Source organism: bacterium, assembly GCA_023382385.1.
GTDB lineage: Bacteria > Electryoneota > RPQS01 > RPQS01 > RPQS01 > JABWCQ01.
In genome coordinates, this window is sequence record JAHDVH010000003.1 from 1 (window position 1) to 57,671 (window position 57,671).

A 57,671-nucleotide genomic window follows, 5' to 3' on the forward strand; every position below is an offset into this window, starting at 1 on the left:
GTAAGGTTCTTCGCGTTGCATCGAATTAAACCACATGCTCCACCGCTTGTGCGGGCCCCCGTCAATTCCTTTGAGTTTCACCCTTGCGAGCGTACTCCCCAGGTGGATCACTTAATGCGTTAGCGTCGTCACCGAAGGGGTCGAATCCTCCGACGACTAGTGATCATCGTTTACGGTGTGGACTACCAGGGTATCTAATCCTGTTTGCTCCCCACACTTTCGCGCCTCAGCGTCAGTTACAGACCAGTTGACCGCCTTCGCCTCCGGTGTTCTACCTGATATCTACGCATTCCACCGCTACACCAGGTATTCCATCAACCCCTTCTGTACTCAAGGGAGGTAGTTTCGAAAGCAATTGCTACGGTTAAGCCGCACGATTTCACTCCCGACACACCTCTCCGCCTACGCGCCCTTTACACCCAGTCAATCCGGACAACGCTTGCACCTTCCGTATTACCGCGGCTGCTGGCACGGAATTAGCCGGTGCTTACTTTGGAGGTACCGTCAGCCCCGCCAATAGCGGGGGGTTCTTCCCTCCCTACAGAAGTTTACAATGCAGAGCACCTTCATCCTTCACGCGGCGTTGCTGCGTCAGACTTTCGTCCATTGCGCAATATTCCTCACTGCTGCCTCCCGTAGGAGTCTGGGCCGTATCTCAGTCCCAGTGTGGCTGATCATCCTCTCAGACCAGCTACCCATCGTCGCCTTGGTAGGCCGTTACCCCACCAACAAGCTAATAGGCCGCGACCCTATCTTAGACCGATAAATCTTTCAAGAGCAGACCATGCGGTCCACACTCAACATGCGGTATTAGCGGAAGTTTCCCTCCGTTATTCCACAGTCTAAGGCAAGTTAGTCACGTGTTACGCACCCGTTCGCCACTAAGTATTGCTACTTCGTTCGACTTGCATGTGTTAAGCACGCCGCCAGCGTTCGTCCTGAGCCAGGATCAAACTCTCCGTTGTAAATATTACAACTGAATTTGTCCGAAAATTGAATTGTTCAGGGCCTTCTGACTAAGTTCCGGGCGGAACCTATCAGAATCGCACATTTCCTATTGTCAAAGATCAGGTTTAGCGCTTGTTGCCCTACGGGGTGCAGAACGCCGGGCAGGACCCGGCGTATTTGACCGACCGTAATTTCAAGCAGGCCCTAATATAACCTCCTTCAGATTCTCAGTCAAGTTGACAAAATAATCCAAATTGTCGTCAGAATGCATGTTAAATTTATAATAAATAATATTTTATAGATTTCCTGTGCTACTTGCGTGTGTGACCCAGGAGGCATTCGAGGAGAATTCTTGACAGCAGATTCCTCCCATTTAGTCCTTTTTAGTCATTGCCTGTCCGCTGAAACTGTTGTAAATTCCAATACATGAGAATTCTCTTCTGCCTTCTTTTAGCCGGCTCAGTCAGTTTTGCCCGAATGCTGGAGCCGGTGATTTCGCCCCGTGCGACTGGAATGGCCGGTGCGATCGTGGCCTCTCCTTTAGACCCAACCTCGGTCCTGCATAATCCGGCAGCTCTTTCGGCCCTGCAACAGATGGGGTCGGACATGAGTTTTGGAACACGAGTCGGCGGAACCGACCGATGGTTGTGGGCTTATGCAAATCCGATGTCTGATGAAGGCAGCCGTTTCGGATTCGGTGCGTATGCGGATGGACAGACACAGCCTGCAGACACCAAGTTCCTGGTGCCGTTTATCTCCGCATCATGGCAACCCATGGGAAGGTTGTCGTTAGGCGCAATTGCGCACATCATTCGAGAAGTCGCGCGCAAGAATCAGGACGACTCAAAGTGGAGCAATTCAATCGATATCGGCCTGCTCACACCCGGTGAGAGAGTAAATTTTGGTGTGAATGTTCGAAATGCCTTCGGGGGAACTTCCGTCGTGACCAAGACCCTGCAAGGCGGAGCGGCAGTTTGCTCTGACAATAAGAAGTTAAACATTGCGTATCAATGGGACGGTGATCTGCTGAATGGAGTCAAATACCGGTACACCGCCTCACGGCTCGGGACTGAATACGTGCTTGGCAAAGTCGGGATTGCGCGTGCAGGTTATGTCTGGTCTGATGTGCATCGCGTCACGTTTGGCACAGCATTCGGGATGATGGACGGTGGCTCGCTGATTCAGCTCGGCTGCTCGCTGCCGACCAAAGGAAAGGCTCCGACTGAATGGAGCGTAGGATTGTCATATCGCATTTAGAAAGGGTGTCGCGTGTTCCGCTGTATTCTGATTTCTACTTTACTTCTTGGATTGGCCTCTGACGCATGGTCAGACGCCACACGATACTGGGTTTTTTTCGCAGACAAGGCCATCGCGCCCGGACGTGAATATCGCGTGTTGGACGAAGCACGGGAGGCGCTTTCACCGCGAGCCTTAGAACGGCGCGCAAAGCACGGGATTTTCGAACTCAGTTACGGCGACGTGCCGCTTCATCAGGCATATGTGCGACAAGTTGAGGCGACCGGCGCTACCCTGCGCAAGGCAAGCAGGTGGCTGAATGCTGTGAGCGTTGAAGCGACCAATGAGCAGATTGCGCGAATTGGCGAATTAGCATGCGTGAGCAGCGTGCGACGATTCACTCGGGCAGTGAGCCTCGAGATTCCAGCGAGAGTGGGACAATCTGCCTTGGACTCCATAGCCTACGGCCCGAGCTTCGCACAGAATGAGCTTTCGGGAGTGCCCGAACTTCATGCACGCGGACTGAGCGGCAGCGGGGTGCTACTGTGTATGCTGGATACGGGCTTTCGTACGGAGCATGTTTCGCTGTCTGGGCTGAACTATCTGGCCATGCGCGACTTCATCAACGGCGATTCGATTGTGCACAATGAAGAGGGGCAGGACACACCCGATCAACAGTCACACGGCACGGCGGTTCTATCGGCTGCGGCGGGTCTGGACAGCGGAAACATCGTCGGCCCAGCCTATGGGGCCTTGTGGATGCTTGCCAAGACGGAGTACGTTCCCACCGAGACTGAAGTTGAAGAGGACTACTATGTCGCGGCTTTGGAGTGGGCTGACAGCGCGGGAGCGGACATCACATCTTCGAGCCTTGGGTATATTGACTGGTACGAGCAGTCGCAAATGGACGGGCAAACGACGGTTGTCACGCAAGCCGTGAACGAAGCTCAACGCCGCGGGATATTGGTCGTGACTGCGCAGGGAAATGAGCGCGGTTCTGAATGGGGCACCGTGATTGCACCTGCAGATGCCGACAGTATTCTTGCCGTAGGATCCACAGATTCTCTCGGTCAACTTTCCGGATTTTCATCCCCCGGCCCGACGGCCGATGGACGGATCAAGCCCGACTGTTCCGCACAGGGTTCCAGCACGTATTGCGCAATGGGCTTCACAACCAATCAGTATTGGAGGCTGTCCGGAACATCTCTCGCAACGCCTATCGTGGCCGGAATCGCCGCGCTGGTCATGGAAGCGAATCCGGACTGGACTGCACAGCAGGTCAGGCAGGCACTTATGCAAACGGCTTCACAGTCAACACTGCCGGATAACGATCTCGGCTGGGGGATTGTCAATGGTCCCGCAGCGGCTGATTATGTCTTCTCCAGCGTGTCACCGCGTGCCGTACTACCGAGCGTGATTGGACTAAGAGTTTTCCCGAATCCGGTGAACGGCATCGCGACACTCTCGTTGAATCTCGACCGCGCTCAGCTTGGCACAGTGGTTGTTTACAACATCCTCGGACGCGAAGTGCTTCACTTTGGCGAGCAACCTTACGGGTCGGGTGTCAATCTGCTGGCCATCCCTGCCGATCAATTGGCAAGCGGGAAGTATCTGGTCAAGTTCGCGGGCGATGCCGGAGTCGCGGCTACGTCTGTGGTTGTCTTGAAGTAGTCCTAATCCAGATCAGTCATCGTAAGGACGATAGGCTTGAAGACGTCACTCACTCGCTATGCCTGGTTGTCGATCGTCGCCGCAGTCGCAACGATCGGACTAAAAGGTGCGGCGTACTATTTGACCGGATCGGTCAGTTTGTTGTCAGACGCGCTTGAGTCGTTTGTGAATCTGGCGGGGGCGCTACTGGCACTCGTCATGCTGATTGTCGCGGCGAGACCTCCGGATGACGATCACGCATACGGGCACGGCAAGGCAGAATACTTTTCAAGCGGCGCCGAAGGCGCCATGATTTTAGTCGCCGCCGGCAGCATTGCGTTCGCGGCAATTCAACGTCTGATTCATCCGCAGCCGCTTGAGCAGATCGGCATCGGTCTCTTCGTCACAGCCGTTGCCGCATTGATCAATCTGTTCGCGGCACTCGCCATACGAAGAGCCGCGCGTAAGTACGACTCTGTGACTTTGTCTGCGAATTCGAGACACCTGATGACGGACGTGTGGACGTCAACCGGCGTCATCGGTGCCGTCGCGGTCGTTGGCCTTACCGGATGGCAGACACTTGATCCAATTGTCGCTTTGTTCGTTGCCGCGAACATCGTCCGTGAAGGCGTCCAAATTGTGCGCATTTCCATCTCAGGATTGATGGACAAGACCATCAGCCCCGAAGAGCTGCAAAAAGTTGAAGCTGTCCTGGACGGCTTCAACTCGGAACATGTCAGCTATCATGCACTTCGAACGCGTCAAGCCGGCCAACGCAGATTCGTGTCGGTTCACATCCTCGTCCCGGGGCAATGGTCAGTGCATCGCGGCCACGAACTGCTCGAGAGCATTGAGGAACAAATTCGACGCACAATCCCCAATTCTACGGTACTGACTCATCTCGAATCGCTCGAGGATCCTGCTTCCTGGGAAGACATTGATCTCGATCGTGGAGGGCCGGCACGTCAGTAGCCGCGCTTTTTGTCCACCACATACAACAGCGGTATCCCGTTCAGATAACGGGTCAAGTTCTCAGCAAAAATCTCATGCACGCGGTGAGTGTATTCCGGAAAGTTCCCGGACACGTGCGGAGTCATGAATACGTTGGAAAGCGAAAAAAGTTCCGAGTCTTCAGGAAGTGGTTCCGTCGCGAAGACGTCCAATAGTGCGTAGGCTGGTTTTCCTTCTTTCAGTGCCGCAATCAAGTCTGCCTCGTCGACGATTGAACCCCTTGCCACGTTAACAAAGACGCTTCCTTCCTTCATGAGCGGGAACAACCGACGGTTAAAGAGGCCGCGCGTCTGTTTCGTTGCGGGAATCGTTAGAATCACCACGTCGTTTTGCTCAAGTCGTTCTTCGAGCAACTCCATGGGGAAGACATGAATATTCCCTTTGCGCTCAGACGTCGCAATTGCTTCGACTCTCATGCCTGCCGCGAGCAGCAGGTCGGCAATTCCTTTTCCCACTTCTCCAAATCCCACCACCAGTGCGCTCTTGCCGGCAAGCGTATTTCGTTCGAGAGTAATCTTCTTCTTCTGGTTCTTCCAATTCCGCGTGTGGCGCCACTGATCCGCATATTCGAAGCGCTGCGCCCAGTAAAGCAGCGCCCCCATCACCCATTCTGCCATCGGACGCGCGTGCAGGCCGCGGCTGTTCGTCAGGATGACTTCGCTGTCGATCAGTTTCTGAAACAGGCTGTGATCAACACCCGCGCTGGTCAAATGCACCCACTTCAGCTTCGGCGCCGCTTCATATTGCTGCTGCGTGAACCGATGCGCAAGAAATACCTCTGCATCGGAAATCTTGACAATGGCATCTTCTTCAGACTCCGCAAAGATCACTTCTGCCGCATAGTCGCTTGCGCCATCAACCGCCGCGGCCAATTCGCGCTGCCGTTCGGGGTTCTGCGAGGCGTAGGATACAATCTTAAGTTTCTCAGAAGTGGACATTATTGTGCTACCTGTCTCTCATTGTTTCTGCCGGCATATGCTCAACTGATTCTCCTCTGCAGGAGGATACTCGATTGCTGAATCTTGAGAAGTTAATCCCCCGCGGAATTCGACCGTTGTGGGCCGCGGCGAACGTGTCACTTATCGGAGATTCGTTGCACGATGTGGCAATCCTCTGGTTGATCTACGACCTGACAGGTTCCTCGACTGCCACGGGACTGCTCGGAATCGCGCGCTACCTGCCGTCCATTCTGCTGGGAGTGTTCGCAGGGGCCTGGGTGGACCGCGCTCCGCGCAAGAGTGTGTTGCTGTGGACAGACGCCGTGCGTGTCGCGTTGGTCGGCTGTCTTGCAGTGTTGACCGCGACCGAGTGGATTAACGTGCCAAGCCTCTACACTCTGGCGTTCGCCATCGCCGTCTGTACAATCTTTTTCAATCCGGCTCGCGACGCAATCGTTACTCAGCTTGTTCCGCGGGAGCAAATCGTTCGCGCGACGTCGGTTCTGCAAAGCAGCCTGGGGATTGCCTACTTCCTGGGGCCACTTGCGGCCGCACTCTGCCTCCCAATCATCGGATTGTCCGGTCTGTTTGCGGTCGATTCGCTTACCTATGCGGTGTCGTTCCTGTTTATTCTTGCGCTCAAACCTTCACAGAGCGTGAGTCCCGTACAGGAGTCAACGGCATGGTCGATGGTCAGGGAAGGACTCAACTTCGCGAGAAAGAATCCATTCATTTATGGTCTGCTGTGGGTGACGGCAGTTGACAACTTCTTCATCATGGGTCTGGCGATTGTCGGCACTCCGATCTATGTGCGCCTGCATCTCGGACTCGGTGCGGACGCGTATGCAATTCTGCAAAGTTGCTTCGCGCTTGGCATCCTGGTCGGCAGCGTCCTGATGCATCGTTTTGGTCACAGGCTGCCGCGCGGCCGAACTTTGCTCTGGGCGATTGTCTTTGACGGGTTCTCGTTCACTGTATTCTTTTTCACGAACGAGTTGTGGACGACAGCGTTGGGATGGTTCATTCACAGTATCGGAATACCGTTCATACTAATCTCGCGCACATCGCTGGTACAGTCCGAAGTCCCGTCTGCCTTGCAGGGCCGAGTCTTCAGCCTTGTTCAACTCACTGTCGTGGGGCTGAGCGCAATCAGCTCTGGAATGGTCGGCGTTATGCTCGAAGCGGTGTCTCCTGCCGCACTCTTCCTGATCATGGGGATAGCGGCAGGCTTGGTCGGAGCGCTCGGTTTCCTGAATCGCGACTTACGGGAACGAGTGTGAGTATCTCGAGTCACTCAACCGTTGTTTTCTGCATGTGCCGCCTTTGATTCTGCGGTCGGGTTCATCGGTTTCAACAGGCTTAGTCCTGCCGCGAGTAGTAAGAGTCCGCCAATCAGCCAAGGCCAAGGCACCCAAGCCGCATCGTCGGATGCAGCCCAACCCTGTGCGGCAAACCATTCTTCGAAGCGAAACACAATCATGCTTGCGGCATTGTTGATGAAGTGCCCCAGAATCGCCGGGAAAATCGAACCCGTACGAACTGCAATAAAACCAAGCAAGATTCCAAGTGCAAATGTCGGGAGAAAGCGATATGGATTCAAGTGCAGTATCGCGAAGATCAAAGCGACAACGAGTATTGCGGTCCACTTCCCTGATTCTCGATCGAGACCGCGCAGCATCAGCCCGCGACACAGGTGCTCTTCCACAACCGCTGGGAGCAAGGCAATGATCCCTAACGCGACCCAGAGCGGTTGATCCTCCAGCGCACCGAAGAGATCCGTGAATTGCTGCAGCAAGTCCTCCGGAAATGGAAAGAGCATGTGCTGAAACGTGGCAAGCTCTATGGTTAGAATCCATCCTCCGGCTACGGCAATTGCAGAGGCAAGAAGATTGCGCACACCGGGTGGTGTCCAGCCAAACGCGGCCACAGGATCGTATCCACCCTGATACACCCATAGAGCAGCGAGCAGGGCCAACGAAATCTGCACGACAAATACGCCCGAGAGTGGATTGTCGGCTTGTGCCATCCCCCCCACTCCTCCAACCACAATAATCGCTACGGCGGCAAGCAGGGCGACTGCGCCGCTGGACAGTCTCTTGCCCGGCTCCCGGACAGGTTTGCGAAAGGGTGTCCACTTTACGTCCTCGGCATGTCGGAACAGCACGCTCTCCCGATTGAATTGCAGCGTCACCCAGTGCAGCGAAAGCAAGGCAAGCCCGACGGTACTGGCGACAGTAACTCCGAGTTCAAGCCACGGAGTCTGACCTGCGAGCAACGCGCGAACGAGCAGCGAAATGTTTGCGATGGGTACGACCGCAAGGAGTGGAGTTAGCTCTATCCCCGGCACCATGGAGACCATGGCGGGCAGTATGCTGATGAATATCATGGGAGTCAGCAAGGCCTGCCCCTCTTTGTAATTGCGAGCGGTAACGGCCACGGCAAGAGAAACACCCGCAAAGGTCACCGCGATGGGTATCATTACGACAAGTACCAATAACAGTGACGGCAGCGAGACAGAGAAGCTCATCCCGGCTGACTCTCCGAACATACGGAACGCATACATGGTCGTAAAGCCCATGCTCACGAGATTCAACAGCGCAGTGATAATCGCGGTCGTGACCGTAGCCAGAAATTTCCCATAGACTAATTGCCTGCGCGACGCAGGGCTGACCAAAAGGGTTTCCAGCGTGCCGCGCTCCTTCTCGCCAGCAGTCAAGTCAATCGCCGCATAGAACGCACCGCTGAGTGTCATGATTATCAAGAAGTATCCGAGAAACCTGCCCAGCGCCGATCCTGCTGCCTGTTGCTCCGTTGCCACATCGACCGACTCGAAAGTCAACGGGTCCACGAACGACGAGTCCAGTCCGAATAACTGCAGTCTGCGGCCGACCACACCATCCTTGTACTTATCCACCGTGCGCTCAATGCGTTCGCGAATCATTTCTGAAAAGTCGCGGCTGCTCAGGTAGTTTACCTGCACGGACGCGTGGCCTCCTGACTCAATGCTGTCCAGGAAACCAGGTGACAGAGAGAGTGCGGCATCGATTTCCCCTGCCCGCAGCTTCTCGACCCAGTTTGTGGAATCTGCAAGCTCAATTAAGCTGCCGGAGTCATCCGCAAACAAGTCACCCGGCAAGGATTCCGGTGTTAACAATGCAACCACTGCAGTCTGCTGCTTTAACTTACCCACTTGCAAAAGAGTGATCTGCATGATACCGATAAATATCAGCGGGTACATGAGCAGGGGCAACACTACCGTGACCATCAATGTGCGTCTATCACGGTAGATATCACGAAGCTCTTTTAGGAAGACTGTGCGGATCGGAGAAGGGGACATAATCGATTTGGCGCAGGGCGAAAGTGATTAGGGCAATTCTGACCTCTAATATAAACAAAGCGGACGGTTAAACACAACCGCCCGCGCCACTTGCCGATGGACCGGTTCAGGTCGCCAGTGCGTCTGCAATGATCTCGCGATGATCGAAGGCGATCTGCTCAGGCAAACTCGAGAGGTCGAACCACCTTGCCTCTTGGGCGTCGTCGCCGGCTGATATCACACCCGCTACCTCTGCACGGAAAACGACTGTTAGTGTGTGAAAGCGCGGATCACGGCCAGGTTTTGAGTAAACGCCGACCAGACACAACGACTCGGCGCTTAAACCAGTTTCCTCTGATAACTCGCGGGCAGCGGCATCTTCCGCGGACTCGCCATAATCAATAAACCCGCCCGGGAGTGCCCAGCCTTCCGGCGGGTTCTTTCGCAATATGAGCAGTACTTTCCCCTCCCTAACGACGACAACGTCGGCGGTGGGGAAGGGATTCTTGTAGGTCGAGATTTGGTGTCCGCACTGGGGACAGTAACTGGTGAGTTCCATGTTCACTCCAAAATAAAAGGCTCGAGTGGTACCCGAGCCTTCCTTGCTACTTCAAGATTTCATTATGCTTGTGAGATTACTTCAATAACCGGCGACCAAATGCTGGACATGCGTTCGCGCAGTTCGCTTTGCAGCCGCTTGAGTTCAGACTTCAGAACTTCCATCTCCTTTTTCAGCTCTTCCATCCCCAATTTGACTTTGCTTCGCAGGTCCTGGAAATTCCAATTCCACCAACTTTCGTCGCGGCTAATCGCGCGAGCCTCGCCATCCGAAATGAAGAATCTGGCACCGTCAGGGTGGATACGCAGGTCCATGTTGATTTGCGGGACCTTCTCCAGTTCCACTCCAATTCCGTTAAGTTCCTGCTGCAGCTTTTCCATTTCTGCGGCAAGTTCTTTTGCCTCAGTCTCGCCAAAACCGAAATAGAAATTCTCCCCGTCGACACCGGGAATGTCGCCGTAGAAATCCTTGCGATTTGTCAGGGTCACCGGAATGACCATAGGCTTTCCATCGCGGATAATGTGGAAGTCGATCGTCGCGTCCGGACTTGACTCACGGATTGCATCGCGAACATCGCCTTCATCCGACACGGCCTCTTGACCGACCTTGGTAATCACATCGCCCGCTTTCAGGCCAGCCTTTTCCGCCGGAGAGTTTTCCACAACTTCCGAAATCAGCGCCCCGCCTTCTACCTTGAAATACTTCTTGAGTCCGTCTGACAGTTCTTGAGTGACAACACCAGCGAATGCCGCAGACGACGGTTTCATTCCTTCCCAGCGAAACACGGGCGGCATAGGGGCGTCGTCGTTCCCCATTGAGAACCACCTCATGTCGCCGAATTCTCGCTCTTTGCCTTCAAGTTTGACTGCTGCTGAACGCTCATTGCCGCCCCGCTTATAGACAAGCGAGACTTCATCACCGGGCTTAAACTTATTTAGTTGCACACGCAATTCCGCCGGACCAGTTAACTTCTGTCCATTGATGGACATCAGGATATCGTTAGACCGAAGTCCCGCCTTTTCCGCGGGTGACCCCCCCACGACACTTTCGACCAAGACTCCCTGCCCGGTTTGGACTCCATAATCTGAAGCAATATCAGAAGTTACTTCCTCCGGGATAATGCCCAGAAAGGCACCATCCACCTCTGACTTGGCGCTCTTTGCCAAAACGAGGGCACGTTCCTTGGCTGACAGGGCTTTGGCCTCCGCCTCTGTCTTGTCGCCAGCCCAGGCAAGGGAACCCAAAAGCAACACGCCAAGCAGAATCAGACTTGTTACTCGATAATACATTCTTCTACTCCTAACCCTTCCGAGTTTAACTCGAACTCCCCTCTCGTCACGATTTTAACTACATGGCGGGGCCGTTCGTTCCGGACCCGATTATCATGCTTGCTTCACCAGGACGAATTACCTATACTTTCGTGTTAACTTACTGGAGTTGCGGATTGCAGATTTTGTTGCAAAACAGGCTGGATTTCTACACAGCCCTGATTCCCCGAATTCCCGATCCTTCCATGCGCGAGAGGATTTCGCGGATTGCCTCACACAGGGGAGATTCTGTCCCCATTCCAACCCTTTCGTATGACGATAAGCTCTTAAAAGAACTGGCTTTACTCGACCCCCTTTGTAAGCCCGAGTTTGGTCGCAAGTGGGGGCGAACAACCCTGTCACTGGATGAAGCCTTAACCAGAGCTATCCGGTTCGAAGAGCTTATCATTTTGTCAGGACTGGAGCTTACGGCCAATCCTCCCCTCGAGGGTCTCAAAGAGCTGGTAGATTTAGCCCGCGAGAGGCTCGGGCTTCTGATCATCCTCTCCGATGACTTGCGTTACCACAGAATCAGGCTCGTGGAAATGCCGTAAGAGGAGCGATGTTTGCGCCATGACCGCGCATGGACCCCCGTCAGGTAACTCAGCTGGAAATCGGCGACCCGGAAACCCGAGTCCGCCTCGTTGCGCAGGGCAAGAATCTGTGGAAAGTTCGCATGCTTTTCCCGCGCGCTCGAGCGCACGAAATCCCTGAACAGCTCCGGCAAATCAAGGCGGACTTGGCAAGATCCTTCGGTGTTGCGGAGCATCGACTTCAGTATTACGAGATGATCTCGAAACGGAGAATGCGGCACGGGATCCTCGTGGAAATCCAGATTCGCAGGCAAGAAGCCCCTGCCGGTGCGATGCGCATTCGATTCTTACCGAAGACTGCGCAGGACGGCACGGTTTTCTCAGATATGCGTGTGGTTGTGGACTTGTTTCCGGTGGACGAATATGATTGTCCGTTGACGATTGAAACTGTTGACGCGAAGTTGCGCAGCGAAGGCGTGGATGTCAATCTGGTTCGCTGGCGACTGGTCAGAGAGTTGGTGGATGACTGTGTCGAGAGACAATCCCCTATGTTTGAACAGGTCATTGCCGAAGGAGAGTTGCCGGACATCGGCATGTCATCACGAACTTTCTACCACTGGTTCCCGCAGAGCGATCCAGCACACACAACGGCGTGGCTGGGACTGCGCAAGGTTGAACAGGGAGAAGGGTTCCTCGAACATCAGCCGGCTACCACCGGCTTGCACTCCGGCCGCAATATCTTCGGAAAGGAGCTGTCGCCCCGTCGGGGTACAAATACGCGACTTGTGAGGGGACCTGGTGTTAGTTCAGAGCAGACTGAGCGGAAAATGGTAGCCACGAAAGCCGGTGTCCTGTTCTTTCGCAGATCCTACGCTGATAAGAGACAAAAAGATTCTCCTTGTGCCGTGCCACACGTTTTGACTGCGGAAGTAATAAGGATTCGGGAATTGAAGGCTGTGGAAGCGCCGATGCAGAAGTGGGACGAGCCCGTCTGGATCTTGGGGACGTTGCCGAAAGGATCAGTCTTAACTGTAGCGGCTGATTGCGTCCTGCAAGGCGACATCTCAAGCGGGTGCCAGATTCAAGTCAGCGGAGACTTACGTGTCACAGGACATGTCGCCGATGCGACAATTGGAACAGGCGGGCACTTTTGTGTGCATGGCGACTTGCGAGGGGCGATCTGCGAAGTCGGATTGACCGCGCAGTTTATCGGCAGAGCGGTTGATTGCACTGTGTACGCGCGGGAGATTCTGGCGGACAAGATTGAAGGCGGAATTGCTGAAGCTTACCACCAGTTCTCGAACAAGCACGAAGTCGTGGCGTTTAATCGGGAGAAGTTTCTTGCCGAACATCGTCGAGCCGGCGAGGAGGCACTAACCACTCTCCAAAGGCAAATGACCCGACTGTATGAGATATTTGGGCCGGAAATCGTTCAGCAGGTCACAGACGATACTATTCAGATGAACCTGCTAAGATGGCTCAAACGACAAAAGGCACTCGGTATCGGAACCTACTCTCATGCTCATGTGCAGGAATTCCGAACACTGCTGGAGGTTTTACCCGGACTTCGACGGGAATTAGCTTCAATCGCAGCAGGATTGCGGGAACCTGCACGTCCCGCTGACAAGCAAGGCTAAAAATGCCGCTACATGTTTCTTGCCAGGGGACAGCGCTGTCGCTATATTAAATATAGTGAAAACATGTGAAGTGTATTTAATATACTACCAATCACTGATAATCGACATGATCCTCTGAGAAATTTGCTGTATTGGTGTATCCGTCGTTACATTAGGTCATTGTGACAAGTCATGATGACGCTACAATATCGACGCAGCAACGCTCCGAATTCTTTGACCCGAGGCCTGTGGCTTCCCTGGTTGAGGTATTGCTGCACGAACTTTCGAATCCTGTTCAAGCTGCGAGGATGATGCTGAACCTGCTGCAGGCCGATGTTGGCAATAATACTGAATTGCGTTCGCGCCTGACTAAGCTGGACTTGGCTATTGACCGTATCGCCATGGCCGTGCACAGTGTTCAATCCGTGAAAGAGGCCGCCTTACGAGCGCCTACTGGCGTCAACTGTGAGCAGGTGTTAAACGACTTGCGAAGTGAGTTTTCCGCGATCAGCGTGCCCGCGGAAATCGCTCCTTGTGAATCGGGACTGCCATTAGTCACGCTCCACGAAGGCGCAATACCAGTTCTGATTGCCCGCTGGGTGGCGGCAAACATGGCGGATTCATCCACCGTCCGAGTTCAGAACCGTTTTGCGGGCAAGCGTTGGACTTTCCAAGTGACACTGCGTGACGGACTGACAGACGCGGCGATGCGAGACCTTGGAGCAAACAGTGTCGCGGGATTTGCGGCGGCGATCTATCACTTTATGATCGTTGCGGGAGGAACGGCTTCAATAAAAGAAGATAGTCAAGGTGAGTTTGAATTGCATTTGAGCTTTGCGACATGGTCTGAATTTGTGGCTGGAACGGATTGACTTATGACAGATATGATACAAGTTTTGATTGTGGACGATGATCCGCTGGTACTGTCCGGTTTTCGCGAAATTCTCTCACGCGCAGGATATTCTGTGGTCGCCTGTTCATCAGGTCAGGCCGCCATAGACTTGCTCGCGGAGAAACGGTTCAGCGTCGTTCTCACAGACTTATTCATGCCCCGCGTATCAGGCATGGATGTCTTAAATGCCGCGCTCAGTGCCGACCCGGATAGCGTGGTCATCGTGGTGACCGGATTTGCCTCTGTACGTGGGGCAGTGGACGCACTGCGACGAGGCGCGGCTGACTACGTGATAAAGCCCTGTGAGGATGATGAACTGCTGCACCGCATTCGAATAGGACTCGAGCGTGCCGAACTTAAGGCAGACCTGCGCTCGAAAGAGCTTGATGCTGAGAAGATGAAGGCCATCGCACAGACCGCCGTAACCGTAAACGATCAGATTAACACTCCGCTCAATGTCATCTTGAACAGTGCGGAATTCATTCGTTTGAAGCGCCTGCCGGACACGCTGGATGTCCAACAGTCGCTTGACTTCATCGTGCAGGAAGTTGCCAAGATCAAGTCCGTCATTCAAAAGCTTGCGACAGCCGCCAACCCGTCTAAGACACGCGAGTACTCGGTCGGCAGTCACCGTATGATCGACATTGATTCTCCCCTCGTCGCAGTCACTTCAGCGTCGCGCGAGGAGTTGCGTAAGCAGAAGATTCTGGTTGTCGACGACGAGCAGTTTATGGTGCATACGCTGACGAAGCTTTTGGAAGTGTTGGGTTACGACGTCGTCACGGCTTTCGGCGGCCGCGAGGCATTTGAGAAGTATGCAGCCGAGCCTGTGGATCTTGTGGTTAGTGACGTCCACATGCCGGACATGAACGGCATTGAACTGATGACGTCAATTAAGTCGCACAATCCTGAGTTTCCTGTGATTCTTGTTACCGGATACGGAGTCGAGGAGGCACGCAAGACTGCAGGGGAATATCGTGCCGACGGTTTCCTCGGAAAACCTTTTAGAATCGATGAATTGCGTCAAATGATTGAGAAAGCACTGCACAGCACCGCTGCTGCCTGAGAAAACCGAACCGACAAGAGGAAAGAGTTTGAGATCGAAATTCCCCGAATTCGAGCGAAAGATATTGGTGATCGACGACGACGCGGTCATCTGCGAAGTGGCTGAAGCGATGTTGCACGAAGCCGGCTGGCGGGCCAAGCAAGCTTACACTCCAGAAGAGGCACTTGACAAGTCTGCGGGCGAATCATGGCCGGTGGTCCTCTGCGACGTACATTTGCCCGGGGACAACGGAGAGCTGCTTCGCACTCTTCGTGAACGATTGCCACAGACGCAAGTGGTCATGATCACGGGCGACCCGACGATGACGAGTATCCGTCAGGCGATGCGATCTGGGGCCTACGACTACTTGCCCAAACCGCTGCGTCGAGAGGAACTGTTACGGGTCACCGAGCTCGCCTTCGAACGCTATAAGCTAACTGTTGAGCGAGATTTTCTTGAGCGAGAGAATGAGCGCTACCGCCAGCAGCTGGAAGAACTCGTTCAGAAGCGAACTGAGCAATTGCGTGAAACCGAGCTTCGCTACCGGACTCTCTTTGATTTGGCCGTGGACGCGATAGTACTGGTATCCCTGAAGGATGGAACCGTTTCAGAACTCAATGGAACAGCATCACGACTACTGGGCGGGAAGTCTTTCGACCTGCAAGGCCGTTCAATCAGGGATTTCGTTGCGACACAATTGGACGAGTGCCTGGCGAACGGCAACGAAATTTCACGCAGAATCTGGCAGTTCCCGAAACTCGAGTTGCGAGGAGTTGATCGCGAGCAGCACGTGACTTCGGCAACCGTCAATCGCATCGAGTTAGAGGGCGAGACTTATCTGCAGATTGTAGCTCGTCAATTCACCGACCTTACGGAATTGGTACAGCGCTCGGAAATCATGGAAACCGAGTTGATGAATGAGCAGCGGCTGGCGGCGATTGGATTGTTGGCCAGCGGTGTGGCACACAACATCAATACACCGCTAATGGGAATTTACGGGTTGGCACAGGTCATTAAGATGAAGCATCCAGAGATACAAGATGTTGACGGAGTCATTGCACAAGTAGAGCGCATCAACGGCATTGTGCGCAATCTCATGTGGAAAAGCCGACAGGAGCAGGAGTCTGCCAAGCAGGACATTGATCTCAATGTTTTGTTGCAGGAAGAGCTGCGTTTTCTGGAGGCTGATATGGATTTCAAGCATAACGTTGAAAAAGTCTTTGAGTTTGCGTCCAACCTCCCCCCGATTTTCGGACGGTACAGTGACTTCTCGCAGTCGTTGACCAATATCATCCGCAATGCCCTGGATGCGATGTATGACTCTGAGTCAAAGCGGCTGCGTGTTACTACCGCCACTGAGAACGGTAACATTGTGCTTACTGTTGAAGACTCCGGCAAGGGGATAGACCCTGACCACGTCCAGCGAATCTTTGAGCCATTCTTTACGACCAAGCCTCCGATCAATGATACCGAGAACGGACAGCCTACGGGTACTGGACTCGGCTTGTCGACCGTGCAGAAGCTCTTGAATCCGTACGGCTGTACTTTTGATGTTCAAAGCACTCCAAATCATGGGACAAAGTTCACTGTTTACGTTCCAGTCGAGCCAAATCAGTTCCAAGAAGCGGAGTCCTCGAAGCTCGCAGAATCTGATTCATAATAATCGTGCCATAGAAGGTTGACAAGAAGACCCGCTGAATTTCAGCGGGTCTTCTCATTGGAAATCTTCACTCTTCCTGCAAAATCGTCGTAAATTCTTCGAGCGATTTCTTCAGGTGGTTCATCGAAGGCTCTCTCAACCCACACGGCTTGTGACTCGCGCCTGAACCAAGTCAGCTGACGTTTCACATAGTGCCTGACGGCTTTCTGAATCTTGTCACGCATGTCCTCGAAACCGTATTCGCCGCGCAGGTAGGGTAACACTTCCTGGTATCCGTGCGTCCGCAACGCGTTGCAGTTGGACTCGTCAAATCCCTGCTGCAGCAACGCTCTTACTTCTTCAACAAGGCCTGACGCGAGCATGTCATCAACGCGACGATTCACCCGTTGATAAGTGACTTCTCGATTGCCATGGAGAAAGTAAAGTCGATAGGGCACGGTCAGCGGCTTGGAGGACGCCTTGCGCAAGACACTGATTGTCTGGCCGGTCGCGCGCCATAGTCCAATTGCACGAAGAATCCTGTGATGATCAGACGCCTGCGTGCTTGCCGCGAAATCAGGATCAATGCCGCGCAATTCCTCCATCATCGCTTCCCGCCCTCGCTTCTCCCACTCTGCGCGAAGCGAATCATAATCTATCGTCGGCTCAACATCGCTGTCATAGAGTCCATCCTTCAAAGCTCGCAAATAGAGCATTGAACCGCCGACCACCACGGAGATGATTCCTCTTGCTGCATTACCGTCGATGATCTTCCGCGCCTCACGCGCAAAGTCGCCCGCCGTCCACCGGTCTCGCAATGACCGAGATGCAATGAAATGATGTGGAACCGCCTCGAGCTGCGCGGACGTCGGGGGCGCCGTGCCGATGCGCAGTTCACGATACACTTGACGCGAGTCCGCGCTGAGTATCTCGGCGTTGAGCAACTGTGACAAGGGTATGCTTACATCCGTCTTGCCGGACGCGGTCGTGCCCGCAAGAATCAATACCGCCGGTTTCTGCTCAGCCTGTTCTGCCAAATCGATGATCCAACTCGCTGAGTTTTACCTCGATAAACGTCGGGCGACCATGCGGGCAGCTGGATGGCTGCTGAGTGCTGAACAGCTCATCGACCAATGCAGTCATCTCCTCAACCCTGAGTTCATCACCCGTGCGAATCGCGGCTTTGCACGCGAAGCCCGCAGCAAGTGACTCGCGTGGGCCGAGGCGTGCACGACGAAACTCCTCATACTCGGAGATCGTCTCACGAAGCATGGATGCTTCGGACGCGTGCCTCAAACCTGCCGGCACGGCCTCAATGCTGTAGGCCCGCGGTCCGAAGTCGCGTACGACGAAACCGAATGCTCCAAGTTCTGTTTTTATTTCCTGAAAAGTCGCATCCTCTTCCGGACTGAGTTCGAGTAGGAGGGGAAACAAGAGCTGCTGCGAAGCAAAGGCGCGCTGATCAAAACTTCGTAAAGCGCGCTCATAGAGCACTCGCTCGTGCGCAGCGTGTTGATCGATGATGGCAAGCCCGGAACGGATTGGAGCGATAAGATATTTTGCGTGAACCTGGTAGATTTGCGGGCGAAGGCGAATAGTCGATGGCTGCTCCTGAGATCTCGACGCCGCGACGTTCTGCTCTTCACCTGAAGATCTTGCCGCAGAGTGTGACGGAGTAAACACCGGACCACCCAAATCTGTTCCAAAAATGGTCGCGGTCGAAGGACTTGGCTTATGCTGCGTTGTGAAGTCTCTTATCTCGGTTAGTGCACTTTGCTGTCCCTTCAACGCTTCTCGCAGTGCCTCAAAAACCGCAGCGTTCACCAGCCGCTCATCGGAAAAACGAACTTCACGTTTTGCCGGATGAACATTGACGTCCACAACGGAAGGGTCAAGCTCGATAAACAGCACGTAGAACGGCCATTCGCCCTCGTCAATCCAATCGCGCAGCGCGCCTTTAATTACACCCGCTACAGACGTGCTTTGAAATGGCCGCCGATTCACATAAAGAAACTGATCGCCGCGACCGCGGCGATTAAGCTCTCGATTGCCCAATGCGCCCCGCACCCGCACACTCCGCAACTGGTGATCAACAGGCAGCAGTTTACCATCAATAGCGGAACCGAATACATCACGTGCTCGCACGTCAAACTCACCCGCAGGCCACACGAACTGCAAGGATTCCCCATGGCGAAATGACCAGGACACCTCAGGGTAGGCCAGCGCGTAGGTTCTCAGCGTCCGAATGCAGTGTGACAGCTCTGTCGCATCAGCTTTCAGGAACTTTGCCCGTGCGGGAGTATTGAAGAACAGCGAACGCACGCGAACCAATGTTCCACGTGGCGCTGACGTTGCCTCCTCTCTTGCAATATCACCACCAACAACATGTATACGGTGTGCAGCGGAAGAGACTCCGTCGTATGAAATTATCTCAAATTCACAGACTGACGCAATGCTTGGCAGCGCTTCTCCGCGAAAGCCCAGCGTCGAGATTGCGAAGATGCTGGAACCTGCCTCAAGTTTTGATGTTGCGTGACGCTCCAGTGACAGCAGCATATCGTCTCTTGACATGCCTACACCGTCATCACGCACGGCAATCAGCTCACGCCCGGACCCCTCAATGTCGATGTCGATCTTTCGAGCATCTGCGTCAAGCGCGTTGTCTATCAGCTCCCGCAAGACAGAAGCTGGACGTTCAATCACTTCGCCCGCGGCAATTTGATTGACCAACTGCTCGGGGAGTATGCGAATCTTAGCCACGTAGTTTTGTAGAGACGAAAGTTCGCAGTTCGTCCAGTATTTTCCGCGATGCGCTCCGCGCTTCACGGACTTCAATACGAAGTTTGGCAGCCTCGTCATCCTCTCTTTCAAGCAAGTTGATGAGAACATTGTTTGCGGCACCCTCAAGCCCGGCGACCAACATTTCGGCACCGGTTGCTGCATCGGACAAGGTGTTAGGATTGCCATTTTGGATGACTATGCTTGCATCGCTAAGCGCTGCGAGACATTGCTGCATCGTCTGGCGAGGAACTTCTATCGTCGCCATAGTGGATTCTGCAATCTCGCGCGCCTTGAATTCCTTCTCTTCTGTGGTCGTTTCCGGCAATCGATTTGCCACACGAAATCGATTAAAGGCCCAGGTGTCCAAGTCCACCTGCCTCGTTAATAAGTGGCGCAACGCGTCAATGCGGGTTTTGGTCGAAGTGAGTACCTCGGTAACTGATTCAAAACCCTTTTTTCCTATCGTAAACTCACACACCATAACCAGAAGACCTGCACCGATTGCCCCGGAAAGTGCAGCAGCACTGCCACCACCGGGAGCAGGGGATTTTGCGGCGATTTGCTCAACGAACCCGGCGACGGGTTGGTAGATCAGTTTGGAGGGCATATCCTTCATATTTGACATTTCTAAGACTCCGATATCGCGTATTCAATCACTTTCTTCTTCAAATCAAATGGCCTAAAGGAAGAGAGTCCCAACCGTTGTTCTGCCAGTGCGGCCGCCTCTAACTCCGATTTGGGTCGCGGCAGACCATCCCGCCAAATGTAGTACTCAGCAGCAAGCAGCAGCGCTTCGAGCGGTATTAGCCCGACAACTTCGGAACCGAACACCTCGACCTGCCTCTCTGCACTCTCATACTTGGTCTGCTCGTACGCAATGTGCGGTGATGTGATTAAGTAATTCGTCAGATTGATAGAGACTTGACAAAATTCGTCCTCTTCCAGATAGACTCCCATCGCCTTGCAGTTCTGCAACGGGCCTGGGTGATGCACGGCTTTGCCGAGCGAATTCAGCACGGTCGCACCAGACTTGTCCTTGAGCGGCCAACCGAGCTGTCGAATATGCAATGCAATGTCGTGCGCGAGATCAACATCTTTCGTGCGAAGATTGACATTGTAAGCCACCAGAAAGAAACGAGCTCCTGTTATCAAACAGCCGAACTTGGGGACAAACTTGTGTGGCCCGAAGTCCGGAATCCATTCTGGGCTTACCATCTTTTCCGCGAGAGCTTCGTATTCACCTTTGCGAATCTTCGCAAGATTGCTGCGATCTGGTCGCGTCGCAGCCGCCTCATAAAGGTATACGGGTATCCCGAGCTCATCTCCGACCCGTTTGCCTAATTGACGTGACAATTCTGCGCAATCTGCCATAGTAATGTCCCGCACCGGAACGAAAGGCGCAACATCCACAGCGCCACTTCTCGGATGCTCGCCATGGTGGACGGTCATATCAATTTCCTCTGCAGCAGCTGCTGTCAGTCGAAATGTCGCCTCAACGCATGCTTGAGGTTCGCCAGCGAAGGTGATCACACATCGATTGTAATCTCCGTTCGGATCTACGTCCAGTAGCTTCACTCCTCGAACTGCGGGGATCACGCTAACGATTCGATCGATTTTCGCGCGATCACGACCTTCGGAAATGTTCGGCACACATTCAACGATTGGAGTACGGCTCATTTACCCTCACGTTCCCGCATTAGCGGCACGAAATACCGCACGAATAATATTGTCCTGAGTAGTTCTAACATAGTGTCGTGAGCAGCGATAGTTGTTGCAGATCATCGCGAAAGCCAGTTCCTTACCGTTGTCAAGCCCGATGTAGCCCGCGAGTGCCGAGACATTTGTCATCGTTCCCGTCTTTGCCCGGACTCTGCCGAACAGCACAGGTTCTGACAGCCGTCCACTCAGTGTTCCGTCCACGCCTGATTGTGCAAGTGAGGCTTCAAAAACAGTTCCCTGAGATGAAGCGGCCATTCTTATCAAAAGTGCCACGACTGCTTGCGCCGACATCAGGTTCTGGCGGGACAGCCCTGATCCGTCCTGAAGCGACAATTGGTCGCGATGGATGTTGCCATTTCGCGCGACATCCATGACATAACGTAAACCGGCTTCCGGTGATCCCTGTCCGCGCTTTACGGATCCGATTGCGGATAGCAGATACTCAGCAAGATAGTTGTCACTATCCTTGTTAATCATCGCCACAATCTCCGAGAGGGGCGGAGAAAGCCATTCAATCAATTGAATTCCATTTGAGGGAACGGGTTCGCGCCTGACGAGAATTTGGCCGCTGACTTCAATACCTTTCCGCGCCAGCGCATCGCGCAAGGCCAGTCCAAAGTAGTGCGCAGGATTCTGAATCGGAAACCACAAGTATTGCGGCTTGTCACCACGCGCCATCACGCCCGAGATTTCCAGTTCATCGCGGCAGGGAGTGATGTTGTATTCAATCCAGCTCTCCTCCCCAGCCGTTGCAGTACTCACGTCGTTGATGATCTCTATTTGGGCGAATGGAGGCTCCAGCGTGACCATCGCGGTATCTCCAACTGCCTTCCCCGGCTCGATTTTAACATGGCAGACGTTACTGTTGAACCCCACAGCATCAATTGCGGGGGCGAACCCTTCGCGCAGGTCGCCCATCTCCCAGACGGCGTTGCCGCACGTGTGCTGGTAATTTGCCGTATAGATGATGAGATCCCCGTTTACTCTCTTCAACCCCTTGCTCTGCAGTTCGCTTGCCAACTTGTTCAGAGCGGCTTGACCAAGATCCTTGCGCGCCTTAACTTGAAAAGATGCATCCCCCGCACAATCGACAAGAAGATTCCCATTCAATCCGCCCTGCGGGTCAATTTGTCCCTGTGCAAGCACTTTAGTCTTGAATCGATGGTCTGCACCAAACGCCTCGAGTCCTGCAGCAGTCGTCCAAAGTTTCGTCACAGAAGCCGGAATCAACAACCGGTCCGCATCAGTGCTGACAAGTTCCCGTTTAGAGTCCATGTCAACAAAGAGGATGCTCCAGGACGAGCCGCGCAGCGGTTCAAGAGCAAGCAGTGAGTCAACCGACCGCGAAGTCTCTCCCGCACTCAAAGTTGATGCGAGAAGTTGAACCAGAACAAGAAGAGCCATCGCAAGGAGCCGGGCGAGACGAAGCAGACTCAGAAATTTATCCTCGCGGGTGAAAGGTGCGAACGACTTCGGTAAGGTAGTCGCGGTCGAGGTGAGTGTAGATTTCAGTAGTGGATATTGAGGAGTGGCCAAGAAGTTCCTGCACGACGCGCAAGTCGGCGCCGCCTTCCAAAAGATGTGTTGCAAAACTATGTCGCAGCGTATGAGGGGTCAATTTGCCGGCATACCCCGCGATCGCGCACAGTCGCTTGAGCACCGCCGCGCAACCAAAGCGTGTCATTGGCAGCCCACGCTTGGTCAAGAAAACGAAATCCCCCGACTTCTCAGGCAGAGCTACCGGCTTGCCGGTATCTGATTTGCCGCAGATGAATGGACGACCGCGAGTTAGATAGTCCCGAAGTGCTGAAGCAGCGCGCTTGCCAAATGGAACAATTCGCTCTTTGCCGCCCTTTCCGCGAATACGAACGACACTCTCTGCGAAGCTGACCTGCGTCACTCTGAGTCCACTCAGCTCGGAAACCCGCAGACCGCATGAGTATGCCACTTCGATAAGAGCACGGTTTCGCAACGCTTCCGGTGCGTCGCCGTCTGTCGCGGACAACAGAGACTCAATAACCTCAACGGACGCCAGCTTGGGCAGGGGACGACGGGTGACAATGCCTTTCAGTTCCTCCGCCGGACTGCGCTCTATCCTGTGTTCGCGCACGCACCATTTATAGAAATTCCGTACAGATGCCAATCGCCGATTTACACTTCGCGGAGAATCGTTTCCTGTCAGCGCGTCAAACGCAGAAGTCAGTTCTTCCCGATCGGCCTGCAATAGCTTCACGCCAGATTCAGATAGGACAACCGCAAGACTTGACAGGTCGTATCTGTACGCGGAAATTGTGTTGGAAGACAGCTGGCGCTCGTACCGGCGCGCGCGCAACCAGTCCTCAATCAACTGGAGTTCCGTTGGATCAACCTCTGACAAACGGATTGTGGAGCTTTTCATGTCCGACGGTCGTGGTATCTCCGTGACCTGGATAGATGACTGTTTCCTCGGGAAGAGTGTAGATCTTCTCTCTGATTGCGCGATGGAGGGCTCGCTCGTCGGAGTCCGGAAAGTCCGTGCGGCCAATAGACTCTAAGAACAGGACGTCTCCGCCAATGAGCGAACCTTCGGAGTAAAAGGCCAGTGATCCCGGTGAATGCCCGGGCACATGGAACAGTTGAAATGTAACGTCCCCGCAAACCAAGCTCATCCCTTCGTCGAGCACTTCGTCGGCGTCAGGCGAGATCACCGGAAGACCCGTCCAAACCGATAGATTCAACTCCGGATTCGTCAACTTAGCGCGGTCCAGTGGGTGAATGCATAGCGGCACATTAAGTGCCGCCTTTGCGACGGAGTTTTCGGCGATATGGTCCACATGCCCGTGAGTGTTTACGATTCGTGTAATTCGCAACCCCTGATTCTGAATCCACCGCAGAAGGCTTTCGGTCTCCGCTCCGGGATCAAACCAAATGGCATCCTTTGTTCTCTCGCACCACGCGATGATCGTATTCATCTGATACGGCCCGACCGCGCGGCTTTCGACCCTCAACATCCCGCCGCCTTACGCAAGTCAAATACGTTCTTCCTGAAATCCCCTCGAAACAGAGCGCTGCCGGCAACCAACCGTTCGGCACCGGCCTCAACAACTGACGGCGCGGTCAGCGGATCAACGCCACCGTCCACCGAGATCATGAAGTCACCCTTTGTTTGCTGCCAGAGCCGTAAAGTCGCCAACTTCTCCAGCGCCAAGGGAAGAAACGTCTGTCCACCAAATCCGGGATTCACACTCATGACAAGCACGATGTCAGCAATGTCGAGCACGTGTTCTATCGAGCTCACCGGAGTCGACGGGTTCACCGCAACTCCCGCACGGCAACCGAGCTCGCGAATGCGTGTCAGAGTACGGTGCAGATGAGGACTGACCTCAGAGTGGACAGTGATGGCGTCGGCACCCGCCTTCGCATAGGCTTCAATGGAGTGTTCCGGCTTTTCGATCATCAGGTGCACGTCAAGCTCGAGCTTGGTGCAAGTTCTGATTTGCGAAATGATCGGGGGGCCAAAGGTGAGATTCGGGACGAAATGACCGTCCATCACATCGCAGTGCAGAACCGTCACCTGTTCTGATTCACACTTTCGAACTTCGTCCTCGAGATTCAGGAAGTCCGCAGACAGCAAGGACGGCGCAATGTGAATTTGATACTTTGGCTGCAAAGGCATTAGTTCGCTTCCGGATTTGCAGTACTTTCATTTGAATTGTCGGGTCCACTCTGAGGAACTGCGACAATCAATTCAACTTCTGTCATTTGTTCCACCTCGGTGCCGGACACGATGCTCTGCGCGATCACAGTACCCGCCGTAAACACATTCGTGTTCTTGCGCGTAACTTTGCCCAGCCGTAACCCTGATTCGAGCAACGCCTGACGTGCCTCATGCAGAGACAAATCCACCAGAGTTGGGACCACAATCGTCTGCGGACGCGGCCCAAGGGAGACAACCAACTGCACCGCCTCAACTCCGCGCACGGGCGTGCCGGGTTCTGGCCGCTGTTTGACTATCCCGCCCTTCGGGACGATTGCTGAAAAATCGTAGCTAATCCCTGAAGGCGATATCAGCAAGCCTAAATTGCGGCATTCGATTTCTGCATCCCGTTGATCAAGACCAGTTAGGTCCGGAATGGCATTTATGCTCCCAGAACGTGACGGGACGATGTGAATTGTCCTGCCGGGTTTTGCAAAAGCGCCCGGAAGCGGCCGTTGTTCAAGCACAGTGCCTTCGGGCACATTCCCACCGATTTTCGCGGGTTCAACTTCGACTCGGAACCCCCCTTGCTCCGCAGTTCCGCGCGCTTCACCAATCGTCATGCCCTCAAGTTTTGGAACAGGCCTTTCGCTGCCATGACGAGTGTAAAGGGGCATGATGAGCCAGTCCGTCACCATGCCCGCAAAGAGTAACAACAAAAAAACCAGTAAGGTGCTTGCGCCGAGGATGCGCCACTTGCTCCCCGGCTGCGAGGCGGTAGGCATACTTAATGCTGCGACATGCGACGCAGTCGTGTCGCAAAGGCTCCGTCGGTTTCGTGTATGTGAGTAAATGTCTCGAGGTCACCATGTCCGCCGACTACGGACTCGGTTAGGAACCCGCGTGCATCTTCACGCAGAAAATCGGGATGCGTCTTCAAAAATGCTTGGACAATCTCGACATTTTCCGAAGGCAGGATGCTGCACGTCGAGTAGACTAATACTCCGCCGGGCTTGACCAGTTCTGCCGCATGATCCAGGATTTCATGCTGTAAGGCGTGCTGGAGGCCAATGTGATGGCTCTTGCGGCGCCAGCGAAGGTCGGGCTGTTTCCGAAGCAAACCGGTGGCTGAACAAGGGACGTCCGCGATGACCCGGTCATACTGCTCACCCGCGAACGTCGTCGCGTCCGCCTGAATCACCTGCACCTCTGTCGCGCCGACTCGAACAAGATTTTCTTGCAAACGCTGGAGTCTGTGACTGTCAACGTCCACCGCAGTCAGGCTTCCCTGACCTCGCATTTTTCGCCAAATCGCCAACGTTTTGCCTCCCGGCGCGGCACAAAGATCGAGAACTTTCTCGCCGGGCGCGGGATCAAGCAGAGCCGCAGCCAGACCCGCACTCTCATCCTGAACCGAAACTTTGCCTTCGTCCAGCCAACCCTGAACCAGCGGGAACGACGGAGCGTGCAGTCGGTAGTATCCGTCCAGAAACGGCGAATGTTCCCACTTCACCTCGTGTTCGTCAAGTTCCCTTTCAAAGTCCTCCGCCCCGTCCAAGTTCATTAGAAAGACTGTGATTGGCGGACGATGGTTAGCCACATCCAGCGCGCGTTCAGCCTCTTCCAGACCGAACCGCTCGACTAATTCCCTGACAATCCAGCGAGGCGTTGAGTAGAGGAAAGACATACGCGCCAGATCGTCGGCTCCGTCGGGAGGTGTCGTCCAGCGCTCTCGCTCCCTTGCCAGCCGTCGCAAAATCGCATTGGTCAGCCCCCCCGCCTTCTTGCCCAATCTCTGAATGGCAAGCTCAACTGTTTGGCTGACGGCCGCATGGTCAGGTATCCGGTCCTGACCGTACAGCTGATAGGCCCCCATTCTCAGGAGAATCCGGGCAACCGGATCGGCACGACGGTAGTCACCATGAAACACGGGCGTCAGGATGCTGTCCAGCCGTCCTCGCCAGCGAATGGTGCCCCAGTAGAGGTCTGCGGCCAAAGCGCGGTCGCTGCCACGCAACTGTGAAGAGCCGAGGTGCTTAGACAGCACTTCGTCTGCATATTCTTCAGTCTTTTCCAGTTCTACCAGCGCGTCGGCCGCAACAACCCGCGCTGTGGATGCCGTTGTCCCCGTGGGCATTCGTGAATCCTTGTGAAATTAAGCAATTCTGTGACAGAAACGCAAGGCTGATGAAATCAGCGTGTTGACATCTCGATGGATTTTACGTTATTTAGACTCCACTATGCCACCGATTGGTTCCAAGCCTCCCAAACTCTCCCACCGAGTCCAGTATTTTGCCCTGCGTGGACTCGTCACCGTACTTGGGATTTTGCCAAGGCAGCTCAGGGGCGGATTCGGGGTGCTCCTGGGGAAAGTGGCGTACTACCTCGGTATTCGCAGAGCAGTCGTGGCGCAGAATTTACTGACTGCGTTCCTGACTTTGCCTCCAAAGGGCGTGCGAGCTGTGTCGCGCCATTGCTTTGAACATTTCGGCTGTGTGGCCACGAGCCTCGCGGCTCTGCCCAGCCTGACTCGAGATGATCTCGGAAAGTGGCTCTTCTTTGACGGGCTGGAAGAGCTGGATCGCGCCGTCGCAGGAGGCAAGGGCGGATTAGTTGTTTCGGGTCATCTTGGGAATTGGGAAATTGTGGGAGCCATGTGCGGGCGTTTGGGGTATCCGGTTTCATTCGTCGTGACCACGCAAAGGAACAAACTGGTTGAGGCATGGTTGAACAATGTTCGATCTAAATGCGGAGTGGAGATTATTCCGCGCAGAGATGCCCTTAAAGGCGTTCTGTCGGCCTTAAAACGGAATCGGCTGGTCGCTATCCTGATTGATCAGGATGCGCACGAGGATGGCGTGTTTGTGCCGTTCTTTGGCAAACTTAGTTCAACACCACGGGGACCCGCGATCTTTCACCAGCGCACCGGTGCTCCGCTGATCTTCATGTCCTCCCGGAGAATCTCACGAGAGCGTTACTGCTGCAGACTGAAAACAGTGAATGTTCCTGATGATTCCGACCAGACTCAAGTTATGGCCCTGCTTACGCAAGAGCTGGAGACGGCTATTCGAGAAACACCTGAACAGTGGTTTTGGATGCACAAACGATGGAAAACGCACCCTCCCGCGTCCTGATCATTGACACGGCGTGGCTGGGCGACGTGTTGTTCACGACCTCTTTAATCGGGGCCGTGCGCGCCAGTTGGCCAAAGTCTGTGATTCACTTCGTGACCGCTCCGCGTGCGCAGGAAATCGTGATGCACCACCCTGATCTGGAGCGCGTCTGGATTTACGACAAGCACGGGACGGAACGTGGCGCCGCAGGAATCAACAAACTTGCAGGCCAACTGAACGAACAGACTTTCGACGTATGTTTGTGTGCGCATCCTTCGACTCGCTCGCGCATCCTCTGCTCTAAGCTTGAGATTCCCGTGCGCGTTGGGTACGAAGGCTTTGGAGCAGCGCGCGCATTCTCGCATGTCGTGAAGAATGATTTGGCTGTCAAGCCCGACCATGTGGAACGACGCCTTGACTTGTTGCGTGCCCTGACAGACGTTCGCGAGGTGCCTCCGCTGCGCGTCGGCATGACGGAAGAAGAATTGCAGTCTGCTTCGCGAGCGTTAGCCGAATGGCACATCGCAGAGCACGAGCGGCTGGCCTTGGTTCCCGGGTCGGCACGCCACACTAAGCAGTGGCCCGTCGAGAACTTCAAGACTCTTGCGGAGCGCTGGATTGACTCCCGTTCGGGACGTTCCGTATTGGTCTTTCTGGGTCCGCGTGAGGCGGGTATGCGCGCAGAATTTGAGTCCGTGCGCTCAGGGAGCGTGAGGGTTGTGCAGACTTCACTGCGAGAGTGTGCCGCCCTACTCTCTGCGTGCCACGCCACAGTCGGGAACGATACAGGCGTCTCTTTTCTCGCTCTGGCCGCGCGCTGCCCCAAGACCATTGTGCTCTACGGCTCCACTCAAGTCAATTATACGTTTCATCCGCCGCACATGGCGCTATCGGCCGGTGTCCCGTGCTGCCTGCCGCGCACCGGACACGGCGAGGCCATCTGCCGTTGGACTCACGGCGCGCCGTGGTGTATGAGCCGGATAGACGTGGAGCGGGTGCTTTCGCATTTGGTCTGAGTTGCAGTCAACCAAAAAAACAAGAGTGCCGAAGCATTCACTTCGGCGCTCTGCTTTGTGAGTATGGCAATCCGCTACTGCACAGCTGTAGCAGATGCCGCCTGCGGTGCAGGAAGCAGTTTCTGCAGCAGATCCTTGACCAGCCCCTTGAGCGTCTGCGGCGATTCGATTTCGTCAAAGTGCGCCAGTAGCACGGCCGGGTCAAAGCGTCCTTCAGACAGCGCCATCACGCTTTCGACGTGATTCCGCAATTGCCGCGCATTCTCCGGCCACTCGACCCGCGTCAGCAGCTCCATGTAGTGATAGGGCACAGAAGGACGGCTGACACGCTCCCGCTCGGCGAAGTTCTGCAGAATGTCCTGCACGAGATATGGAATATCTGCGTTGCGCTCGGCCAGACTTGGCATGCTCAGCACGTCGGAGGATATGGACTGATATAGCTCCTCTGAGAACATGCCGATTGACAGCTTCGCAGCCATCTCCCGGCTGTTCGCCGTGCACATGATCCGCATATTCAATTTGAGTGTTTCACCCTTAGCGGTTCTGATTGCTCCGCTTGCGAAGGCATTCGCGAGCCGCTCTTGCGCGACAAGACTCAAGTCTTCGATGTTCCCGAATAGCAGTGTGCCGCCTTGTGCACGTTCGAAGACTCCGATTTCGCCCCGCAGAGATCCGACCAGCAACTGCTCCATGGATTCCGGCGTTAACCGCTCCACAGGCATGTGAACGAACGGAAGATTGGCTCTCTCCGAGCTGTTGTGAATCGCACGCGCCAGAAGCCGCTTACCTGTGCCTGCCTCGCCCACGATCAGCACTGGAGTCGGTTTCTGCACGACGCGCTCGGCCTGTTCTGTCAGCCGGCGCATGGCCGCACTTCTGGCGACCAACGTGCCAATTGTGTAGCGGCTTTCCATCCAGTTTTTGATCTTCATGTCATCATCCTCGATTCTGTCGAAGTCATCATGTTATTGCCCCATCCGCCGCGTGACCGGACTCGGCGTCCGGCGCACTCTCATTTGGGATGAGCCTGTCCCAAGGAATACCTTCTCCCCAACCTTTTCCGTATCAAAAAAAGTCCGTAAAATAAGGCGGTCAAACCTGCCAATCCTCCGATCAATAGCAGGGTCATCAGATAGGCATTGGGACTCATAATAATCAGCTATGGTTTGTGACTTGAACTTGATTCTCAGGGCCAGACTGACGGCCATTCCCAAATTTGCGAAGAGGATCACCCATTGCGAAATCAACAAGAATACCGGCTCTTGAGTGGGCAGCAGTAACTCTGCCGTGTCTATGCTCAGCGCTAATCCCCAGCAAAACAAGAGCGAATCGGCAAATGCACCAATGGGACGGTCCGTTCGATACTTATGCACATAGAATGCCAGCAACATCAGCAGACTGTAGATATTCAGAACCGTCGATGAAGTATTTATTCTTGAATAGTTTGCCGATAGATTCCCGGCGGTGTCCTGAACCAGCACTCGTAGTGGGTCCCAAATATAGGGGGAATACAACCATGCGGCTATCGTGAAAAGCGCCAGCCCTGCTATCGCAGAATGCACGATCCGGCGGCGCGGCCGCGAGAGATAAGCCACTGTGATACTGGTAATGGACCACGCTATCACCACATGCACCCCGATCAGGCTGATCGAAACGTAGGCCACGATGTCGGCATATTCCAACCCAAGCCAATACACCAGAACATAGGCGGGCAAGGTCAGTGCGTTGAGGGCAAAATAGAGCCAGATGTAAAAGAAAACTCCTCGGTAGTGTTCCTCTTGCCGATAGGCGAGGAACCCGAGGAGTGAGGATAGCGCCAACAGCGCGAAGTTGCCGAGAATGCTGGAATTCCACATCCACTCCGGCGTCGCTGGGCTGAAAAGTGTCGCTGCCACCAAAGACAGCGTGAAGACGCTATAGAAAAAAAAAGCGGCCATTGGACTTCGGATGTGCAATCCGTAAGCCAATGGCCGCAAAAGCGCGACGGAGTATGTCTACTTCTTCGGCTGCGGCGGCAAAACCGGACTCAGGGCGTCAAGACCCTTTTTCGGCTGCGGCGGTAACACTGGGCTCAAAGCTTCGATGCCCTTCTTTGGCTGCGGAGGCAGAACCGGGCTCAGGGCTTCAATACCCTTCTTTGGTTGGGGGGGTAAAACAGGGCTCAAGGCAGCGTGGCTCGCGACAGCGAATACAGCTACGAGGAGAACTGCTGTGAGAAGTTTCTTCATTTCATGTTCCTCATGAATTTATCGTACCCACCTGTATCGTTGGCCCAAAATACAAATCCTATGGCTACCTGTCAACTACCTCCAAGATTTCTGAAATTTTTTGTTGAAGTTGTTATACTCAATGAAAGTAAGGTTTTGCAGGACTTATTCACACATGTTGATAATTTTGAGGCACTTCCAAGAGGCATGATGACCCTCCCAAGCTTCAAATCTGCGGCACACCGGAGCAAAATCCTGTTACTTGTTTGATGCCTGCAAGTTGCTTACATTTAAGGTTCCGCAACGGGACATTGTCCGTCCAATTTCACGTTAAATGATTGATAAAATTAAAAATATCCTTCGCCGAGTCGATGAGATTGAAGCAAGACTGGCTGACCCTTTGATAGCCAGCTCTCAAACTGCGTCCACTCCACTATTGAAAGAGGCAAAAGAACTCGCTCCCATTGTGGAAAAGGGCCGCGAGTATCTTAGACTCGTTGATGAGATTTCTGGCGCGCGCGAGCTATCCCGCGGCAGCGACGCCGATATGCGCTCATTGGCCGAAGCAGAGCTCGACTCTCTCGAACAGCAGCTTACTCAGACCGAAGATGAGCTGCGCGCTTTGCTGCTTCCGCGTGACCCCGCCGATGAACGCAATGCCATACTTGAAATTCGCGCAGGAACCGGCGGAGAGGAAGCTGCACTCTTCGCAGGGGATCTCTTCCGGATGTACACGCGTTACTGCGAAACGCGGGGCTGGAAGTTCGATATTGCGTCCATGAGTGAAGCGGAGGCAGGCGGCATCAAGGAAGTTGTGGTCGAGATCCGTGGTAATGAAGTCTACGGTTTCTTGAAGTGGGAGAGCGGTGTGCATCGTGTTCAGCGCGTGCCGGTCACCGAGTCCCAAGGAAGGATTCACACCTCCGCAGCCTCAGTCGCGGTTTTGCCCGAGGCTGTCGAGACTGACTTGGAAATCAAGCCTAGTGAACTGAAGATAGATGTCTATCGCTCCTCGGGAGCTGGCGGTCAGCACGTCAACACGACGGACTCCGCAGTACGCATAACACACTTGCCCACCGGCCTCGTTGTCGCCATTCAGGACGAACGATCGCAAATTAAGAATCGCGCGAAAGCCATGAAAGTACTGATGACTCGATTACTGGCAATCAAGCGGGAAGAGGAATCAGCCAAACTCTCCGCGGAGCGCAAGAGCATGATTGGCAGCGGCGACCGCTCTGAGAAGATTCGCACCTATAACTATCCGCAAAACCGCGTGACAGACCACCGGATCAACTTGACACTCTATAAACTTGATCGAGTGATGGACGGCGACATCGGCGAGTTGATCGAAGGCTTGCGTCTCGCTGATCGCGCAGAGAAACTCAGCCGATCCGCCGAAAGTCTCGTATGAGCGAGAGCCGCAGGCTCATCGACCTCTTGACAGCGACCGGTGAATTCTTCAAGTCGAAGGGTATCGAGTCTCCGCGCCGAAATGCGGAGGCCCTTTTCGCAAAAGCTCTTAATGTTCCGCGCATCGAATTGTACGTCCAGCACGACAGACCGCTAAGAGATCCTGAGCTTTCTTCGTTGCGCGAGTTGATTCGCAGGCGTGCCAGACGCGAACCGCTCCAGTATATTCTCGGCCAAGTCGAATTCTGCGGCGCGAATATCTCGCTCTTTCCGGGCCTGTTGATCCCGCGTCCAGAGACTGAAGAGTTGGTGGCTGAACTGCAAAAGCAGATCCCTCAGGAAGCAACTGTGTTGGACATCGGATGCGGTTCCGGCTGTATTTCGGTCGCGCTTGCCGCTGGGACCAAGTCTGCAACGGTTACTGCTGTCGATGTGGATGCCGATGCGCTGAGACAAACGATGGCCAATGCACTGAATAACGGGGTAGCCGGAAACGTCTCGACTATCCATGCGGATCTTTTTGACGAGAGATTTTCGAGCATCTGCAATGGCCCATTTGACGTCGTTGTTTCAAATCCGCCGTATGTTCGTGAGGATGAGTGGCAGGCCCTGCAGCCGGAAGTGCGCGACTTTGAGCGCAAACCCGCGCTGGTCAGCGGTCCGACGGGCCTTGAATGCTATGTGCGGATAGCGGAGTTGCTGCCAACTCTGCTTAAAACCAAAGGAACTCTTGGTTTGGAGTTTGGGTTTGACCAAGCTTCGCGAATCCGCGAGTTGTTCCAGCCTTTGCTTGGCTCGCTGACGATTCACCGAGATATGCAGGGGAAAGAGCGATTCCTCATCGGCAATCGCTAACCTGCTTTCCTGTTTCGCGACGATAACCGTGCATACCAACGCTCTCATTCACGAAGCCAGTCCATATCTCCTCCAGCATGCGCACAATCCTGTCGACTGGTTGCCGTGGGGCGATAAGGCGTTTGAGAAGGCGCGCATCGAAAACAAACCGGTGTTCCTCTCAATTGGCTATGCGGCTTGCCATTGGTGTCATGTGATGGCTCACGAGTCTTTCGAGAATGACGAGATCGCCGCGCTCTTGAACGAACACTTCATCTCAATCAAGGTGGATCGTGAAGAGCGGCCCGACATTGATCATCACTATATGCAGGCTTTACAGCGGATGACCGGCTCAGGCGGCTGGCCCCTGTCAATCTTTTTGACTCCGGACCGCAAGCCATTTTACGCAGGAACCTATTGGCCGCTGGAAGCACGATATGGCCGCCCCGGATTCGTGGATGTATTGCGCGGTGTGATGGATGCGTGGAAGACCGAGCATGAATCCGTTGCCGTTTCTGCCGTAGCCCTGCACGACGCAATCCACGCAGTAGTTACACCGCCGCCCTCGCAGGGCAAACTCACTCCTGAGCTCTTTGATAAGGCAGTGCGTGAGTCCAAACGGACTTTCGACTCCGATTACGGTGGTTTCTCACGCGCGCCGAAGTTTCCGCATGCGATGGAGCTTGCGATGCTTTTGCGATACTTCGCTCGAACTGGTGACGGTTCAGCCAAACACATGGTCGAGTTCACGCTCGACAATATGGCTCGCGGCGGCATTTTCGATCAGATCGGCGGCGGTTTCCATCGCTACTCCACAGACGAGAAATGGCTCGTCCCGCACTTTGAAAAAATGCTCTATGACAATGCGCTGCTGCTGAACGTCTATGCAGATGCTGCTCACTTGCTGTCTCGCCGGGATTTCGAGCTGGTCGCAAGTCGAACTTATGCGTGGGTCAGCGACGTGATGTGGCTTTCTGAAGGTGGTTTTGCCTCGTCCCTCGACGCAGATTCTGATGGCAAAGAAGGAACCTATTATCTTTGGACGCCCGACGAAGTTGCGGATGTCCTCGGGGACGCTGCCGACATTTACTGCCAACAGTTCGACATCACAAGCAGCGGCAATTTTGAAGGCAAGTCTATTCCGAATCAATTGGCCGCCAAGGTGCGTCTGGACAATTTGGTACAGACGGAGGACGAGTGGACGATGAGAGCGCACGAGCTCTTGCGCCAGAGGAGAAGTTTGCGGACTCCGCCCGCACGCGACGACAAAGCCCTTTGCGACTGGAACGGATTGATGATTTCGTCGGCGGTGCGGCAAGCGAAATCTCTTGAGACGGTCAGCGCAACGGCGCATCGATTTCTGACACCGTTTGAGCGCGACGGTGAATTAGTCCATTCGTTCTTGGGTGAGCGCGAGTTACGCGTGCAACTCCTGTTGGACTACGCCGCGCTCGGCAACGGTTTGCTCGATCTGTTCTGTGCTACCGGTGAACTGCGCTGGTTCGATGGTGCTTACCGGCTTGCCGACGAAATTGAACGCCGCTTTGCAAAAGGCGACGGGCTCTACTACATGAGCGAGGAAAGTGTCGCCGGCGTCAGACCGCTGGACATCTATGACAGCGCTCTCCCTTCTGGGAATTCACTCTCCGGAAATCTTTTCATCAAGCTCTTCTATCTTACCGGTGAAGAGCGCTTCAGAGAGCGGGCGGAGAGACAAATCAACGCGCAACTATCCTATCTCGAGCAAATGCCAACCGTCTTCTCGCAGGCGCTCTTGACTGCCGAGTGGCTGATGTTCCCGCCGGAACAAGTGGTTGTTGTCTATCCTCGAGGTAAGCACACCGACTTCTTGAGCCTTCCGACTCACAATCGTCAGGTGATCCACGTATTTGACGACTTTGGCGCAAGGCTTGCTGAGGGGCATCCATTGGCCGGACTTCTGGCAGGCAAGACTCTCGCTAACGGCGTACCGACGATTTATCTTTGTCACAACTTCGTGTGCGAATCTCCTACGAACGACGTGTCGGCTGTCCTGAAGAAGATGAGCAGGCCGTGGCAGAACTAACGCGGCACCCGTTCCGCGTATTGCTCGAGGATGCCTCCGGAAGCGGCGCACGCAGAGCCGTATTGTCAACTGAACACGGCGAGATTCAGACTCCGCACTTCTTCCCCGTCGGTACGCTCGGCGTCGTCAAGACGATTTCGCCGCGCGAACTCGTTGAAGCCAATGTGCAGGCGATTCTCGCAAACAGCTATCATCTCTATCTCCGTCCCGGACTCGACATTCTGAAGCAGGCGGGCGGGTTGCACAAATTCATGCGCTGGGAACGGCCGATCCTCACGGACTCCGGCGGATTTCAAGTCTTCTCGCTCGCTGAAATTCGTAAAGTGCACAGTGACGGTGTGCGCTTCCAGTCCCATTTGGACGGCAGCTATCATGAGTTCACTCCCGAATCGGTCGTGAACATTCAACGGCACATCGGCAGCGACATCATGATGGTGCTCGATCTGTGTCCACCCTATCCGTGCTCGCATGGACAGGCGGACGAATGGAATCGGCTGACCGTTCAGTGGGCAAAGCAAGCGCTGGTTGCCGAAGCCGAGCAGCCACTTCTGTATGAACATCGGCAGAACCTCTGGGGCATTGTGCAAGGCTCGACCTATCCCGACTTGCGCAAAGAGTCCGCTGCGGCCCTTCTTGATCTGGATTTCCCCGGATATGCTATTGGCGGCATGGCAGTCGGCGAGCCGAAGAGCGTTTTTCACGATCTCGTTCCGTTCACGACCGAGCTGCTGCCGAATCACAAGCCGCGCTATCTGATGGGCGTGGGATTTCCCGAAGATCTGCTGCGCTGCGTGTCGTGGGGCATTGACTTCTTCGATTGTGTTCTACCCACAAGAAACGGACGTAACGGCTGTGCGTTCACGTGGAACGGGCGTGTGATCGTCAAAACTGCACGCCACAAGCAGGAATTTCTGCCGCTCGATGAGCAATGTTCCTGTTATACGTGCACGACTTTCGACCGTGCCTACCTTCGTCATCTATTTGTGTGCGATGAAATGTTGAGCCTCAGGCTCATTTCTTTGCACAATGTCCACTTTTATCAAGACCTGATGCGGCAAATCCGCGTACATCTCGAGGCCGGCGACTTCTCTCCGTGGATGAATCGCGTGCTGCCGCAAATTGAACAAAGAGATTCCTAAACCGGAGGCAAAATGCCTGAATTCTCCCTCTCCCCTGTCTTCTTCACTCTGCTGCAAGCCGACGGCGCGCAGCAGCCCCCCAGCATGATTGGAACTCTGCTGCCCTTCGCGCTGATTATTGTCGTAATGTATTTCCTGATGATCCGCCCCCAGCAGAAGCGTCAGAAACAGCATGCCGCCATGCTTTCCGCACTCAAGAGCGGCGACGAAGTCGTCACATCGGGTGGCCTCTTCGGAACGATTGTCGGTATCGACGACAAGGACGGCACGATGTGGCTGAAGATCGCCAATGACGTCAAAGTCAAAGTGGACCGATCCGCCGTGGCAAGAGTTACCTCTGTCTGAAGTTAAGCGGCAGACACTGCAACGAAATCATGGAAAAGCCATACGATGAGAATACCGCCGCGCATAAGGTGATCATTTACGGTCATCCTACTTTGCGCAGGCGTGCGGATGTGATTACGGAGTTCGATGACGAACTCCGCGCCTTTGCGCGCGAGATGTTTGCCACGATGGAAGAGTATGACGGCATCGGACTCGCCGCTCCGCAAGTGGATCGCTCGGTGCGGCTCCTCGTGGTCGGCGTGCCGGAAGAGGAAAGCGACGACAAGTTCTATATGGCTGTCGTGAATCCCGTGATTACCGAGTCCTCGGACTCGTGGGACTTTGAAGAAGGGTGTCTCTCTATCCCCGATATTCGCGACACCGTGACTCGGCCTTTGAACATCACGATGGAATATGACACGTTGACCGGAGAGCACAAGACACTGAAAGCCTCAGGCATGCTTGCTCGGGTTCTCCAGCATGAGATTGATCATCTGAACGGCGTGCTTTTTATTGACCACCTCTCGCCCATACGGCGCGGATTACTGAACGGCAGATTGAAACGGCTTGAACGCGAATCGCAGGAGTCGTAGCCTTGCGCGTCGTCTTCTGCGGCAATCCGGAGTTCGCGCTGCCGACGCTCGAAGCATTGCTCGTGAGCCGGCATGACGTGGTGGCGGTAGTCACCAGCCCGGATCAGCCGCAGGGGCGTGGGCGCAGACTCGCACCGATGCCGGTCAAGAGCTTCGCCGAACAGCGCGCACTGCGCGTTCTATCACCGGCGAAACTGAAAGACAAGGACTTTCTCGAATCGCTGCGTGAGTTACGGCCCGATGCGCTCGTCGTTGTCGCGTTCCGCATTCTTCCGCGCGAGATGTTCTCGCTGCCACGCTGGGGAGCGCTGAATGTTCACCCAAGTCTTCTCCCGAAGTTTCGAGGTCCTGCTCCAATTCAGTGGACGCTCCTCAGGGGAGAAACAGAAACCGGCGTCACCATCATCCGCCTTACCGAAGAGATTGACGGCGGTGGAATGCTTGCGCAGCAGCGAACGCCCGTCCAGCCGTATGAGAACTTCGGTGCTCTGCATGATCGACTCTCAATCATGGGCGCAGGCATGCTGGTGGAGGTGTTAGATAAACTGGACGCGGGTGAGGCGGTTGAACCGCTTCCTCAGGATGACTCTCTTGCCACTCCGGCAAGAAAACTCAAGTCTGAGGATTTCCAGTTAGATTTCCGCCAGCCTGCACGAGATATTATCAACAAGATTCGCGCGCTAAGCCCAAGTCCTGGAGCCGTGGCACAATACGGGTATTATTCTGTAAAGGTGCTTGATGCGGAGGCCGACGGGGAAGTATCCCCCATGCAGCCCGGCCAAGTTAAGCACAATCAAGTAGCTATCTGGGTGGGAACAGCGGACGCACCGCTTCAGTTTAAGACTGTGAAACCGCCCGGCAAGCGTGAAATGAGCGTCGCCGACTATTTGCGCGGACGCCCGCAGTTGCCGGACTGCTTCTACTAACCATTGGAGACACACAAGACACATGTTCCCGTTCATGTTTGATTGGACGATGATTCTGATTCTTCCTGCCTTAGGGTTGGCCCTTTGGGCGCAGTCCAAGGTGAAGGGAACCTACCGCAAGTTCAGCGAAGTTCGGTCGCGCTTGGGCATGACTGGTCAGCAGGTCGCCCGCCGCATTCTCGATCAGAATGGTTTGCACGACGTGCCCGTCGAACCTGTTGCAGGTGAGCTGACGGATCACTATCACCCCGGTGAGCGCAAGATTCGCCTTTCGGAAGGCATCTACGGCTCTACCAGTTTGGCTGCTCTTGCGGTGGCCGCCCACGAAGTCGGACACGCGATTCAGCACAAGACCGGCTACCAGGCAATGACGTGGCGCGCCTCGCTGGTGCCTGTGGCCAACATTGGCAGCATGGCAGCCATACCGCTCTTCTTCATCGGGATGCTCGTGCCTGCGTTTACGTGGCTGATGGATTTGGGAATCATCTTCTTTGCCGGAGCAGTGCTCTTCCATTTGGTCACATTGCCAGTCGAGTTTGACGCGTCGCGCCGTGCCGTCGCCATTCTTGGTAACGGCAGCTTCTTGGCGCCCGATGAAGTTCAAGGGGCCAAGCGCGTGCTCGATGCTGCGGCTTGGACCTATGTCGCCGCCGCGACGATGGCTCTGCTGCAGATGGTTCGTCTGATTATCCTGCGCAACAGCCGTGAATAAGCTACGCCTTTTAGCTGCTTTCCTTTCAACAAAGCGCGTGCTCATCCGAGCACGCGCTTCTTTATATCCCCTTTTCTATCGGCTCTTCCTTGAAGGGATTCTGTCCCTCAAACGCCATTGGTAAGTCATCCTACTGGCGGCATATGCACCCCCCGCTCTTTCTTACCCTTCTTCTACCATGCGGACTGCGGCTGTAGCACAGATATCCTCTTACTAACCTCAATTTGCCCAAATGTTTACAACATTTTTACAAAAACTACTTGACTTTTCGTAAATATTGTATTATATTAGCACCATGTAACCGACAAGGCAAAAGTTGGCGAACTATCGTCAGCCCAAAACATCCGAAGCCTCACCACCACCCCCACAAAAAGAAACGGCGACCCGTTGCCGAGCCGCCGCCCTAGACCTCAAAACTCCCGCTACTTCATCAACACCATCTTCTTCGTCTCCACAAAGCTCCCGCTTTCCAGACGATAGAGATACACTCCCGACGGCAGCCCGCCAAAGTCCAGTCCAATCTCGTGCACACCCGCAGTCAATCGCTCTCCGCGTAGCGGGGCGGCAACTTCCTGACCCAACACATTGTAGATCCGTAATGTCGTAAGAGCAGCTTCCGGCAATTCAAATCGAACTTGCGTTGACGGATTGAACGGATTCGGATAATTCTGATACAGCTGGAATTCCATCGGCATCGCCACAGGAGGCTCTTCCGCAGGAAGGGCGCGCACCAGTGTCAGCGGCAGGACAACCGAACTGTCCGTTGAGTTGTTCTGAACGATTATGTCCACCCGATATTCGAGATCGCGCAGGTTCGTCGGATTCACCGTTACGGAGACATCGCGCGTGCTGTGCGGCAGCACGGACTGATTCAGCGGCGTAATCCCGATCCACGTCCGGTCAAACTTCAGTTGCCGCATCTCCAAGCGGTCGCCTTGCGAATTCTGGAATATGCCTCCAAATACTGTCAACATACTGTTCCAGTTCGACGTGATGTCACATCCGCCCGCCCGATCACCCGCCTCGTCCACCAGCTCGCTCACGAACGACACCGCACCGGTAATCGGATGGATCTTACTGACCAGCGTCCCACCTTGCGGGGTCACGTGGAAGACATACAGCTTGTATCCGTCCGGATCCTCCGGATACCACGCCAGACCGTTCTTATAAAGAGAATTTTCAAACCGGTGTATCTGCTCGCCGTTGCGATTGATGCAATAGATCGCCGTGCTATAATCGGAAACCCAGAACTGATCCAATTGCGGATCGTAGGCGATGCAGCGCGCCGGACTGACCTGTGAAACCGGAACCGTCGCCCGAATCGTTCCTGAATGGTCCACTCCCTGCAATTCATGCAAACCGTCCGTGCTGCCGTAGATATACTGCCCATCAAACGCCAAATCGTAGTATCCAAACTGCGTTGTCGTGGGCTGTTCGACCGCTCCGGTATAATTGCCTTGCAAATCATAATAGTAGAAGTAATTGGGGCCCGTAGGACCGGAACCTCCACTGACCACCCAACGGTCCCCGTCAAATGCGCACCCGAGAATCTGCGCGTCACCCGTCGCCTGTGTCACATTGTTCTGCGAAAGCGTCGCCCACAGGCCGCGCTCGCCGTTTTCGGCGTGATACTCCGTCCGAATATGAAAGTCGAGCAGTCCGTTGCCGTCATTCTGAATGATGAACGTCTGCTCGAGCGGATCGCCCGGGAAGTGATACGTCAACTCGCCCACGGACAATTCGATTTCGGGATGCGTCAAGCTGAAATTCGCCAACTCTGTGCTGTCGATCTCGACGACGAAGTTCTCATACGTGCCGTCGTTGAACCCGAATTTCGTCGCACGCAACGTATAGGTTCCGATTTCGACATCCACCATCACGTATTGACCCAATGCGTTCGTCACCGCGTAATCTTCCTCGCCGTCCAGCGTGATGGCGACTCCTTCCAGCGGCAACTCGGTCGCCGCATCGATCACAGTTCCGACAATTTGTCCCGTGGCAAAGCGCGCATCGGTAGTAATTGTAATTGCACGGTCATTGCCAATGCCGTTCGAGCCGGACGCATTCTGCAGCGCGAAGCGAAGCTGCAAACCGACAAGGCTGCGCGGAGCCTGAATCCCGATCGTTTCGCCAGCCGTCTCCCAGTTGTCCTGATTGAGCGACTGCGCGTTGTCATACATAAAGATGATGATGCCGTTACCGTCGTTGGTTTGATAGTGCTGCGGGTCAAGCAGAATCACCTGAAAATCAATCGGTGAACTCTGCGCAAAAGCTCCGACTGCATTCCACTGAACAATGAAACGATTGTTGGCTTGATCAAAATAATAGTAAACACCGTCGCCGGTTCCGTTCGTCTTCAAATCGTCCCAGAACGGTGCGAGCATGGCATCCGGCGCCTGAGTCCCCGGGATCGGATAATTTCGGAACATGTCCAAATGAGCCTGATCTCCAAATGCAGCCCAACCGTTTGAGCATATCGTCAAAGTGTCGTACGTTTCGCCGTAAAACGTGAAATCAAACGGCAGAGCGACCGCGTCGGAATTGGTTATTCCACTGGGTGACTGCTCACCCGGGTCGGCGCTGGCGCGCGTCAATCGCGTGCCTATTGCGGCAATGTTCGTCCAATTGTAAGGACGGCTGAACTCATATTCCGTATCGATGTTATCATAGGCAAAATAACCGTAGGCGTCCGGTCCGGTCGGGTCGCTTTGCGACGCGATGCCGATGGGAATTGCAAGTCCCACCGAATCCACAAACCCCGCAGGCGTCTGGAGAATTACGACCATGTTCGCCAGACTTCCGGGATAGGTTACGGAGTTTGCGCGCACTTCAAAATCCGTCACTCCGCTGGTGGCCGTGCCTCCGACCGCAATGTTGCCGAATGTTCCCGTGCCGTCTGTAATCGAAAGCAGACTGTAGCGCGAAACGAGCGTTGCCGAGACATTGTTCATCGCCAAGCCGCCAACGTTGCGTACTGTAATGCGCAGATTGGCGACCTCACCGGGATCCAGGCGTCCGTTGTTGTTCCCACCAGAAATCGTGGAACTGACGTAAACCGCACTTCCAGCTTGAATGGTGACTTCCACAGTGCTGAATGCCGTCCCGCTCGATGTGGTCACCTGAAACGTTAACTTAGCCGTTTCCAAATGCCGCATGCTATTTGACAAAGAGATGCGGAACGGCTGATTGCCAGCCGCCTGCTGACCGGATGCTATATTGGGATAGGTCGCGTTACCGTTGACTACGGTGACGTCCGGATTGTCGCACGTCAAGACTGCCGTCACAGAGCGGGCGGTATCGGCGATCCCGAAATTCCGCAGTGTGACGTTCAGGTCAATGGTCTCACCCGGATTCAGATTGCCGTCGTTATTGCCAGACGTTCCACCCTGCGCGTCGTCATCTACACTATAAGACTGCACAGTTACCATTTCGTTGGCGTTGACGCAAGCGATATCGGCAAGAAACGGTTTGTGATTGCGCTTCGATACGGTCAACGTCATTGTGCCCGGCGTATTCACTGTCACGGGGATATCGGCAAAGCCGCCGGCGTCCGTAAAGGTTCTGGCGAACGTCTCGCCGTCCTTGATGATGACCACCAGCGCATCCGCAATCGGAGCCTGAGTGGCCGCATTGACGACCTGTGGGCGCACCCGGCGTGCCCCGACGTTAACCGTTCCCGGATAAGTAACGCTCATGACCACAGGAATATCCGTCCACATGGAGATCGCAGGATCGCCCATCAAGTTGTTCCACCATGCGAACTGGGCGCCGAAACCGCTTCCGGGGAACGAGCGCAACAGCTCGACTTTGGCTCCCGACAGCGCGGGGCCGATGTAACGAACGCCGAGATTCGCGATATTGTAAACTAAGCCACCGGCAACTGTGTTGTTAAACGGAACATGTGTATTGAACGTCGCAGTGCCGATTCCGCAGATTCCGCCTTTCGGCGATGTCACCGTGCCCGCCAACAGCCAAGACTCATTCAGGCCAAGCCCTTGATCAAAGTCACCTGAGCCGCAGGTAATTGTCAGTGCGACCGGCAATTTGGCAGACGGCGCCATCGCAGATGCGGCACTGTTGTCCATTTCGCCGACTACGGTTCCTCTCCAGAGGAAATACGTCACGCCTTCAGTCAGACGCTCGCCAATCAGCGAATTGCTGACATTGTTGGAGTGCGTCGCGACCGTCGGATTCGTAATACCGGTGTAGTTGCGGAACATGTCCGCCGCCCAAAGCATCAGAATCTCGTTCGAGCTGACGTTGTTCGCCGTTCCGGCATACAGGAATGCGCGGGTAAACCACGACGGGTCATCCATGAACGGCGTGCGCTCATAGAGCATGATCTTATTGTGAATCTTGGCGAAGTCCGTCGAACTGTTGGCTGAAAGCCTGCCTACCGAAATCTCTTCGTAGTCATCGTTGCCTTCAAGATCGGCGAAATAGTGATCATACTTGCCGCTCGGCCCCGTGTTCGTGGGAATCGCGAAATTGCCATCGTGGTCACCCATGATGCAGGCATACTCCAGCGGCGGATTCCAATTCGCGTAGGCCGACTGAAGGAAGCTGCGAACCGATGCGGAGTTCCAGTTGTTGCGGGCTTCAATGGTCACCGTAAAGCCCAGCCGGCGACGCCAACTGGCTAAGGAATCAGCCCACTGAAGTCCAGTCGAGTTATCGCGGCAAAGAATGGCGTAACTTCCCGGCGCGTAATCCACGTCGTCCAACGCGCTGTCGTCGAGATTTTCAATCAAGTGCTGATACATGGATGCCCACGCACCACTCGGCCGGCGTGTGCGATGAATCTCGTTATACCCAGGTGTGTCATTCGCAACCAGATCCACGGAAATATTGTCGTAGTAGCGCACCTGCCGCGTGACAGGATTAACCTGAACCGGATACAGCGTAACCGTGACAACCCGAAAGTCGCGGAAGATAGCGGGCTCGCTCATCACTGCAATTGCGGGCGGATACCACGCGTCCACGCCGTAGACGGACGGAGTCTTAAGTGGCGCGCCCCACGTGACCTGATCCTCGCGCCGCACGGGGACGGGATAGAAATCGCGGTCTTCAGTGAACTCGGCTGAATTGACCACTAACTCGACCGATCCCGTATTCGGAATACGGTAAATGCGCGTCACGTGCGGAATCGCCGGATAGCCCTCATCCACTATGATCCGCTCACCGGGAATGTCCACAGACGAATAGCGCTGCCCGTCGATGAGCGCGGAATGAACCTCAAACTCAGCATTCTCCCAGCGAATGGCCGTAAACTCCGGACCGAGCGTCGAAACGCTCAGATACGGAGAACCTTCCGCCGCGGCGAAAGCGACCGATGCGCTGACCAATATGAGTGTGAGAAGCGTGAACCGTGCAAAGATGCGATTCATTGGACCCTCCGAATGCGGACGAACAAAGGTGGATTGGACTGACTGTGAAAAATAGACCGATTTTGTCAGGAATGCAACGGTTTTACTTGAGACTTGAATACTTGGCAACGTGCTTTGCAAATGCAGAAAATGCACATTCTGCAACCAAGTCACATGGAAAAACCGCCACTTTTTGTGACGGCCATGACTTAGATTATTGTTAATTATCAATATAAAGAATGGTGCGCAAGGACCTGCGGGGGTGTCGAGTCGGGCTTAGTGCAAGTGCTATTCCGGGTTGGTTCTCTGCAAAAGAGGCATTATATTCTATGGTGCTAAATCCAAAGGCCGCCATGCACATTGAGCACGGCGCCGGTCACGTAGGAGGCTTCCTCCGAGCACAGGTAAGCAGCGGCATTGGCAATGTCAGCGGGTGTGCCGATTTCGCCGAGCGGCACTTCGGACGGCATCCATTGCCGCATACGCGGAGTCATCGTGTCGTTTTCGATAAAACCCGGATTGACCACGTTTACGCGGATTCGCTTCGGTCCCAGCTCGCGGGCGAGCGTTTGCGCCAAGATAACTACTCCGGTCTTGGCAATGGAATAGGCACAAGCTACGTGCTGCGATCCCACGCGCTCGGCGTTCGGTGAGCCAATAAACAGGATCGAACCTCCGTTCTCGGAGCGGTCTATTATGGGTACCGCGCGTTGGGTGACCCAAGCCGCACTGAGCAGATTTCCGCGCAGCATGAGGTCCCACTCTTCCGCAGTCGTTTCGAGCACTGGTCTGACGATGAACGGCCCGGTATTGTTCACAAGAATATCCAGCCGTGCAAAAGTCTGGCTCATCTCCTCGAAGAGCTTATCAACGCCCTCTTCAGTGGAGACATCCGCACGAACGGCGAGGGCTCGCCTGCCGAGGCCTTCAATCCATTGAACGACTTCGCGCGCGGCATCTTCCCGCTCAAGATAGTTTATCACGACATCCGCGCCGCACTGCGCAAGCTTCAGAGCTATCCCGCGGCCGATTCCGCGACTTCCGCCTGTCACCAAAGCGACTTTTCCGGTCAATTCATGGTTCATGTTGCAATGCTATTTGTTGCGGGTTTGTTGATGCTGCTGTCCGGCATTATGCACGCACAGCCTGTGACTTTCGATACCACCGCCGTCACGGCGGCGGGAGACACGTGTGAGTTCTATGTGCAGATTCCGTCAAACTACGACCCCGCGCGTCCGCCGGCGATACTGGTCGGATGGCACGCGCTTGGTGGAAGCGAATACGAGATATTCGCGCACCTGTATGACGAACGATGCGAAGAACGTGGCTGGATTATCGCCAGCCATATGGGACCAAACGACCGGCATTGGAATACGCGACTGCCTCAACTGCACTGTCGTGCGATGCTGGAGTGGCTGGAAGAGCACTACCCGTTTTCACGGGATTCCATCTATATGTGCGGCGGCTCCATGGGCGGAGCTGCAGGTCAGATTTGGCATAACAACAACTGCGCCTACGACGACTACCTGATTGCAGCGACTGCAGGAGGATCGCAGATTCTTGATTGCCAGCTGCGGCAGGAGCAGTATTTGGCCAGCGGAGACACGAACCGCTCGATGCGTGCGGCATTCGGGGGCTTTCCGTTTGAGTCCGACTCTGTCGCTTACGAATACCATCGGTATAGCGCGGTGTTCTTCGAAGACACTACGGAGTCCATGCATTTTAACTGTCTGACCGTTCCTGTCTGGAGCAGTTGGGGTGCCGATGAGTTCGAATGGTTCGCCTACGGCTATCCTGCGCTGGACTATGCGATATTGCGGAGATTCGGCGCGGAATCACACTTCGGACCGGCCGACTATTTCGGGCACGGCTTCAACATTCTGCCGAGTACGTCGGTCATGCACTGGTTCTCCACTTACAGTGCAAATCGCTTTCCCGACACCTTGTCGCTGGCGGCAGATGAGGGCGGAAGATATTACTATTGCGATGTGACGCTCGGAGAGCAGCCTTATACATTCGCCAGGTGGGATGTCCGCAAAGACTCCGCGACAAAGCGACTCGATATTGCGCTGCTGCGGAATGTCGAGGAGCTGACAGTTCACTTCGTATTTCCGTGGCCAGCGCTCGACACGCTGCGCTGTGTATGGTCGCTGGAAGACAGTTTGACAGAAAGCGCGACGATTCGACTGACCGGATTCCCGTCGGCGGGGACGATTGCCATTGACGGGACACCGGCGAGAGTTGTCAATTCTGAGGGCGAAGTTGAATTTGTGCTGAACGGGCGAGTCGAGATGGAATTGACTTTCCGCGCAACCGAAGTCCCCCCCACTCCAATTCCTCAAGAACTTGCTTTGCTGCGTGCTTATCCTAATCCGTTCAACTCGTCGTTGACCGTGATAGTTTCCTGCGAGCGAGCGCGGCAGACTACTATCGACTTCTATGACGTTCGCGGGCGACTGGCGAAGAGTTTTCCTGTGGCACTCGCGCCGGGAATTCGTTCGTTTACTCTCTCGCTATCCGAAATGTCAACGGGACTCTATTTCACACGAATCGAGAACTCTGCGCCGCTAAAAGTCTTGCTAATACGTTAGGCCAGTTCGTGAACACGCTCGACGACGCGCTTGGCAAGAGTCAGCGTCTGTTCGAAGTCGGGCCAGTAGAGCGTCGTGTTTGGTGAGTGGATGTAGCGGCAGGGGGTTGCAATACAGCCTGCCAATACCCCTGCGCGCGTGCCATGAATGGCGCCGGCGTTGGTGCCGCCGTAGATAGGCATCTTGAATTGATACGGAACGTTCGTTTCGCGCGCACAGTCGGTCATCAAATCGACCATCCGGCGCGGCACGAGAACAGACTTATCGGCGATGGTTATGACCGGCCCTTTGCGTTGCGAACAGGGCCGTTTTTCTTCGGGAACGCCGGGGAAGTCGGAACCGATGGTGCCTTCGAAAGCGACCGCAACGTGCGGGTCAATACCGAAAGCTGCGGGACCCGCTCCGCGCAGGCCTACTTCCTCGCTTGTTGCAAAGTTCGCGTAGACATCGAGGTCTGTTTTGATTTCACCATCAGCGAGTGCCTTAAGCAGACCGATGACCGTCAGGCAGCCTACGCGATCGTCAAAAGCTTTGCCTACATAAATGTCGTCCCGCAGCTTCTGAAACGGATAGGCCAACGTGCCCGGGTCACCGACCGACGCACCCAATTCAGCGGCCTCTTCAGCTGAGTTCACACCGATGTCCACGAAGTAATCTTCGGCGACAATCGCCTTTTCGCGCTGAGCGGGCGGAAGCACATGCGGTGGAGTCATACCGATAATGCCGTGATAGAAACTGCCGTTGCGCGACTTGAAGGTCACGCGATGACCGGGAAACATGCGGTCGTCCCAGCCTCCGATAGCGGCAAATCTGACGAAACCATGCGAATCGATATGTCGCACCATAATTCCGATTTCGTCGGTGTGAGCGTCCAACATCAGTCGCCTGCCGTTCTTACCCGGCCTGAAGGCAATCAGATTGCCGAGCGCGTCCACACGAATTTCCTTCACCCACGGCTTGATCGTGCGGGAGATGAGATCGCGTACGTCGTCCTCAAAATTTGACGGCCCAAACGCGTTGGATAGTTGCTCAAGCAGATTTACGTAATAGTCCTTGCTCATTGTTCATGCCTTTATGACTTGCCGCGGGCCTTGGCCTGCTTCCAGCGTGCCGCGAGAATTGGATCTTTGGTCGTTTCGTATTTCTTTTCAAACTTATCAAATGTCTTGGCATCCATGACCGCCGCTGCTGCCACGAGCGCGGCGCCCTGCACATTCGGTGCAGGATGCTCCAGATGCATGCGCACGAAAGGAACGAGGTTCTTCACACTCTTCCTAAGAGCTTCGTCGCCGTTCCAGCGCGTCGCGAGCATTGGCACGGCCAGCAGGATTTGTTCTATGTACTCCGTATCCCGAGTCACCGACGCCGCTCTTTGCAGTTCGGGCACAATTTGCGGCGACTGCTCCGCGAGCGCGTAGACAGCGGCACTGCGTACCGTATAGACTGAATCAGTGAGCGCCTTGAAGATCGCATCGAAGCCCTGCGAGTCTCTCAGCTTGCCCAGTGCCACGATAGAAGAGAGCCGTTCGCGTTCAGATTTGCTGTCGGCGAAATCATTCAGAACCGGAATAGCGGCCATGTAGCCGATCTCACCAAGGGCACGCAGGATCGATGGACGGAGTTCAGAGTAGCTTTCCTCCGCGAGTTTGGGTTCGAGCCAAGCGCCGGCACTTGCCGCCTTCATTTCGCTGACGATTGCCACTGCATTGCGACGTCCATCGAGATGCTTTCCTTCAAAGGCCGCGCGGAGATACGGAAGCGAACTGTCGGGAAAACTCTTGAACAATTCGGTCATTGCACGACGTTCAAGTGCGCTGTTCGTCGTAAGTTTGTTTTCGCCGACCCAACGCACGGCTCGAATGCCGATCGCGGAAAGCGCAAGGCGCGCACGACGGACTTTTTCGCGGTTGTCGGTGACTTCCCACTTCGAGGCATCCTCGAAAAGATCCTCTAAAGGACGGGTCGTATCCGACGGTACGAGGTCAACAGTAACATCCGCTTCACGCGGGCGCGTGCTGTCATAGGACACGTCCACGCCATACCCGAAATGATCCCTGAACCAGACCGTTGAATCGGCACCTGAGTCATTGGTGTAAACGTCCTTTCCCTCGCCATCCACAAACAGCGCAAGATTCCCGAAGTTGCGCGCCGGTCGAGTGCCGCCTTGAGAGGCAGTCGGTTCGGTTACCGCATACAGGTCATTTCCCTGCACATCCACAAATAAGGCCGCGCTGTTAGTGATGGCCATTCCCTGCCCGCCGGATGCGGTGTAGTAGTCATCACCAGATCCATCGCAGAGGATTCCGACGGCGAGATCGTGCGCAGCGCCTTGACTTGGCCCGAAGCGTGCAGTATACCTGTCGTCTCCGGATACGTCTTCCAGCACTCCGCAGGCGAGGTGAATTCCTGACCCTTGCGCGTACTGCGTTGCGCTGTAGCTATCATTGCCACTTCCGTCAATCAGCGCGCCGAGCGAATACCAATAGCCGACACCTTGCGCATAGATCTCCGCATCATAAAAGTCGTTTCCGCTGAAATCATGCAGGACTGCAATCCCTCCGCCGCCACGCGGACGAAAACCCATGGCGAATCCCTGCGACATCGAGCGGTAATCTTCGGGGCGCAGCGGTTCGTGCTTGATGAGGCCGCCTGCGCGGTACACATCGTTGCCTTCGCCGTCCACGAGGGACGCGAACGCATAAGTCGAAGCAAACGCCTGCCCGAAGCCCGCGCCGTCATACAGGTCGCGGCCCTGCACGTCTGTAAAAAGTGAGATTCCGCAGACAGCGGCAGATTGCGAAAACCATCCCGCAGTGTAAAGATCATCGCCAGCGCCATCATAAAGCAGCGAGACACCGCAGAACGACGCCGACTGTGAGAAGGCGCCGGCGCGATAGGTATCATCGCCTGAAAGGTCAACGAGAGCGGACAATCCCATCACCGCGCTGGATTGCGAGAGCCACTCCGCAGGCGCGTAAAAGTCATTACCTGAGTAGTCCAATACGACCGAAGTCGAGTGCCGGATGCCACCGACAGCGGAAGCACAGCGGGCGAGGTATTGGTCGTCTCCACCGAGGTCAATGATCACGGAGAATTCCTCCGTGTAGCGATTCGCACCAGAACCTCCGACGACCCATCGACCAAGCGGAGTCTCCTGATAGAAGAGCACGTCGCCTTCCACGCCTGAGGGTTTTACTTTGGGAGGAACTACGGAAGAGAAATCCGGGGGGTTCTCGGCCATCAGCGCCACTCCGCGGAGCATCGCGTAGCCTGCAACCGACAAGGCATTGCGATTGACACGGGCCAGCAGCGTCAAAACACTATCGGAAGAGACATCTTGCGACGTGTCCGCTTCAATGCCAAACGCACGATACAGAGATCCTTTCAGGCTGTCATCCGCCGTGACATCCTCATCTTCAAACCAGAGCGGGATTGAGAGCAGGAGCGCCTGCCTCTGGTCGGGCGACAGCGAGTCGAAGGCCTGTTTGCGGTAGCCTTCAGCAAGTGTCAGAGCGCTGCTCAATGGTTCGAGGGGATTACCTGAAGGCGCGTGGACTAACTGTGAATCAACGTCCGCATAAACCGCCTGCGGGACTCGAACATTGAGCATGGCCGCAAGGTCCGGGAATTTTGCAAAGTCCGAAAACTGACGCGGAGCAAAGCCCGAAGCCACGAACGCGACTTCCCGAGCGGCGAGCGGCGATGACAGTGCGTGGCGGATTGGATCGAGTAAGAATGTGTCGTCTTTTGCCCAGATGCGATCTGAATCGAATGCTGTTCGATCCAATCCGAATCTGTGCAAAGCATCGTCAATGAGCCGTTCCGGTTCCGCAGCAAGCGACAAAGAAGCTGAGAGCAGGGAGATTAGAATGAGGTGGATTGCCATGTGCGTTCCGCGCGTGATATTCATATTATAAAACAGGAATGACGATGAGGGACTTTCCGGATTGTTGACTGAACTTAAGCGGAGGCTTTGCCACTCTGTTCGAAAGGCTCTGATAAGCTCCAAGTTCGAGAGTGCGGTCCGTCAAAGGCCATGCAGCACCGGTGAGACTACAATGCTCGGCGCGCGGGCATCCGAGCCACGACACCACGGCACCCTCCGGCAGATTCACCTTCCGTGACACTCTTCCACGCATCGGCAAGCCGATTGCATTTGAGAATAGAAAGGTGATATCCAGCGCCGGAGTAGACAAAGCCTTGCTCACCGCATGCAGGAAGTGGTCAGGTCTGTCGCCGTCAACGCCGGCCAGCACAACAGATCGAAATTGCCGCGAACGACAATAGGCGAATGCTTTTTCGATATCTGAGCTGTTTTGATCCGGCACAGATTGAATTCGAGTGCCTGCGGTGCGTGCCCAGTTCAAATCTTTCAGCGTTGCGCTATCCAAGTCTCCGATCACTACATGCGGAGCGATCCTCAGCTTGTGAAAACGGCTGAGGCCCCCGTCAACTGCAATCAAACGACGGGCGCACTTCAAAGCGGTGCGGAGGAGCCTTGCGTGCGGCATGGCTCCTCCGGCAACCAGAAGTGCATCTATTTGCTGCGGAAGGATCGTTTCAATCCAACGGGCAAATGGCACGATGATCAGGCGTACAATCCGCGCAGCTCGGACGCGATTGAGACTCTGCTGATTGCGACCATGAACGCCGCCACGCGCATCGAACAGTTATGCTGAAGGTAGGTGTCGTAGACGGCGTCAAACGCGGAGTTCATGGCGACTTCAAGCTCGTTATTCACCTGCTCCAGTGGCCAGTAGTAGCCCATACGGTTCTGCACCCACTCAAAGTAACTGACGATGACACCTCCGGCATTGCAGAGGATGTCAGGGATGATGAACGTGCCCTTCTTGTTCAGCACTTGATCGGCGTCGGAGTCGAGCGGTCCATTCGCACCTTCCGCGATGTAGCGCGCCTTGACTCGAGCCGCGTTCTTCTTTGTGATCACCAATTCCAAAGCACAGGGTGCAAGAACATCGACGTCGAGTTCGAGAAGATCATCAGGATTCGCCATCTTTTTAGCGAGCTTGGTCGAATCGAAAGACTTCAAACCGTGGTGCTTCTCGGCGTACTTCATAGCTTCGGTAATGTCGATGCCGTTGGGATTGTGATACGCCCCATATTGATCAGAGATCGCCACAACCTTGCAGCCGTCCTGATGCAAGAGCAGAGCGGCGTTCCCCCCGACGTTTCCGAACCCCTGAACCGCTACGGTCAACCCTTCCATCTTCTCACTGTGTCCCGCAACTGCACGGCGCAGCGCGAACAGCAATCCTTTGGATGTCGCCATCACGCGACCGCGGCTTCCACCTATTTCGATCGGCTTCCCCGTCACCACAGCACCGATGGTGTCGTGTTTGTGCATGGAATACGTGTCCATGAACCACGCCATGATCTGGGGGTTCGTATTCACATCCGGTGCAGGAACGTCGCGGTCAGGGCCGAACATGTCCTCAAGCTCCGCGAAATAGCGGCGTGACAGACGCTCCAATTCTCCCTTGGATAGTTGAGCGGGATCAACGATAATGCCGCCCTTGCCTCCGCCCATAGGAATATTCGCAACGGCGCATTTGAAAGTCATCCAAAATGCGAGTGCCTTTACTTCGTCCAAGTTTACATTAGGATGGTAACGTATTCCACCTTTCGCAGGTCCACGAGCAATATTGTGCTGAACGCGAAACCCTGTGAATGTTTCAATTCTGCCATCGTCCATCCGGATCGGCAATGTAACTTCGATACATTTGCGGGGTTGCTTGATCATCGCGGTCTGGCTCTTAGAGAGATTCAAGAGAGCGGCGGCCTCATCAAATTGTTTCATGGCATTTTCGAACGCAGATTGATGCTGAAGACCCTCGGTTCTGGGACTAAAGGCGCGGACAGCATCCATGCCTTGCAAGGCCTGACCAGACTTGACCATGTAAGTCTGGCCCTTCTTCTTGGCAGTTGATTTGGGTTTCTCGATGGTTTTCTTGGGAGTGTCTTTCTTCTTCATGTCGATTCCTGTGGTTCGGAGACCAGGTAGAAAGTGAAAAGAATGTCGTTTGTGTTATATATCTCTTGATTCTATTCGAAAGTAGGCGAGCATCCCGCCGGCCAATTGACCATCCCGACGAAATGAGCTCCATCGACGATCGTTGTAGGTGTCCGGCGGTCGTTGGCAGAAGCGAGCGCACACGACACCCGCACGCAAGAGGTCGATGACAATTGCCGCAAAGATGTCAAGATGAGGTCGCCCGTTAAACGTGGCAACCACGCTGGGACCGAACTCGCCCGCAAAATCACCGGCAACATCTTTTCCGACCTCGTAGTTTCGGGTCCCAATCATGGGTCCTATGGCAACGCGCAAGTCAGATGGCAAAACTGCGAGTTCATCTTTCATCAACGACACTGCACGCGCGGCGATTCCGGCAAGCGTTCCTCGCCAGCCGGAGTGTATTAATCCTATGGCGCGTGAGGCAGGATCATAGAGGAAAATTGGCGCGCAGTCCGCATGAGAGGTTATCAGTGTTACGGAAGGATCGTTAGTAATGATTCCGTCCGCATCAGGGATTCTGGTGTCAGGGTTCAGAAAGCCAGAACCAACTTGTGACTGATCAACACGGAGAACGTGTGCGCTGTGGGTCTGTTCAAGAGTGATACAAGTCTCTGGTTTTAGACCAACTCGAAGAGCCCAAGCTGTCCGCAAACGACATATTTCGTCTTGCTCTGCTCGGCCCCACCCGAGACTTCCGTCTGAAGTCTCGGAAATTCCACCAGTTACGCCAATCCAATCAAGAGGGAGTGCCCAACCTTGAGTTTGATTTTTTGGCTGGGTTTGGGTATCTTTTATGACCTCAGAACTCAAGGAGATGGAAATGGCCTATCAGGCGCTGGATTACTATCATTTGGACGATTTGCTTACAGAAGAAGAGCGATTGACGCGCGACATGGTTCGCGAGTTTGTCACCGATAAGTTGATGCCTATCATCGAGCACTGCAATATTGAAGGGCGGTTTCCCAGTGAGCTCGTGAAACCAGCTGGTGAGCTTGGTCTGCTCGGCGCTCCGTACCCGGAGAAGTATGGTTGCGCGAATCTCGGTCCGATTGCATACGGCCTCATCAACCAAGAACTCGAACGTGGGGATTCGGGGCTGCGCTCATTCGTCTCGGTGCAGACGAGTCTCGTCATGTATCCGATATTTGCTTTCGGAAGCGAGCAGCAGAAAGACTACTGGCTGCCGAAGCTTGGTTCAGGAGAAAAGATCGGTTGCTTTGGCTTGACGGAAGCAGACTTCGGTTCCAATCCGGGGGGAATGCTCACGCGTGCCGAAGACAAAGGCTCGTATTACCTGCTTAACGGCACCAAGGCGTGGATAACCAACGGGACAATTTCTGATGTCGCGATAGTCTGGGCCAAATTGGACGGCGTGATACGAGGGTTTCTCGTCGAGACGGACCGAAAGGGATTCTCCGCGCCGGAAATCAAGAACAAGTTCTCACTGAGAGCAAGTGTTACGTCCGACTTGATTCTGGAAGATGTCGAAGTCCCCAAGGAGAACATCCTGCCCGGAGTGCAGGGGCTTAAAGGTCCGCTATCCTGTCTTACGCAAGCGCGATATGGAATTGCCTGGGGCGCAGTAGGAGCCGCTATGGCAGTATTCGACGAGACGCTTCAATACTCCAAGTCGCGGATCCAGTTCGACAAACCAATTGCAAGTTTTCAGCTCGTTCAGAATAAGCTCGCTTGGATGGCAACGGAGATTACCAAGAGCCAACTTCTTGCCTACCGCCTTGGTCAATTGAAGGCCTCCGGCAAACTTCGTCCTCAGCATGTCTCGATGGCGAAGCGTAATAACGTCGGGACGGCACTGGATATTGCGCGCGTGGGCCGTGACATCTTGGGCGCTAACGGAATTTCAAACGAGTATCAGACGTTCCGCCACATGGCAAATCTGGAATCGGTAAATACGTACGAAGGAACGTTTGATATCCACACCCTGATCATCGGGGAGGACTTAACGGGCATCGCCGCCTACGCTTAGTCAGCAACAGGCTCGCGATCCAATACCTGTATGACGTCGATCGCCATGTCAAACTTATTGAAGGGTGGCATGAGGTAAGCGCCCTGCACCATCTCTTTCGTGTCGAGCAAGAATCGTTGAGAAATCTCGACCCCGACTTTTGCCCCCTCGGTACCTGCGTTGCGCATGCGCTCGCGGATATCCGGGGGGACAAACATATCTGGGATTTCGTTATGAATAAACTCGGCGTGCTTTGCAGAGCGCAACGGCATGATTCCGACAAAGATCGGGATGCTGGCGAATGCAGCGATACGGTTCATGAACTTGTCGAGAGTACGCGGGTCAAAGAGCGGCTGAGTGAATGCAAACTGTGCTCCTGAATCGATCTTTTGCTTAAATCGATCGTATTCGAGATCAAGCTTTGGAGAGGTAGGATTCACGGCCACACCGAGCAGAAAATGAGTCGGCTCATCAAGGTCCCGCCCCGTCAAATCCTTTCCGTGATTCAGCTGCGTAACCATTCGGGATAGCCCGATGGAGTCCAACTCAAAGACCCCTTTCGCAAACGGATAATCGCCAACATTTGTGGGATCGCCGGTCACTGCCAAGATATTCAATACACCAAGCGTGTGTGCGCCAAGCAACTCAGATTGCAGACCAATTGCGTTTCGATCACGGCAAGACACGTGCAACAGGACATCCACACCGGCATCCCGACGGATCAGGTGCGCCATCGCCACTGCGCTCATACGGGCGCGAGCAAGCGGAGAGTCCGCGACGTTGATCAAGTCCACTCCTGCCGCTTTCAGCCGCTGAGCATGGCGGATGAACGGTCCGGGATCGTAGCTACGCGGAGGGTCTATCTCGACCGAGATTTGAAATCTTTTGCCTAAATTGGCTCTGAACTCCGAAAAGGGCAATCCGCGATGCGGTCCCTTTACTCGTCCATCCTCCTCCGTGATATCGCCGTTGACATAAACATGAGCTTTGCCAGGTTTGCGGCCCTTGACCGCATCGGCAATTGCACGAATATGTTCGGGGGTCGTACCACAGCACCCGCCAATCAGGGACACTCCTGCATCAACGAATCTTGCGGCGTACTCTGCGAAGTACTGCGGCGACGCGAGATATAGATAGCGACCTCCGATAACCCGCGCATTACCCGCGTTAGGCTGTGCGCAGAGCGGGACTTCCGAGGACCCCATGCGTTCGATGACATCCAGCATCGGCTGCGGACCGACAGAACAGTTTGCTCCAATTACATCGGCGCCATACTCAACTAGGGCGCGCTTGACTTGCGAAGGCTTATCTCCAACGAGAGTCTTACCGTCTTCTGTGAAAGTCATGGTCGCGACGATCGGGAGGTCGCAGGATTCACGAATTGCCGCAATCGCCTCGCGCATTTCCAGCAGATTCGAAATCGTCTCAACGATGAACAAGTCGACTCCGCCTTCGAGCAGTCCCATGATCTGCTCGCGGAACGCCTCATGCGCCTGCTCTAAAGTCACTGGGCCAATCGGTTCCAACACGCGATCCAACGGTCCGATCGATCCCGCAACGTAAATGGCGTCTCCTGCGGCTCGTCTGGCAATCTGCGCTCCTAATCGATTCAACAGGCGCGTCTTCTCGGCGAACCCGTGGTCGCCCAACTTGAACAGGTTTGCGCCGAAAGTGTTTGTTTCAATCACTTGTGCGCCGGCCGCGATGTAATCACGGTGAAGCTCTTCGACTATTTGCGGATGAGTCTCATTGAGTTCGTCAAAGCAGGAACGATGCGAGAAGCCATGCGAGTAGAGGCTCGTGCCGATCGCTCCATCGACAATCATGACCTCTTCCCGCAGTCTTTCCAACAGTTCCTGATTTCTACGTTGACTCACTTTCACTCACACTTACTTTTTCACAATTTCGGTTCCACGCGTCAAGAGCAATAGGGTAATCGAACACACATGCGCTAGGCTTGCGAAGATTCGCCGCCCTGCCTGGCCAAGAAAGACCAGGTAACGGACGCCAAAGCCGCCCCCGCCAACGGACCAATCACGTAAACCCACCAGTCCACGAAGTCTCCGCTGATCACTGCAGAACCCAACCACCTCGCGGGATTCATCGCTGCACCACTGATCGGGCCTCCCATGAAAGTGCCTGCAATGACCGCCAATCCCACAAACAATCCACCGAGTTTTGGAGCACGTTTATCCACGATGGTTCCATAGACTGCTAAGACCAGCATAAATGTCAAGACGATTTCCGTAATGGTCGCCATGCCCGCCGTTGCACTCTCTCCGACCGCAGTTATTCCGTAATTAACGGACGCAAGATCAAGTGGGGAAATCGCTTTGACCAGCAACGAAGACGCGGCGACTGCACCGATACATTGTGCGACCACGTAGCCTATATAAGTCCCAACATTCATGTTTCCGGAGAGAAGCACGCCAAAACTGACGGCCGGATTCAAATGGCCGCCGCTTATCGCCATCGTCACGGTGACCATAACACCGTACGTCAAACCATA

General features: G+C 54.7%; 46 protein-coding genes and 1 rRNA gene (1 of these 47 running past the window's edge). 21 read left to right on the plus strand and 26 right to left on the minus strand.

The window, feature by feature from the left end; genetic code table 11:
* Positions 1 to 965 (minus strand): 16S ribosomal RNA (locus tag KJZ99_08270); the annotation flags it as partial.
* 472 nt (positions 966 to 1,437) lie between these two features.
* Between KJZ99_08270 and KJZ99_08275 the strand changes: the two genes are divergently transcribed.
* From KJZ99_08275 to KJZ99_08285, 3 genes are read left to right on the plus strand one after another with little or no spacing between them, the layout of a single operon-like run.
* Positions 1,438 to 2,205, plus strand: coding sequence for a hypothetical protein (locus KJZ99_08275; GenBank protein ID MCL4305896.1), 768 nt, complete (start codon positions 1,438 to 1,440; stop codon positions 2,203 to 2,205).
* Positions 2,206 to 2,217: 12 nt separating this feature from the next.
* A complete protein-coding gene (locus tag KJZ99_08280; GenBank protein MCL4305897.1) occupies positions 2,218 to 3,855 on the plus strand; it encodes a S8 family peptidase in 1,638 nt (545 codons plus the stop codon).
* A 30-nt stretch (positions 3,856 to 3,885) separates the two neighbouring features.
* Complete coding sequence (locus KJZ99_08285) at positions 3,886 to 4,806, plus strand: cation diffusion facilitator family transporter (protein ID MCL4305898.1); 921 nt, start codon at positions 3,886 to 3,888, stop codon at positions 4,804 to 4,806.
* On the opposite strand, the gene KJZ99_08290 is transcribed toward KJZ99_08285, so the two are convergent.
* The gene (locus KJZ99_08290; protein ID MCL4305899.1) at positions 4,800 to 5,783 is read right to left on the minus strand and encodes a D-2-hydroxyacid dehydrogenase; all 984 of its coding nucleotides are present in this window, start codon (positions 5,781 to 5,783) and stop codon (positions 4,800 to 4,802) included. The two genes, KJZ99_08285 and KJZ99_08290, sit on opposite strands and share 7 nt — an antisense overlap.
* A gap of 74 nt (positions 5,784 to 5,857) precedes the next feature.
* On the opposite strand from KJZ99_08290, the gene KJZ99_08295 reads away from it, so the two are divergent.
* Positions 5,858 to 7,063: an MFS transporter gene (locus tag KJZ99_08295; protein ID MCL4305900.1), complete on the plus strand. Its 1,206-nt coding sequence runs from the start codon at positions 5,858 to 5,860 to the stop codon at positions 7,061 to 7,063.
* 14 nt (positions 7,064 to 7,077) lie between these two features.
* Here the strand turns inward: KJZ99_08295 and KJZ99_08300 are convergent, their stop codons facing one another.
* The 3 genes from KJZ99_08300 to KJZ99_08310 all read right to left on the minus strand — a co-directional run bounded on the left by KJZ99_08300 (position 7,078) and on the right by KJZ99_08310 (position 10,947).
* Positions 7,078 to 9,120: an ABC transporter permease subunit gene (locus tag KJZ99_08300; GenBank protein ID MCL4305901.1), complete on the minus strand. Its 2,043-nt coding sequence runs from the start codon at positions 9,118 to 9,120 to the stop codon at positions 7,078 to 7,080.
* A 106-nt stretch (positions 9,121 to 9,226) separates the two neighbouring features.
* The gene (locus KJZ99_08305) at positions 9,227 to 9,658 is read right to left on the minus strand and encodes an NUDIX hydrolase (GenBank protein MCL4305902.1); all 432 of its coding nucleotides are present in this window, start codon (positions 9,656 to 9,658) and stop codon (positions 9,227 to 9,229) included.
* A gap of 62 nt (positions 9,659 to 9,720) precedes the next feature.
* Positions 9,721 to 10,947 carry a PDZ domain-containing protein gene (locus KJZ99_08310; GenBank protein MCL4305903.1) on the minus strand — a complete coding sequence of 409 codons (1,227 nt, stop codon included), beginning with the start codon at positions 10,945 to 10,947 and terminating at the stop codon, positions 9,721 to 9,723.
* A 62-nt stretch (positions 10,948 to 11,009) separates the two neighbouring features.
* On the opposite strand from KJZ99_08310, the gene KJZ99_08315 reads away from it, so the two are divergent.
* The 5 genes from KJZ99_08315 to KJZ99_08335 all read left to right on the plus strand — a co-directional run bounded on the left by KJZ99_08315 (position 11,010) and on the right by KJZ99_08335 (position 16,711).
* Positions 11,010 to 11,519 (plus strand): hypothetical protein, encoded by a 510-nt coding sequence (locus KJZ99_08315; protein MCL4305904.1) that lies wholly within the window; start codon positions 11,010 to 11,012, stop codon positions 11,517 to 11,519.
* A gap of 29 nt (positions 11,520 to 11,548) precedes the next feature.
* Positions 11,549 to 13,135 (plus strand): DUF342 domain-containing protein, encoded by a 1,587-nt coding sequence (locus tag KJZ99_08320; GenBank protein MCL4305905.1) that lies wholly within the window; start codon positions 11,549 to 11,551, stop codon positions 13,133 to 13,135.
* 227 nt (positions 13,136 to 13,362) lie between these two features.
* Entirely contained in the window at positions 13,363 to 13,986 is a 624-nt protein-coding gene (locus tag KJZ99_08325) for a hypothetical protein (protein MCL4305906.1), read from the plus strand.
* Positions 13,987 to 13,989: 3 nt separating this feature from the next.
* Positions 13,990 to 15,072, plus strand: coding sequence for a response regulator (locus tag KJZ99_08330; protein ID MCL4305907.1), 1,083 nt, complete (start codon positions 13,990 to 13,992; stop codon positions 15,070 to 15,072).
* A gap of 28 nt (positions 15,073 to 15,100) precedes the next feature.
* Positions 15,101 to 16,711 (plus strand): response regulator, encoded by a 1,611-nt coding sequence (locus KJZ99_08335; protein MCL4305908.1) that lies wholly within the window; start codon positions 15,101 to 15,103, stop codon positions 16,709 to 16,711.
* Positions 16,712 to 16,752: 41 nt separating this feature from the next.
* Here the strand turns inward: KJZ99_08335 and miaA are convergent, their stop codons facing one another.
* Genes miaA through rsmB form a run of 10 tightly spaced genes read right to left on the minus strand, consistent with a single transcriptional unit; the run spans position 16,753 to position 27,003 of the window.
* Positions 16,753 to 17,727: a tRNA (adenosine(37)-N6)-dimethylallyltransferase MiaA gene (gene miaA / locus KJZ99_08340; protein MCL4305909.1), complete on the minus strand. Its 975-nt coding sequence runs from the start codon at positions 17,725 to 17,727 to the stop codon at positions 16,753 to 16,755.
* Positions 17,711 to 19,450: a DNA mismatch repair endonuclease MutL gene (mutL, locus tag KJZ99_08345; protein MCL4305910.1), complete on the minus strand. Its 1,740-nt coding sequence runs from the start codon at positions 19,448 to 19,450 to the stop codon at positions 17,711 to 17,713. The genes miaA and mutL overlap by 17 nt, the downstream gene beginning before the upstream one ends.
* Complete coding sequence (locus KJZ99_08350) at positions 19,443 to 20,096, minus strand: cyclodeaminase/cyclohydrolase family protein (protein ID MCL4305911.1); 654 nt, start codon at positions 20,094 to 20,096, stop codon at positions 19,443 to 19,445. The genes mutL and KJZ99_08350 overlap by 8 nt, the downstream gene beginning before the upstream one ends.
* Before the next feature lie 2 nt (positions 20,097 to 20,098).
* Positions 20,099 to 21,148, minus strand: a complete 1,050-nt coding sequence (gene ftcD / locus KJZ99_08355) for a glutamate formimidoyltransferase (GenBank protein ID MCL4305912.1) — start codon at positions 21,146 to 21,148, stop codon at positions 20,099 to 20,101.
* 6 nt (positions 21,149 to 21,154) lie between these two features.
* On the minus strand, positions 21,155 to 22,594 hold the full coding sequence (gene dacB, locus KJZ99_08360; protein MCL4305913.1) for a D-alanyl-D-alanine carboxypeptidase/D-alanyl-D-alanine-endopeptidase: 1,440 nt from the start codon (positions 22,592 to 22,594) through the stop codon (positions 21,155 to 21,157).
* A gap of 37 nt (positions 22,595 to 22,631) precedes the next feature.
* Positions 22,632 to 23,588: a tyrosine recombinase XerD gene (locus tag KJZ99_08365; GenBank protein MCL4305914.1), complete on the minus strand. Its 957-nt coding sequence runs from the start codon at positions 23,586 to 23,588 to the stop codon at positions 22,632 to 22,634.
* On the minus strand, positions 23,554 to 24,180 hold the full coding sequence (locus tag KJZ99_08370) for an MBL fold metallo-hydrolase (GenBank protein MCL4305915.1): 627 nt from the start codon (positions 24,178 to 24,180) through the stop codon (positions 23,554 to 23,556). The genes KJZ99_08365 and KJZ99_08370 overlap by 35 nt, the downstream gene beginning before the upstream one ends.
* Positions 24,174 to 24,821, minus strand: a complete 648-nt coding sequence (gene rpe, locus KJZ99_08375; protein ID MCL4305916.1) for a ribulose-phosphate 3-epimerase — start codon at positions 24,819 to 24,821, stop codon at positions 24,174 to 24,176. The genes KJZ99_08370 and rpe overlap by 7 nt, the downstream gene beginning before the upstream one ends.
* 23 nt (positions 24,822 to 24,844) lie before the next feature.
* Positions 24,845 to 25,651 (minus strand): PASTA domain-containing protein, encoded by an 807-nt coding sequence (locus tag KJZ99_08380; GenBank protein ID MCL4305917.1) that lies wholly within the window; start codon positions 25,649 to 25,651, stop codon positions 24,845 to 24,847.
* A 2-nt stretch (positions 25,652 to 25,653) separates the two neighbouring features.
* Entirely contained in the window at positions 25,654 to 27,003 is a 1,350-nt protein-coding gene (gene rsmB / locus KJZ99_08385; GenBank protein MCL4305918.1) for a 16S rRNA (cytosine(967)-C(5))-methyltransferase RsmB, read from the minus strand.
* A gap of 103 nt (positions 27,004 to 27,106) precedes the next feature.
* Here rsmB and KJZ99_08390 point away from each other — a divergent pair, with 103 nt between their 5' ends.
* Both KJZ99_08390 and KJZ99_08395 read left to right on the plus strand, forming a co-directional pair.
* Positions 27,107 to 28,000: a lysophospholipid acyltransferase family protein gene (locus tag KJZ99_08390; GenBank protein MCL4305919.1), complete on the plus strand. Its 894-nt coding sequence runs from the start codon at positions 27,107 to 27,109 to the stop codon at positions 27,998 to 28,000.
* Entirely contained in the window at positions 27,973 to 28,995 is a 1,023-nt protein-coding gene (locus KJZ99_08395; GenBank protein MCL4305920.1) for a glycosyltransferase family 9 protein, read from the plus strand. The genes KJZ99_08390 and KJZ99_08395 overlap by 28 nt, the downstream gene beginning before the upstream one ends.
* 74 nt (positions 28,996 to 29,069) lie before the next feature.
* Here the strand turns inward: KJZ99_08395 and KJZ99_08400 are convergent, their stop codons facing one another.
* Positions 29,070 to 29,927 (minus strand): sigma 54-interacting transcriptional regulator, encoded by an 858-nt coding sequence (locus tag KJZ99_08400; GenBank protein MCL4305921.1) that lies wholly within the window; start codon positions 29,925 to 29,927, stop codon positions 29,070 to 29,072.
* A 33-nt stretch (positions 29,928 to 29,960) separates the two neighbouring features.
* Complete coding sequence (locus KJZ99_08405) at positions 29,961 to 30,932, minus strand: hypothetical protein (GenBank protein MCL4305922.1); 972 nt, start codon at positions 30,930 to 30,932, stop codon at positions 29,961 to 29,963.
* Between the two features lie 604 nt (positions 30,933 to 31,536).
* Here KJZ99_08405 and prfA point away from each other — a divergent pair.
* Genes prfA through KJZ99_08445 form a run of 8 tightly spaced genes read left to right on the plus strand, consistent with a single transcriptional unit; the run spans position 31,537 to position 39,205 of the window.
* Complete coding sequence (gene prfA / locus KJZ99_08410; GenBank protein MCL4305923.1) at positions 31,537 to 32,613, plus strand: peptide chain release factor 1; 1,077 nt, start codon at positions 31,537 to 31,539, stop codon at positions 32,611 to 32,613.
* Positions 32,610 to 33,467 (plus strand): peptide chain release factor N(5)-glutamine methyltransferase, encoded by an 858-nt coding sequence (gene prmC, locus KJZ99_08415; GenBank protein ID MCL4305924.1) that lies wholly within the window; start codon positions 32,610 to 32,612, stop codon positions 33,465 to 33,467. The genes prfA and prmC overlap by 4 nt, the downstream gene beginning before the upstream one ends.
* A 28-nt stretch (positions 33,468 to 33,495) precedes the next feature.
* Positions 33,496 to 35,511, plus strand: coding sequence for a thioredoxin domain-containing protein (locus tag KJZ99_08420; GenBank protein MCL4305925.1), 2,016 nt, complete (start codon positions 33,496 to 33,498; stop codon positions 35,509 to 35,511).
* A gap of 20 nt (positions 35,512 to 35,531) precedes the next feature.
* A complete protein-coding gene (gene tgt / locus KJZ99_08425; protein MCL4305926.1) occupies positions 35,532 to 36,650 on the plus strand; it encodes a tRNA guanosine(34) transglycosylase Tgt in 1,119 nt (372 codons plus the stop codon).
* A 12-nt stretch (positions 36,651 to 36,662) separates the two neighbouring features.
* Positions 36,663 to 36,995, plus strand: a complete 333-nt coding sequence (yajC, locus tag KJZ99_08430; GenBank protein MCL4305927.1) for a preprotein translocase subunit YajC — start codon at positions 36,663 to 36,665, stop codon at positions 36,993 to 36,995.
* A gap of 29 nt (positions 36,996 to 37,024) precedes the next feature.
* The gene (gene def, locus KJZ99_08435; GenBank protein ID MCL4305928.1) at positions 37,025 to 37,567 is read left to right on the plus strand and encodes a peptide deformylase; all 543 of its coding nucleotides are present in this window, start codon (positions 37,025 to 37,027) and stop codon (positions 37,565 to 37,567) included.
* 2 nt (positions 37,568 to 37,569) lie between these two features.
* A complete protein-coding gene (gene fmt / locus KJZ99_08440) occupies positions 37,570 to 38,493 on the plus strand; it encodes a methionyl-tRNA formyltransferase (GenBank protein MCL4305929.1) in 924 nt (307 codons plus the stop codon).
* 22 nt (positions 38,494 to 38,515) lie between these two features.
* On the plus strand, positions 38,516 to 39,205 hold the full coding sequence (locus KJZ99_08445) for a zinc metallopeptidase (GenBank protein ID MCL4305930.1): 690 nt from the start codon (positions 38,516 to 38,518) through the stop codon (positions 39,203 to 39,205).
* Between the two features lie 422 nt (positions 39,206 to 39,627).
* Here the strand turns inward: KJZ99_08445 and KJZ99_08450 are convergent, their stop codons facing one another.
* Both KJZ99_08450 and KJZ99_08455 read right to left on the minus strand, forming a co-directional pair.
* Positions 39,628 to 44,592, minus strand: coding sequence for a carboxypeptidase regulatory-like domain-containing protein (locus KJZ99_08450; GenBank protein MCL4305931.1), 4,965 nt, complete (start codon positions 44,590 to 44,592; stop codon positions 39,628 to 39,630).
* Positions 44,593 to 44,906: 314 nt separating this feature from the next.
* The gene (locus tag KJZ99_08455) at positions 44,907 to 45,656 is read right to left on the minus strand and encodes an SDR family oxidoreductase (GenBank protein MCL4305932.1); all 750 of its coding nucleotides are present in this window, start codon (positions 45,654 to 45,656) and stop codon (positions 44,907 to 44,909) included.
* On the opposite strand from KJZ99_08455, the gene KJZ99_08460 reads away from it, so the two are divergent.
* The gene (locus KJZ99_08460) at positions 45,648 to 47,162 is read left to right on the plus strand and encodes a T9SS type A sorting domain-containing protein (GenBank protein ID MCL4305933.1); all 1,515 of its coding nucleotides are present in this window, start codon (positions 45,648 to 45,650) and stop codon (positions 47,160 to 47,162) included. The genes KJZ99_08455 and KJZ99_08460 overlap by 9 nt on opposite strands.
* Here KJZ99_08460 and KJZ99_08465 read toward each other — a convergent pair.
* The 5 genes from KJZ99_08465 to KJZ99_08485 all read right to left on the minus strand — a co-directional run bounded on the left by KJZ99_08465 (position 47,159) and on the right by KJZ99_08485 (position 54,006).
* A complete protein-coding gene (locus KJZ99_08465) occupies positions 47,159 to 48,223 on the minus strand; it encodes a M42 family metallopeptidase (protein ID MCL4305934.1) in 1,065 nt (354 codons plus the stop codon). The two genes, KJZ99_08460 and KJZ99_08465, sit on opposite strands and share 4 nt — an antisense overlap.
* A gap of 11 nt (positions 48,224 to 48,234) precedes the next feature.
* Positions 48,235 to 51,048: a HEAT repeat domain-containing protein gene (locus tag KJZ99_08470; GenBank protein MCL4305935.1), complete on the minus strand. Its 2,814-nt coding sequence runs from the start codon at positions 51,046 to 51,048 to the stop codon at positions 48,235 to 48,237.
* A 25-nt stretch (positions 51,049 to 51,073) separates the two neighbouring features.
* Positions 51,074 to 51,673, minus strand: a complete 600-nt coding sequence (locus KJZ99_08475; GenBank protein MCL4305936.1) for a thiamine diphosphokinase — start codon at positions 51,671 to 51,673, stop codon at positions 51,074 to 51,076.
* Positions 51,674 to 51,750: 77 nt separating this feature from the next.
* Complete coding sequence (locus KJZ99_08480; GenBank protein MCL4305937.1) at positions 51,751 to 53,049, minus strand: Glu/Leu/Phe/Val dehydrogenase; 1,299 nt, start codon at positions 53,047 to 53,049, stop codon at positions 51,751 to 51,753.
* 159 nt (positions 53,050 to 53,208) lie between these two features.
* A complete protein-coding gene (locus KJZ99_08485; protein MCL4305938.1) occupies positions 53,209 to 54,006 on the minus strand; it encodes a polyphenol oxidase family protein in 798 nt (265 codons plus the stop codon).
* 4 nt (positions 54,007 to 54,010) lie between these two features.
* Here KJZ99_08485 and KJZ99_08490 point away from each other — a divergent pair, with 4 nt between their 5' ends.
* Positions 54,011 to 55,183 carry an acyl-CoA dehydrogenase family protein gene (locus KJZ99_08490; GenBank protein ID MCL4305939.1) on the plus strand — a complete coding sequence of 391 codons (1,173 nt, stop codon included), beginning with the start codon at positions 54,011 to 54,013 and terminating at the stop codon, positions 55,181 to 55,183.
* Here the strand turns inward: KJZ99_08490 and KJZ99_08495 are convergent.
* Positions 55,180 to 57,039 carry a bifunctional homocysteine S-methyltransferase/methylenetetrahydrofolate reductase gene (locus KJZ99_08495; GenBank protein MCL4305940.1) on the minus strand — a complete coding sequence of 620 codons (1,860 nt, stop codon included), beginning with the start codon at positions 57,037 to 57,039 and terminating at the stop codon, positions 55,180 to 55,182. The two genes, KJZ99_08490 and KJZ99_08495, sit on opposite strands and share 4 nt — an antisense overlap.
* Positions 57,040 to 57,113: 74 nt before the next feature.
* Positions 57,114 to 57,671 carry the 3' portion of an aquaporin gene (locus KJZ99_08500; GenBank protein ID MCL4305941.1) on the minus strand. It continues 126 nt past the right edge of the window, so the window shows 558 of its 684 coding nt (coding positions 127–684); its start codon lies beyond the right edge, outside the window; its stop codon occupies positions 57,114 to 57,116.

Bases quoted from the DNA above. Each gene is read 5' to 3' on its own strand.
- KJZ99_08290 (MCL4305899.1), bottom strand. From the start codon at position 5,783: ATGTCCACTTCTGAGAAACTTAAGATTGTATCCTACGCCTCGCAGAAC.
- KJZ99_08300 (MCL4305901.1), bottom strand. From the start codon at position 9,120: ATGTCCCCTTCTCCGATCCGCACAGTCTTCCTAAAAGAGCTTCGTGAT.
- KJZ99_08305 (MCL4305902.1), bottom strand. From the start codon at position 9,658: ATGGAACTCACCAGTTACTGTCCCCAGTGCGGACACCAAATCTCGACC.
- KJZ99_08310 (MCL4305903.1), bottom strand. From the start codon at position 10,947: ATGTATTATCGAGTAACAAGTCTGATTCTGCTTGGCGTGTTGCTTTTG.
- KJZ99_08315 (MCL4305904.1), top strand. From the start codon at position 11,010: ATGGCGGGGCCGTTCGTTCCGGACCCGATTATCATGCTTGCTTCACCA.
- KJZ99_08320 (MCL4305905.1), top strand. From the start codon at position 11,549: ATGGACCCCCGTCAGGTAACTCAGCTGGAAATCGGCGACCCGGAAACC.
- KJZ99_08330 (MCL4305907.1), top strand. From the start codon at position 13,990: ATGACAGATATGATACAAGTTTTGATTGTGGACGATGATCCGCTGGTA.
- KJZ99_08350 (MCL4305911.1), bottom strand. From the start codon at position 20,096: ATGTCAAATATGAAGGATATGCCCTCCAAACTGATCTACCAACCCGTC.
- ftcD (MCL4305912.1), bottom strand. From the start codon at position 21,148: ATGAGCCGTACTCCAATCGTTGAATGTGTGCCGAACATTTCCGAAGGT.
- dacB (MCL4305913.1), bottom strand. From the start codon at position 22,594: ATGGCTCTTCTTGTTCTGGTTCAACTTCTCGCATCAACTTTGAGTGCG.
- KJZ99_08365 (MCL4305914.1), bottom strand. From the start codon at position 23,588: ATGAAAAGCTCCACAATCCGTTTGTCAGAGGTTGATCCAACGGAACTC.
- KJZ99_08370 (MCL4305915.1), bottom strand. From the start codon at position 24,180: ATGTTGAGGGTCGAAAGCCGCGCGGTCGGGCCGTATCAGATGAATACG.
- KJZ99_08380 (MCL4305917.1), bottom strand. From the start codon at position 25,651: ATGCCTACCGCCTCGCAGCCGGGGAGCAAGTGGCGCATCCTCGGCGCA.
- rsmB (MCL4305918.1), bottom strand. From the start codon at position 27,003: ATGCCCACGGGGACAACGGCATCCACAGCGCGGGTTGTTGCGGCCGAC.
- KJZ99_08390 (MCL4305919.1), top strand. From the start codon at position 27,107: ATGCCACCGATTGGTTCCAAGCCTCCCAAACTCTCCCACCGAGTCCAG.
- KJZ99_08395 (MCL4305920.1), top strand. From the start codon at position 27,973: ATGGAAAACGCACCCTCCCGCGTCCTGATCATTGACACGGCGTGGCTG.
- KJZ99_08400 (MCL4305921.1), bottom strand. From the start codon at position 29,927: ATGAAGATCAAAAACTGGATGGAAAGCCGCTACACAATTGGCACGTTG.
- KJZ99_08405 (MCL4305922.1), bottom strand. From the start codon at position 30,932: ATGGCCGCTTTTTTTTTCTATAGCGTCTTCACGCTGTCTTTGGTGGCA.
- prfA (MCL4305923.1), top strand. From the start codon at position 31,537: ATGATTGATAAAATTAAAAATATCCTTCGCCGAGTCGATGAGATTGAA.
- prmC (MCL4305924.1), top strand. From the start codon at position 32,610: ATGAGCGAGAGCCGCAGGCTCATCGACCTCTTGACAGCGACCGGTGAA.
- yajC (MCL4305927.1), top strand. From the start codon at position 36,663: ATGCCTGAATTCTCCCTCTCCCCTGTCTTCTTCACTCTGCTGCAAGCC.
- def (MCL4305928.1), top strand. From the start codon at position 37,025: ATGGAAAAGCCATACGATGAGAATACCGCCGCGCATAAGGTGATCATT.
- KJZ99_08445 (MCL4305930.1), top strand. From the start codon at position 38,516: ATGTTCCCGTTCATGTTTGATTGGACGATGATTCTGATTCTTCCTGCC.
- KJZ99_08450 (MCL4305931.1), bottom strand. From the start codon at position 44,592: ATGAATCGCATCTTTGCACGGTTCACGCTTCTCACACTCATATTGGTC.
- KJZ99_08460 (MCL4305933.1), top strand. From the start codon at position 45,648: ATGGTTCATGTTGCAATGCTATTTGTTGCGGGTTTGTTGATGCTGCTG.
- KJZ99_08455 (MCL4305932.1), bottom strand. From the start codon at position 45,656: ATGAACCATGAATTGACCGGAAAAGTCGCTTTGGTGACAGGCGGAAGT.
- KJZ99_08465 (MCL4305934.1), bottom strand. From the start codon at position 48,223: ATGAGCAAGGACTATTACGTAAATCTGCTTGAGCAACTATCCAACGCG.
- KJZ99_08470 (MCL4305935.1), bottom strand. From the start codon at position 51,048: ATGGCAATCCACCTCATTCTAATCTCCCTGCTCTCAGCTTCTTTGTCG.
- KJZ99_08475 (MCL4305936.1), bottom strand. From the start codon at position 51,673: ATGCCGCACGCAAGGCTCCTCCGCACCGCTTTGAAGTGCGCCCGTCGT.
- KJZ99_08480 (MCL4305937.1), bottom strand. From the start codon at position 53,049: ATGGATGCTGTCCGCGCCTTTAGTCCCAGAACCGAGGGTCTTCAGCAT.
- KJZ99_08490 (MCL4305939.1), top strand. From the start codon at position 54,011: ATGGAAATGGCCTATCAGGCGCTGGATTACTATCATTTGGACGATTTG.